Raw genomic sequence first — 46,028 nt, 5'->3', positions numbered from 1 at the left:
GTTCGGGTTCGGGTTCGGGTTCGGGTTCGGGTTCGGGTTCGGTACCAGCGTCTTGCTCCGGCTCTCGATCCGCAAGCGTTTCTTTGCGGGAATCGACAGCTGCCGGTCTTGCTGGCTTGGAATCAAGCGTCGGGGCCTGTTGAGCAGGTTCGGGGCGCCCTTCTTTTTCCGGGTCGGCTTGCTCAAGCGGGCGAGTTTCGGCCATCGGTGTTCTGCCAGTGGCATCCCTCGGTCTCGCGCTTGGGATCGCTCTTGGTTCTTTTGTTAACCGCGGCTCTTGTGTGGCGTTATCGCTCGGTGTTGCTTCTCGTTCTGCTTCCGCCTCTTTTCGCCGTTCCGTTCGTTCGATTGGCTCTGCGCGCTGCATTTGGGCCGGGGTTTGCTCTGGTTCGGTCGGCGCCTGCGCCCACAACAGTGGCGCAAAAAAAACAAAGCCCCACAGGCCCGCACACAATAGGCCGACTCGACCAGCCGTCGCCCTCATGGCGCGATAACCTCATCCACAAAATCGTAATCCCGCAATGTCTGAACCGCCGCTTCGGTGGAGGCTTCCCCGGACAACGCCAACCGGAATACGCCCAATGCGCTCGGCCCGGCGACGATACTGCCATTGACGCTCAACACCGCCGTCTGAATATCGCTCATGGTCGCGGTGGGTGCGAAAGCAATCTGTAGCCTCGGGCCTTCGACAATGGCCTCGCCGGACGCAGGCCTCATATCCACGGCCGAACCGTTTTCCCACGGCGCCGGTCCGATCAGCATGGCTGCCTGAACAGCAACAATCACGCTGGCGGCAATGGCCACTGGCTTCCAGAAGCTTTTTCGCGGCAACACCACCGGCGCCTCTTCCTGTTCTTCACGCAAGGATTTCTGCAACCGTGCCAAGCCGAACTCCCCGGGGCCCGTTGTGGGTTCGCTCTGCATGGAGCACTTGAGTGCTTTCACAAACGCGGCTTCGCGGGCCAGCGCCGGGTCCTCCTCCATTTTTTGTTCCAGCGCGCGACGCTCCGCTTCCGGTAAGCGACCGCTGGCCCACAAATTCAGTTGTTCATCAAAGTCTTTCACGGGGACCTCATGGCATTGGTCAGTTGTTTCTTCAACAAAATTTTGGCGTGATACACGCGCGATTTCACCGTGCCCTCGGGCACCTTCAGGATGCTACTGATTTCCGCATAATCCAGCTCTTCAAAAAACACCAGGTGCAGCACTTCCCGATGCGGCGGCGATAGAGCCTGCATGCAGGCCCGTAGCACTTCCGCGTCTTTGACCGCGGACAGCGCCTGTTCCAAATCTGCACCGGGCGCATCGTCCGGCAGATTGTCGTCCAGCTCGGTAAATTCCCTTTGGCCCTGCTTGCGCCAAAAGCTCAGCACTTTGTTGTGCGCGATGCCGAACATCCAGGTGGTGACTTTCGAACGCCCGGCAAAGCGAGCGGCCGAACGCCACACCTCAAGCATGACTTCGTTGAGTAAGTCGGCCGCGGCAAAGGAATCGTTCAATTTGGACAGTAAGTAACGATACAGCCGCGTTTCGTGGCGGCGATAAAAGGCGGTCATCGCCTCCATATCTCCGCCCGACATGGCGAGCAGCAAGCGTTCGTCGGTGTCCTGTTCCGAAACAGCCATAATCGGTATCCGGGTCATTTATTGTTCTGTTCGAATGCTCTGGAGCGGACTCGCTGCCAGAACGGTGCCGCTGGCATCGACCGCCACCACCCGCCAATAGTAGGTGTGTGCTGGAAGCAGTTGATGCAATACCGCTGGCGACAGTCCGGCGCGAGCCGCACTCCCCTTCACCATCAAACCCGTGGCCGGGGCGCGGGCAAATTGCGCCGGCACGGTTTCCGGTGGCAACGGCTCTGCAGCGGTTTGCTCGGGGGGCTGATCGTACAGCTCAAGCTGATACACATGCGCACGCCGAACCCGGTGCCACTGAAATTCCGCATCGGGGCCGAGCGCGGCACGTTGAACGGTGGCCGCCGTCATCACCGGTACCCGTTCGGGCTCCACCATCGAGGTACCGCTGACCTGATAGCGCAAAACAATATCGTTCTGTGCCATCGTCGGCTGCACCAGACGCAGTCGCAACAGGTATAGCCCGGGCTGGTCGGTGGGCAGTGCCGGGCTGCGCAGGCTGGCCTGTTGCCCGGCGCCGAGGTACTGGCGCACATTATCCAGGCGTCGGAAGCTCGGCTCTCCACGGGTGGTGGCCGGGGTCGCCACCTCCCAGACCGCTTCCAGTAAACCCGCCCGGTCATAGTCAATATGGGCCAAAGCCCGCAAACGCTCGGCGCGCGCCACCGACGCCACCGCGGCGCCGTCCTCAAATCGCAGAGCGAGCCGGCGGAGAATCAGGCCACTGGCGGTTACCTCTGAGCCTTCCGGAACGGAGGGAGCGGCGTTGGGTATCGGCGAGGAAAGCCGCAGAGTCTGCACACCGGTCACCGGGATGCCATTGATGCCGAATTGTCGGATGTAGGACAACTCCCGAGCGCCCTGGGCGGCGGCCCGCTGACTGACGTCAGCCGGCACAGTCAGCGTTTCACTGAAACTGAAGGTGATCGCCCGACCATCCGCCGAGCCGGTGATCCGCTCCATCAGGGGACGGCGAACGACGCCCAGCGGCTCGCTTGAGGCCGGATCTCCCAGGGTAAAATAGCCCACATCCGAGCTGATAGCACCTATCTGGTCAAAGAGGGCTCGCCCTCGCCAGAGCACTGAGACCGTGGTTTCGCGTCCGACCAAGACCGGACGACTGACCTCGCAGGGTTGAAGAGAGGGGCAAATTTCCACTTCCTGAGCTATGGCCGGGATAGCAAGCCAAAAAGATAACAGACAGATAATGGCTATACGGGCGCTGCTCATGGTCGTGCTCCTGGGTAGGCCACCGGCAAAGTGGTTCGCAGTTCAATAAACGCCTGATAGCCGTCCACCGAGTTGGCTACAAAGAGTTGGTCCCGATAGTCGTTGCGGGTCACCGAAAGAATAAATTCCCACCCAGCGCTGTTACGGTCGGGTTCTCGAAGGCGCCAGTTGAGGTGGCTACTGAGGTAAGTGGTCTGATCCCACTGGGCGTAAAAAGGATCATCTCTGGCGCTGGTCTGATTCAAACCGACGCTGACGCCACCGTGTAAGCGACCCGGAATGAATTCCGCGTTGGCGTCGAAGGAATAGATATGCCGGTCGGTGCTGACCCCCTGCTCTGGATAGGTCGTGTGCTGAAATTCCCAGCCGATAAAAAAATGGTATTCCGCCGTCAGGGACCAGCCAGCGTCCAGTTGGGTGGCTTGGGTGCGAGTCTCCGGCTGCCAGCCGGTCGCATCTTCCAGGGTGTCGTAATGATAGCCCGCTGACCACTGAAGCCGGGCTTTGGTGAAGGCAGCCGTCATACCATAGCGCCGGGTTTGCAGGTCGTTGGCCAGGTACCCCTCTGGGGTGTAGTCATCGATAAGCGTGGTGCCACTGGCGGTCAGGGTATAATTGGGTTGCCCCAGAAACGTCAGCACCGGTCCACTGGGCAGTTCGTAATCGAAATAGCTCGCGCGCAGGTTCCACTGCCGGGTTTCGGAAATGGCGTAGTCGATGTCCTCCGTCAGATTGCTGTCCTCCACCGCATAGCTGCCATCCCAACTCCATTGGTTCTTGGTCATATCGAAAAACAGCCGTTTGAGTTTTTTGTCGGCGGGCGCATATCGATTGGCCAGACTTTTGTACCAGGTCCCCATTTTTTTGGCTTCCAAACCCAGCCGCCAATCGAGCGCGTCCATCCCCGAGGGAGTCGGGTCCAGAATCATGAGCGCCGACCAAGCCTCGCCCGCCTCTGGATCAAACCCTTGGTTGATACCGTCAAAGTCGTACTCGCTTTCGGCTTTTTCCAGGCGCACCCGCAGTTGGCGTTGAACAAATTGGCCGTCCATGGTCACGTTCCAGGCCTCACCCTCGTGAACCACCGGGTCGGCGGCGGGCTCCAGACTGCCGTAGCCCGGCTGGCTGATCCGGCCCGACAATCGTTCCCCCGTAATCATCACCTGGGCTTCATCCCCACGCCAGGGCCAGAATGACAGTTGGCCGCCACTCAGGCGATTGTCATGCTCATCGGTACCCAGACCGGCGTCGATGCCTACCGTCTGTTGACCGGTGGCCTGGTAGGCCGAGAGGGCTCCGTCCCATAAGGGAAGGCGAGCACCGGTGGAAATACCTCGGCGTTCGAAGCCATCCTGTATCAAACTCGCGGACGCCAGCTGTTGGTCGCCCAGTGTAAGATGATATCGGTCGAGATCCCCGCGCACCTGAAACCGTGCCAGATCCAGCTTACGACCGGCGATGGCCAAGGCTTCATCGTTAACCGCCATCAGGTCCAGGCTGCTGCGTAACTGCCACCGATCGCCACTGACTTCAGAGGCCAGGTAGCCACCACCCTGGGCGCCGAAGTCGTCCCCACCGATGTCATCACTTTGGGCGACGCGCTGGCTCAGCGCGAGATCCAGCTGGCCCTCGACACTGGCCGAGCGAAGGGCGCGCGAGTGGCGCACTTCGAAGCGCCAGCGGCCCAATTCCCGCACGCCGCCCCGGTCACCATAGAACATCAGCCGCAGCTCATGAAGGCCGGGGGCCAGGGGGCGAGCCGGCACGTAAGTCCAGTCCAACTCGCGGCGCTGCACCAGAGCCGACACGTCCATGCCATCGAGTTCCAGGCTCAACTGGCCGGGGGCCTCGGCTACGGCGTTTTCCGCCAGGGAAAGATGAAGGGGTTCGCGGGGTTGATAGAAGTGCTCGGCGTCTGGCGCCTGCAACAACGCGCTCGACGGCTCCGCCGCCGCGGCAACGTGAAACGCCAGCCAACCGCCAAGCAGTAGCGGTACCGTCGCGGGATTCAGAAATCGGTGTGCGGCCAAGGCCATCCAATGCTCACTCTGCAAGAACCTATTGAGACTCGTGAGTCGCAACAGGTCCGGTTCAGGTTCAATATTTTTATCCGTGTTTGCAGTGAGGTCACTCCTGCGCTAACCCCAGTGGCCCACCAGCCGCGTTTTTGACCCAGCGGCTAAGTCCAAAAGTACACGAAAACCGCTCGTGTTCCAAACCGAAGTTGGCGAGACAGGAAGGCGCCGATTACCAATAGGCTAGGTGGCTGCGCAAGGGAAATACTGAACTGCCAGTCCAACGCGGCATAGCACAGCAACAGGGGGGGCCTTAAAGAACTACAAGTGTGGTCAGGTGGCCAGCGTCATCGAAGTACCGGCCTAACGCTGTCCAGCCCTTAGGGAATCGCACATGCACCGACGTACGCAGCCGAATGGTGAAGGTCTTGGTCGATTGATTCAGAACAGTAATTTCTGCCTCTCGAAAGTCAAATGCCGCTCTGGTCTGTGGGTAGAGAGCTTTGAACAAGCTTTCCTTAGCGGAAAAAAAAAGTGTGAGGGCCCAGGATTCATCAATGGCATTATTGGCAATCAAGCCACGCTCACTCCGCGTTACGACCAGCTCTCTTACCGAGTCCAACTTGGATGAACAGAGGTATCGCTCTACATCTACCCCTACGCTGGCGCCAGCGGAACCACCTTCAAACGCGGCGCAAACCGCCTCGTGGTTGGTGTGACTGATAGAACCTTTGAGACGACGCGGCCAGACTGGCACCCGATCCTCATCCGAGCCCACCTGCATCCACGGGTAACCAAGATGTTCAAGCACACGTTTCGCAGCATACCGACCCGCCAGATACTCCGCACGACGCTTGCGGCACGCCTGGGTTAGCCGCTGCGGCCTATGGACATGCAGAGTGGCAAAATCATCGTCCCGAAAGTCAGCCAATTCATAGCGACACTGAAAAATAACCGGCTCCACCCCCCATAAGCTAGGGCAGCGCCGGAAGTGCTCTTGAAGAAACACGACCTATACGCGCTGGCGATAGTATTTGCGTAAATCCACAGACGTCATCCGGCCGCACCGGATATAAGGGCTGACACCGTGTTCCTTACGGGTTTGTGCCGACACGCTCGGCGGTACAAGCGTCAACGCGGAGATGCCTAAAGCACCTCCCAGAAAGCGGCGTCTGGATACTGAGTTTTTCATCATCAATTCTCGCTATTTTGTGATTGGGTCAGGAAGTCATTATCGCTTTGGCTACCAATTGGCCCGACAAGGCGGCAGCACCAGCGTGCTCCCCGGGGGGATACACCGTGTGCCCCGCACGGAAAAGTGTCGGGTCATTCGTGGTGATGGACGGCTTAGGTCCGGCGGTAATAAACGGCATAACACGGCTGGATAACCCGTGGAGGCCTGCAAAGTCATCGGGTGTCAGAAGTTCCGTATAACGCAAGTACTGCTTGAGGCCGGGGAGCATTTCTTCCAGCTTGTCCAACAAATAACCTCGATAATAGTCACGAGAGTTATCGTCAAGGCTATTCACACCTCTGGGAAGGTAAAAGTAGGCATTCAGCGTATAGGTCCCTTTCGGGTTTCCTGCCAACTCGTTCTTGAAGACATGGAACCCGAAATGCTCGGGCGCTTCACCCTGGTCAAGATTTCGAAACCAGCGAGAAATTTCCGGCTCATAATACGTCAGAGTGTGGGTATTCTCCGGGTAGGGGAGTTTGGCATCCACAGCCATACACAACATGGAAAGAGGAAGACCTCGCTTGGTATTCTTCGGATAGAGCGCCGTCTGCTCGGAGCTATTGATAATATAGTCCGTCTCCAACTCCCAACCACTGCCGTCCTTCAACACCGAGACCATGTGGTGCTCGCCCTCGCTAGTGTGGCCCACATAACTCGTGCCCAAACAAAGCGTACCGCCCTGTTCTTGAAACCGCGACACTATCGCGTTTGATAGAGCCTGAGGGCCCCCTCGAGGGCAGCTCATTTTGGTATAGCCGTAATCATACTGGCTTTCGAGCCCAAAAAATGAAGTCTTCAAATCGTAAGGGCCAACCCCCATAAAGTACGCAACGATTTTCGCCAAGTCATTCACTTTCCCGGGGCGGGCATAACGGTCCACGAACGTTTCGATCGATATCGGCTTACGGTTTGGTAGCTGCTGTTTCAACACGCCCCACAGGAGTGACGAAATTGATATCCACTCTCGACGAAGCTGTTTGAGCATCTTCCAGTCCGGCGCCGCATTGAACCACTCGCCCTGATAAAACACCGATGATTTCTTATGCTCGAAATCGAACGGCACGCCCAGTTCAACCAGCAGCCTGTTCAGCCCAATACCGAAGTCATTGCAAGCAATGACAAACTCGTACCCCTCCCGGAAGAAGGTCCCACAAAGGCCACCGACCTGCTGTCGCCGTTCGAGCAGCGTCACATGGTACCCTGACGTTTGCAGTGTCAAGGCTGCCACCAGCCCGGACAACCCTGCCCCGACGATGACAACCCGTTTGGCGCTATTGATGGTCATTGCACAAAACGCTCCCTGAAACGCCATTGCCACGCAATTTTTTCGGCGGACCTCAACGCCAGAGCATGCATTGTCAGTGTTGGGTTAACCGAACTGCCGGTGGGGAAAAGACAGCCACCCGCCACGAAAAGATTTGGTACGCCGTGTACCCGACCATACCTGTCGGTCGCGGAGGTTAGAGGGTTATGACCCATACGCATGGTACCCATCGGGTGGCTTTCAAAAATACCCGAAGTGAATACGTCCTCCGAGCCACCTGCCTCCATCACATCCCGAATTTTTTCTTTCGCATGCTCAAAGGCGTTGAGGTCATTCTGATGCCACTCATAATGAATGTGTGGCAGGGGCATTCCCAAGTCATCGGTTTTATTTCGATTAACCGTAATGCGATTGGAATACACCGGCATTCCTTCGATGAAGGCAATCAGTACCATGCTGTTGTTGTAGCGGGCCATACTCTGTCGCAAATCGTCACCGTTCAGGTGTTTCAAAGGAAACGCAGCCAATGAACCGGCACCGGCACCATGAAGAGAAAGCAACGAAAAGCCGCCCACATAGTCATTTCGCTCCCGGTTATAGCTGGTATCCAACGACATGATATTGCACATGCTGTGACCAACGTAGGAGTTCAATGTTTCTCCGGTAACACCCATACCAAGGCAGGTGGCATGGGAATAGAAATTGCGACCTACTTGATCGAAGTAATTGCCAATGCCGTAGGGGTGAAACCGACTGGTGGACGACAACAACAGCCTGGGTATTTCAAACGGATTATTACACAGGATGACATAACGGCCTTTCGCGTAAGTCTCAACGCCAGAGTTAAGGTTTACGTAGTGAACGCCCTTAGCCCAACCGCCCCAACGAGCGGTCTCAACATGCGTGACGACCGATTCAGTTTCCAGATGCAGACGCCCGGTTTCAAGCGCCGGTTTGATCAGCACTTCGTCTGCCTGATACTTGGCATCGACACGGCAACCGGCTCGACAAAAGCCGCAATTCAAACACTCGGAACGACCGTCGTAGGGACGGGAGTTCGTGGCAACGCGTCCAGGTGCAGACCTCAGACCCAGCCTGTCAAAACCGCGTTGTAACGCCTTGGAGCTTGGATAAAACGGCATTGGCGGATTCACCGGTGGTCGGGTTCCCGGCTCATCCCACGAGGTAAGCTCCCCCGCCACGCCCATTTGGGCCTCTGCCTTGTTGTAGTAACGCTGTAGCATGCGTTTTGAGACGGGCCAATCCGCGGTATTGGTACCGGCGGGCTGGCCCCAGGTAGAGCGGAAACGAAAGTCCCGCTCGAACATACGAAGTGCCGTAGCCGTCCACGCCAGAGTACCACCCCCGACATGCGCCCCCAAGTTGGGCCCCGCGTCGAAAGCATCACCAGTAATTTCGTAATCACTGTAGTCCCAGGTCAGGCGAAAGGTTTCCAGTTCATTCTCGTAAAAATCCTCCTTGTGATTGGTGAAATGTTGTCCTTTTTCAATACACAGAACGTCCATTCCCGCTTTCGTCAGTTCGTGCGCAAAAACGGCCCCCGTGGCACCCGCCCCCACGATTATCGCGTCATATTCTTGAAACTGTGGCATGAGTTAGCTCCTATGCTAGATGTCCCTCGGGCGTTAACCCACCCTCGTCAATAGTAGGTCCAGGCATCCCTATCGCGCTGTACGCAGGAGGCAAAGCGTAGTAGTTCATGGCGACCAGGAGCCGGAACGGCTCCCAGAACGGCTTTAGATCATCGTTATCCGACACAATCTTTACTAACATAATACGATTGTCCCGGCTTATCGCCGAGGCTGGAACACCGAATACCGTCATGGCGATATCGTGGATGATGTCCAACGCATTCGCCGTCGCGGCAAGAACCGAGGGGTTCCAGGTTTTGGCAATTTGGATAAACATTTCCGGTACCGGAAGTTCCGATGCGGCTGGCGAATTATCCGTCGACGGAAGAATTCCATCTGCCAATGCGGCGATAACTTCTGTTTGTTGATTGGTGAATTCCATAATGTGTCCCAAGGGTTTCGTGTATTTATTAGAAGTTTCTTTTGCGAGCAGTACCAACAACTATCAGGCGATATAGCGCTTGATCAGTTCGATGGTGTAGTCGATCTCCTCACGAGTATGTTCGCTGCTTAAAAAGAATCTCAGCCTGGCTTGCTCGGGAGGAACCACCGGGTGAAACATGGGATGTACATTGACTCCAGCCTTGTACAAGGCGTCTGACAATTTTATGGCGCCCTTCGAATCCCCGATAATGACAGGAACGATGGGCGTGTCCCTGCTGGGGCCAATATCCAGGCCGGCCTGAAGCGCTTTTTCCCGAAAGTAGTCCGCATTGGCGTTGAGCCGAGCAACACGCTCAGAGGAGCTCTCAAGCAACCGGAGGCTTTCCAGTGCAGCGGCCGCGTTCGCCGGCGTTATTCCCGCCGAATAAACAAAACCAGGAGTGGTGTATTTAAGGTAGTCAATCAGCTCCCGCTTTCCGGCGATATAACCACCGTTACTCGCGAGCGACTTACTAAGGGTACCCATCCAGAAGTCCACTTCCTCGGGTTTAACGCCGGCGTACTCGCTGATACCACGACCAGTCCGTCCAATGGTTCCCAACGAGTGGGCCTCATCAACATACAGCAGCACCGGGTACTTTCGGCGCAGCGCCGCCAATTGTTTTAGGGGCGACACATCCCCGTCCATACTGTAAGCACCTTCCACGACAATGAGCACCTTCTGATAGCGGTCAACGTTCTCCGCTATCAACTGTTCACACCGACGAACATCATTGTGGGAGAAAGGTATACGACGGGCGCCCGACAATATGCAGCCTTCAATCACACTGTTGTGGCTGAGTTCGTCATAGATCACAAGATCATCACTGTTCAGGAAATGGCCTATGACGGTGACGTTGGTCGCGTGTCCATTCGCGAAAACCAATGACGACTCCACCCCAATAAAACTGGCAAGCGCTTTTTCCAACTGCTGATGAACCGGTTTTTCACCGGTTACCAAGCGACTGGCTGACGGCGAGGTGCCAAAGAGGTCAATGGCTTCTTTAGCCTTTTCCCGGACGCTCGGCTCACCGGAATAGCCCAGGTAGTTGTAACCCGAATAGCTGATGAGGTCGTTTCCCTCTATTTGGGTTCGATGACCGGTGATCGTTTCGTTGATTCGAAAATAAGGGTTCGCGACCCCACACTCCGCAATCAGAGCGACCTGCTGGTTAAACGCCTTTACTTCTGGGTAGGTCGAAAAATTTCTTACATCGAACGTTTTTGATCCAGCGGAATAAATGGCTGACTCAGGACGAGGCGACTGACGATTTTTTCGGGCCAAGACGCTGGCGGCCAATTGTCGTCGGTCTTCCAGCTGGGCTGTATTCGAAGGGTTTGCACTCATAACATCCACCTTTTTGTTTGCTATCATTTCCTTGGAGAGCGCAGTCAACCGCACTCCCCTTCCTGTCGAGAGCGTCAAGCAATATCGGGGAGCCGACTGGCCATTGTCTGCGAGAGCTGATTTAGCGACGAGCCGCTTTGAAGCTCCATGGAGGTAATTTCCAGCCCATACTTGGTACGCAAACCTCGCGACAGCTCGACGCTCATTAGGGAGTCAATACCCATTTCACTCATATTGCGATCCCCGCGAATGTCGTCCAGGGGAATTTTGAGTGTATGGGCCAGCTCCTGGCTCAGCAGTTTCGTCAAGTGCTCGCAGTGATCTTCCTGCTCTTTCAACTGCCCCAGCAACTCGGCTAATGCTGGGGGCATGTCTTGATGCGCGCGCGCCTTTTCCACCAATTCTCTGAAACGGCTGGAGCCTGCACTCTTTGGAGACTCCCGGGACCAGGTCGACCAATCGACCTTGAAGAAGCCGACCTGGGCGGGTCGGTTATTCAAGATATGACCAAAGCCCCGAATGACATCGCGCGTGGAGAAGCCCTGAATCCCCTTGGCATCCAGAACGTTGGCGAGATTTTCGTCTCGCGCCACTACCCCGGTTTCCTGAAGAACCCCAAGGTTTACGGTGGTGGCGACCAACCCCAGCGCTCTTCGGTAATGGGCAAAGCCATCCAGAAACGCATTGGCAGCGATGTAGTTGGTTTGACCAACGTTACCGATGATGGAAGAAATGGAAGAGATTGAAATGAAATGATCCAGCGGCAAGGACTGCGTCGCGCGGTGCAAATTCACCGCGCCGGTAACTTTCGGAGCCATAACTTTGCTCATTCGCGACGGCGTCATTCTGACGGTCAGATCATCGTCCAATACCATGGCCCCATGAATGATTCCTTTGAGCGGAGGCATGGTGGTACCGATGTCCGCGATCATTCCGGCGACCGACTCACTATCAGTCATGTCGACATCAAACAGGGCCACCTGAACACCGAGCGCTCGCTGCTGCTCGGCGAACTCCCGCGCCTCCGGCCGACTGGAGCCGCGGCGGCTGGACAAAGCCAAGCCGCGCACCCCCTTATGCGCCAACCATTTGGCCAACGCCAACCCCAAGCCACTGGTTCCACCGGTAATTAGGTAGGTACTATCGCGCTGGACACCACCCAACGTTTCGATCTCGGTGATTCGAACAGGTGAGTCCATGGAGACGACACATTCCGGGTACGCCCCGGGCTCAGAAAGCGTACGGGCGACGCCCATCAGATTATTCATGTTGAATTCCTGACGAGGCAAGCTCGGCAGCGGCGACGCTTGTTTGAGCTCAAGGGACGCTCCCAATTCGTCAAGGAGCGTAGGGTTCGCCTCAAGGGCGTCTTCGAATTGAGACAAGAGAAACCCGACGTTAGCGTTTCGACGGGACGCATCAGGAAAGACCAAGGGGTCCTCTTGGTCCGTGACCGCGTGCAACAGCAAACCGCCTGATTTGAGTCCTTTAAAGCTATAGGTAAAACGCTCATCGGCCCGACGGTTTATGATCCGGTCAACGCCGCGACCTTGCGTTTCAGACAGCAGTTCATCAATGTAGGACAGGTCGCTATTATCGAACACGCGCCGGACACCCAGTGTTGCGAGCTTCTCCCGCTGCGCGTGGTCGTCCGCGGCTACGTAGAGTTCCCCCAACTCCAGACGCTGTGCCAAGGTGATCAGTGCAAGGCCGGTCGTTGACCAGGCGTCCTGGATTAGCAACGAATGCCCTTTCCGACAACCCGCCAAAGCGAGCCAATGAGCAGCCTGGACGTAAGCCGCAAAATCCAGTGCGTCTTCCAGGCCATTCACCGAGTGAAGCGGGACGCATCGGTTGGCTTTGACCAAAACTCGATTGGCCAACACTTGAGGATTGGGATGAATGCCCACCACGGTTTGCCCGTTTTCCTTTCCGGTAACATTCTCTCCGGTCTGGACCACCCGCCCGATAAATGTTGACCAATCCAGCGATGGTTGTTCGTTGACTGTGTCGGCATGAAGTCCCATTCGCTCCACTTGCACGAGAACGTCATCTTTTCCAAGCTTGTCGCTTGGCGCCTCCAACACCAGCCGGGGATTGTCCCCCACGGGAAAAACTACCCGGATCAAGGCGTCCCATTCTTGAGGATGAACCAAGCGGGAGGCTTCAATGTCGCCGCTCTCCATGGGCATGGCTTCCAGTCGACGAACATACCGATGGCCCTGACGGATACTGACATCCTCGTCCACCAGGTCAGCACACAGTTCATCAACAACGGCCTTTATATCCTTGCCAATGTCAGGCGAGTCGCAAGCGATATCAATATGCTGCGGCTGGATCTCTGTGAATTCGTTGCCCAACAGGTGAGGCAGCGATGCGATGCCAGTTAAGCTCGGATCCAATTGATCCCCTTCATTGACAGCCGCCGCTCCGCGTGTGAGCAAACAGAGCCGAACGGCCTCCGGCTTGCGCTCTCCTTGATCTTCATCGGCATGACTCAACGCTTGGCCAAGCGCGATAAGTGGCAAGGTGAGGTTTACCGAGCGCCCCGGCAGCCCCAGATCCTCACCCTTACCAACAGTCTTCTGGCCGTCCGCTACGTAGAGAATGCGGTTTACGCCTTTTTGCAGCAATTTTGCGAGCGTCGAACGAAGCGCGTCGAGATGACGATTGCCCGGCTCCAAATGATCCGGCCCATCGAACTGGTCATCAAAACTCACCAACGTACACGCTTCTCCTTTTTTCTCTAGGGAGTTTGCGAGCGCACACGCCAGGTCAGATTCCGACTGCTCATGCAGAACAACCCACCCATCTTCCCCGCTGGCGGCCCCCAATGACTCTTCCTGAAGATCTCTCGGTATCCATTGATAGCGGTAGAAGCTGTCTTCTAGACTATCGGAAGCGTCTTCACCTATATCGAGGCCGAGCTCGGCACACACCAAACCCTTCATTTCGATCAACACCACCCCCGTTTCGTCCGTCAACCAAAGGTCACACCGAATTGTGGTATCGCTACAGCCAACCAATTCGCCATAGCAATAAAGCGAATTCGCGATATCACCGTGAACGGTGAACTGGGCCAGATCCACAGGTACCATCGGAGCGCCGGTTTCACTGTCAGTCAGGGCAATCAAGCTTTGAAAGGCACCATCGAGCAACGCGGGATAAATGATATAGTGCTCCCGAGCCCGATCGACAATCTCTTCCGGCAACCTCAGCGCCGACAGCACACAGCCTTCACCGACCGACAGTTCACGGATGGTTTTGAATTGTGGGCCATAACCCAAGCCGCGCTCGGCAAATCCCGTGTAAAGGCGTTTCACATTAACAGCTTGGTTACAAACCTGCTTCAATCGCTCCAGCTCCAGCGTTTCCGAGGCCCGCCTCAGCGTAGAGGGCGTCAGGTAGCCGGTCGCGTGACGGGTCCAGTTGTCTTCATTCACATCGCTACTGTATATTGAAAACGCTCCCTTCTCCCGGTCTTGAACCACCCGCAGTTGTTGATTACGTGTGTCATCCAGCATCAACATTCGCTCGAACTTCAAGCCCTCAAGACTGACGGCGCCCTCTCGCGCGTTGGCATAACGTTGCACCGCCAAGCCAGCCTCGATATACCCCGCTCCGGGAAAAACGACGTTACCTGAAATTCGATGGTCGTCAATGTAGGGGAAGAAGTTTTCGTTGAGCTGAACTTGCCAGGCAGGTTCAGGGGACATCACGCGCTCATACATGAAGGGGTGGCCGTTCCCGCTGCCCAATCGAAAGCGTCGCGACAAAGGCGACTCATTCCAGTATTCCTCCCTCTGCCACGCATAGGTAGGCAAACGAACAAACCGGCCTTCCCGAACCGCTTTGGGCCAACGTAGCGAGTAGCCAGCACAGAACAAGGCCGCGAGAGATTCATAAAAGGTTTGGTTTTCTGGCTTCTTGCGGTGCAGGCTGGTGATTACGCGTCCCATAACACCCTCGTCTGCCAGGCAGTCCCCCAGAAAGGTGCGTGTTACCGGGTGCGGACCCACTTCCAGAAAATGCGTATAGCCCTCTTCGACCATGGACTTGATCGCTTTCTCAAAGTACACCGGCTGGCGCACGTTGTCCCACCAATACTCGGCGGAAAAATCTTCTCCCACTATCATACGGCCCTTGGCTGTGGAAAAAACGGGACACTTGGCCTTACGCGGCGTTATGGTATCGAGCACCTCCAGAAGCTCGTCCTTGATCGGATCCATCTGATGGCTATGGTAGGGCACTTCCACTTGTAGCATTCGATTAAAAATAGACTGCTCTTCCAGCAACTGCGCAATCTCTCGCAACTGCTCTGCGTCACCTGAAAGAGTGACGCTGGAGGCACTGTTGATGGCCGCGATCGAGACGCCGCTGTAAAGCTCAATGAGGTCGACCAGATCTTCGCCTCCCAACCCGACAGCCAGCATGGCTCCCTGCCCCGCCATTGTCTGTTGCAAACGGCTACGATGGAAGCTGACCTTGAGCGCATCCTCCAATGACAGAGCGCCACAAACATAGGCAGACGCCACTTCACCAACGCTGTGACCAACCACCACGGAAGGCTCAATACCCCACGACCGATAAAGTTCAACCAACGCCGCCTGGATTACAAAGTTTGCGGGTTGTGCGATGCTGGTCTGGGTAATGCGTGAACATTCTTCATCAGCCAGCATTTCTTCCCGAATGGACCAGCCAGCAATGGTTCTGAAATGGTGGTCAATATCGTCTACCGAAGCGCGGAAGACCGGCTCGCTCTCGTAAAGCGCTTGCCCCATGGCCCACCATTGAGGGCCCATGCCGGTAAAGACAAACACTAAGCCGTTCCGGTTAGCAGTGTCGATCCGCCCCTCCACAACCCCGTCCGGATATTCACCGTCGGCAACCGCATTCAGCTTCTCCACCAGATCGGCTTGGTTACGGGCATAAATACCGATGCGCTCCTCCAGCCCCGAGCGGCGATACGCCAGACTATGGCAAATATCATTCAGCGAAATTTTATCGGAGTCCTGCTCCAACAAGAATTTGTGAAGGTTTTTGCAGTTTTCTTGAATGGCTTTCGCATTTTTTCCGCTCAGTGGAATCAAGTACCGAGCATCATCTTTCACCACGATCGATTGTTGTTGCTGCTCTTGCGGCGGAAAATACTGTTCCAGGATTGCGTGGCTGTTAGTCCCGCCATAGCCGAACGAATTTACCGAAGCCCGCCGCGGTTGATATTTCGGTTCATTCCAAGGAATAACCCTGGTAGGAACCACAATGCGACCGTCAGCAAAGTCAATCTCGGGGTTGGGGTTGTTAAAATGAAGGTTGGGAAGGATTTCCCCTTTGCGAACCGACAACGACGCTTTAATGATGCTGGCAACACCGGCGGCAGATTCTGTATGACCGATATTTGATTTGACCGAGCCGACATAACAAGGAGTACTTCGGTCTCGGTTCTGCGCCACTACCGATGCAATAGACGATATTTCGATAGGATCGCCTGCCTTGGTTCCCGTACCATGTGCCTCCACGTAAGAAACGCTGGTCGGGTCAGTATTCGAGTCCCGATATACCTTCTGAATGAGTTCGCGCTGAGCATCGCCGTTGGGAAAGGAAATACCGTTGTTGGTATGGCCGTCCTGGTTGACACCTGTATGACGAATCAGAGCGTAAATATCATCCTTATCCTCAATCGCTTGTTTGAGGGTTTTCAAAACGATGACACCCGCTCCCTCACCTCTCACGTAACCTGCGCCATCACTGTCAAAAGATTTGCAGCGACCGTGTTCGGAGAGAAATCCGCCTTTGCTCATGGCCACCATGTATTCAGGTCGATGTATCACATTCACGCCCGCCGCAATGGCCATCTCGCTATCGCCGTTCCATATACTTTGGCAGGCGTAATGCGTGGCCACCAGCGAGGAGGAGCAAGCCGTGTCCATGGTGACGCTTGGGCCTTTTAAGTCAAAGGCGAATGATAGCCGGTTGGACAACATAGTCATGGTGAAGTTGGCCGCTGAGAAGGAACTAACCAGCTCCAGATTATCCCGGCTCAACTGGAAAATCAGGTGATCCAGGTTGAACGCCCCGACGAACACACCAGTATTCGACCCCCGGAATTGCTCCTCCGTCATACCGGCATCCTCAAATGCCTCCCAAGTGGTTTCAAGCAACAGCCGCTGTTGGGGGTCAGTATAGGCGGCTTCCCGGGGCGACATACCGAAGAACATAGAGTCGAATTCACGAAGATTCTGGGAGAGATAGCCGCCCTGCTTCACCTTGGTTTTACCGGGACGACTTCCCTTGCCGTCAAAGAATTTTCGATAGTCCCACCGATCTTCAGGCACTTCGGTTATTGCATCTGTTCCGCTCCGAATCATTTGCCAAAACGTTTCCGGTGACAAAGCGCCCCCCGGGTAACGGCAGCCGATACCCACCACCGCCAGCGCATCTTTTTCCTTCAAGTCCATCTTAGCCCCCTAGCTGTTAACTAACAGAATTTTTACAATGTGGTTTTCTTTATTTCCCGTATATATCCGATGACATAAGCTCAAATGCACTTATTACTCGTTTGGTCATCGATTCGTCCACGGAGTGGTTTATTCTTAACTGAAGGGATGACATTTCTTCCGGAACCAGTGGGGGCCCCACGGACGAAACGACGATATTCTGGTTAAAGAATTTTTTCTGCATCGCTAACGCCATGATGTAATCGCCGATGACAACGCTGATTACTGGCATCTCACCTCGGATTACCGTGTAGTCCGCAGCAACGAGCGCTTCGGCCAGACGTTGAGATCGCTCCGTTATAGGTGATCTGTCAACGGTACCCTTTTGGAGCAACCGCAAGGACTCAATCATCATGGCGCAATCCACATTGGTGACGCCTGGGGAAAGCAATAGCTCGGGACTTTGGTGACGCATGTGCTCAATGAATTTTTTCGGCCCCGCAACAAAGGCCCCAGGCAATCCAAAACCCGCGTAGAGTGAGGCACCCAGGATATCAACGTGTTCAACCAGTCCCTGCTGTTCCGAGAACCCGGATCCACGTTTTCCGAAGAAGCCAAATGCCATGGATTCGTCTACAAACAATCGAGCGCCGGTACGTTCTTTTATCTGGACGATCTGTTTTAGAGGCGCGGCGTCGGAGAACAAGGTGAAGAGCGATTCGGTCACTATTAGATTTTTTGTGTGCTTGTGATCTCCAAGAAGCTCTTCCAGATGGGCGTAATCTCTATGACGGAAAACACTCATAGGCTTCCCGGTAGCGGCCACAGCACTGATCAATAACGGACTGACTTGCTCATCCACGAATACCGTGGACTGATCGCTCAAAATTGAGCCGAACACAGAGGCGTACATGGAGGAGGCATTGGCAAAGAGCTGGCTGCTGTCCTTCCCAAAGAGGTCAGCCAACAGATCCTGCAATATAAGTGCCGGGCCTGGCTGCCCGGATACGAATGCAGGGCCTGGACAATAGCCACTTCCTCTCTGGAGCACAGCGGCCCCCTGTTCCGCCACTTCGGAGAAACGCGTGTAATCAATGAAGCAGGGTGTACTCATGTCTATCTGCTCACAGTGATTATCCGGGTAGAAGCTGTACATCCCTCCAACTTTAAGGAGGTCAATATCGTAACTGTCTTCCGTTACGCTCAGTATGTCATCCATGGCATACTCCCTGGCGCGGCTGTTAATGGCCGCCTTATAGTCACCATCCGATATCGGGCAAGGAAAGCCAGGTCTTTCTGAAAAGTAGTTTAGGTTCTCTGGTTGCTGTATCGCATCCGTCATCATTCGAGCGACGGTGCCAGAGTATTCTGGCTTTCGATGATGCTTAATGAAATATATCAACGGCTGCATTTTCGCTCCCAGAAATTGTTTGGGAACGTAATTGGTCATACCCAGTTGCATTCTCTGCTTTTTTAACGCAATCGCCCTCTCCAACGAATACACTGACGCGGCGCGGTAGAAGTTGGCTTCGCGGTAGTGAGGGTAGTCATAGTCCACTCCCCAGTCCGCCATGTGATAATCCTCTTCCCCGATGAGATTCCACATAAAGGCCACGAGTGCGTCATCGTAATAAAACAGTATGACTTCACTGTCCCCAGCCAGCCTATATCCCGATTCTCTGAAGAAAGCCTCATCGAGCTGTTCTCGGTTATAGTCGGATGAGGAGGCATTTACGTTCGCCCAGAGCTGGGCCAACTTGGGGGCGAGATGGGTGTAGTCCGAGGTAACTTCAAGACGAATCCCCAGATCATTTTGTTTCTTGAACGCAGCTTTTATTTTGTTGCGGTCTTTACTTCTCAGACTCTCTAGATAGTCGTTCAACGAATTCCACTGGATATCGAGAACAGCATTGGTAAAGCCGGCGGTAGGAGCATAGCCTTCCGAAACCAGAACTTTTTCATAGTGGGAATAGAGCTCAACCGGAACATCCCGGAAGACCAAAAGATCCAACCCTTTTTTATCGGCAATCTGGTGAAGTTTTTTACTGGTCGCTTGAATAGCTGAAGTCAGGTGCCGCTCCTGCTTCACGACCAAGCCATCGCCATTCATGGCAAACAGGCCGCACTCCGCCATAGAAAAGTTAAGGAACGCCGGATGCCAGCTATTAATGGACTCCACTGCGCTTTCCGACAACTCCTGGTCCATGGATTTGAAATCCATAGAAACCTCATAGAGGTTGGCTCTGCCGACAGCCTGGTTGTCCTCTCTAAACATCAGGTAATGGCAAACCAGATTGTTGACGTCAGAATACTCAAAAGTTTCCAGAACAGAATGCTTCAGCCCTGTTGCTCTGGAGACGATGGTATCCCACTCATTGGCCTCTACTTGGTCAATTCCCGTGTAGTGCTCGCAAGCGAGATCTGTACCGCTTCGCTCTGTCAATTCCATATCACTCACCTTGTTTACTCAATTCTGAGAAGAGATCCGTCCCCGCCTGAACAACTGCGATACAACTAAATTTTGGCCTCTCAACTATATGTCGCTCTTCCCCTGCCCCTGCGGAGACGGTTGATGAAATTAAGGATTGCTATTCTGTCGTCTTACTCGCTCTGCAGCTGTTGTGCCTCCATTCTCGTCTTCCTGATAAATATGACCCATGCCATCCAGAAAAACAGAGACAAGCCAATGGCCGCGTAAATGGCTGGTTGGGGATTATCCAGGCTACTTCGAGAACCGGCGAACGCAGCAATGGTCGCGTAAGGGACAGTGGAGATCAGGTAACAGGTTAGAAACCGAACAAATCGCATTTTGTTGGCGCCGGCCATGCAGCAGGAGACTTCCGGTAATATAGGCATTGATCGACAGATCAAAAGTACCGTAGAACCATGCTGATTAAAGATCGTTTGCATTTCTTCGCGTTTTTGGGGATCGCTGTATATCTTTTTCAGCAGCCCCGGTCCATAGATTCGACAGAGTCCATAACCGGTAACGCCGGCCAACACCATGCCTAAATTGGCGCTCAATGCTCCCAAACCGAAGCCCAAAAAGTAACCGGACAAAATTGCGATAGTCAGTGTCGGTACGGCAATGAAGATGTCTGCGAAAAGAAGCGCCACAACACCAATAATGACGTATATCGCATTGGCTTCTGACGCTGCCTTAAGCCCCGCCTCAATACCTTCAACGGTTAATAAACCCATCGACGTGAGGATTAGAAAAGTGGAAGCGAAAATGGCTGCCAAGATCAGGGAAATGGTGATCAATTGTTTCATGCTGTGAGTCCGTTTCGAGTTAAGTCAGACGCCCTTCATGATGGACGCCATGAACGTCGGGCTGATGCGCGACATCATAGGCATTAGTTTGGTTTTCCCCACATAGATATCGTCTTTATCTTTTTCCACGCCTTTTATTATTTGGGACGCCGCTTCTTTGGCGGTTATCTTTCCTTTCCCTCGTCCTTCAGTCATCGGTGTATCGACCAGTGGCATAATGGCTGCGTAGGCTCTAATGGGAGTTGATTCCAGCTGATAGCGAAAGCTTCTGGTGAAGTTGAGCAATCCGGCTTTTGTAGCACAATAAACCGCCGAATTCTTTTTCGGATACAAACCCAGGCCCGAGGTGACATTAATGTAGGCAGCAGGAGCTTCTAGGTTCAAAAAATGGCCCAATGTCAGGGCGGATATCCAGATCTGAGCGGTTAAATTCACGGTCACTTCCGTATCGATACTGTCAAAACTGAATTCCTTTTCATGAAACATAGGGGTTTTCTGAATACCCGCGTTGTTGAAGACAACGCTAAGATCTGGGTGCTCTTCCAGAATCGCTTCAATGGTTTCTTCCACTTCCATTTTTTTAGCGAGTGAACATTGGTAGGTCACAACGTTTTTGTAGTTATTCTTGATTTCATCCAGTTTGACTGGATTGGTGGCCACAACAATGATTTTTTTGTTGATCGGTGCCAGTAGCGCGACCAACTCCTTACCGATACCGGAGGTTCCCCCCGTTATTAGAATTGTTCTATTCTTTAATTCCATGGTTTTCTGACTCCGAGAAATAGTTCCATAACTAGCTATTGCGACGGTCGCTCTGGAGCGGAAACATGGCGTTTCTGATGCTCTCCTAGCAATGCTCGGCTATTTTAGAGGCCCTATTCCCCTTCGGCATTAACCCAAGTTAACGGATATGTTCTAAAAGACGACAAAAAGTCTTTTTTTGGCGCTTGTATGCGCCTGACAGGATGAATCTTGCTACTATTGTTACTAACCGAATATCAATACGCCACTTTGGAATGATTCTATCAGCGGGTGTAATGAGCGAGTGAAGGAATCAACGCATGATTGATAACAGGCTTATAGAGAGGATCAGCGTTCTGGGGACCGAGCGCTATGCTCCCAAAGGCACTTTCCTGATGCGCCAGGGGGACCATTCGGATCATTTTTTCCTATTCCGCCGCGGACTCGCCAAAGCTTATTACGAAACCATTGAAGGAAGGGAATTCATAAAATCCTTTATCCGCGAAAACGAATGTATTGCGAGTATGCAGGTGATAGCTGCCGGTAATCCCAGCCCCTTTAACCTGATGACAGTAGAAGACAGCTGCATACTGGAGATTCCCGGAAACACACTTACCACTGTTATAGAGGAGGAAGCTCATTTTTCCAGGGCGCTCAATTCCCTGCTGATACAGGTGGCCATGAAGAAGGAACAGAGGGAGTACGAGCTTCTTTGCCTATCGGCGGAACAGCGGTACTCGATGTTGTGCACGCGAGATCCTGAGCTGATTAGGCGCTTATCGCAGAATGATGTAGCAAGATACTTGGGAATAACACCGGTTGCGCTTAGTCGCATTCGAAATCGAGCGCGATCCAAATCCTTGTTGAACCGCGAACGGCACAACACGAACTCACCGCATAAATGCTAACCAAATACTACTTACTGGATGGGAGATTTCATAGAATGGCGTCAGAGCTTTCAAGGCCCTCAAGCCGATTGTTCCTCGCTAAAAGCGGCGCTCGCACCTTCAGGCAAACAGGAGCCAGCGTCTTTGATAAAAGGACCGGTTGGTAAAGAAACAAGCTTCGATCAGGAGCATTTCAGAATATTAATCGAGCGTTGGAGTACTCCAATCAACCCAATCCCCAACATCCTCTTCATCAGCCTGAGTGGATCGCATCACCTCGGTGCTACCGAGCTCCCCCAACAGAAAGCGCTTTACGAATGCCGCCAGTATGTCCTGCTGATGGGCCGGAAACTGACAGTGACCGTGGCCGCCGTTTTCCGAGTAGGCGATGTTCTCGGGTGCACCCAGGGCACGGTAAATTTCCTTCGCTGCAGCCGTTCCAATATAGGCCGCTCTCGGACCCAACCAGTCGATATTGTTGTCGAGGACCAACAGGCCGCGGGGAGCCACCATACCCATCAGTTGGTGGTGATCGAATGGCAGTGTGACGGTGTTCGGGCCTCCGAAGTCGGCGCCGAAGGATTCCCGGAACCAGGGTTGCTCACCGGCGGCGTGGCTGAGTGTCTGGATGTTGGTACCGCTGTCCGCCATTTCCTGAGCGACCCGCCAGGCCATCGCGCCGCCGGCCCCAGATTCTTGAGGGATGGTCAGGGCGATACGCTGATCCAAAGCACCGGCAAGAAGCGCCCCTTTGCCGTTGCGCGAGCATCCGGTGACTCCGAGCCGAGTGGCGTCAATCAGCTCCGCCTCCGGGGTCTCCAGCACGTCGATCAACCGGCTTACCCCCCAGGCCCAGGCAGTCATTGAGCTGGCCGAGTGCTCTCTGCCGTAGAGGTCATAGAACAGGCCGGTGCCACGTGAACCACCGCCGCTTTGCGCACCCAGTTCGTTGTTATTGACGTTAATGACCGCGATGCCCTGTCTGGCTAAATAGCCGTTGTCCAGGTTGGACGCACCGATTCCGATCATGGCGGGATATGGCGCCTCGCCCGCGCTGGGCAACGTCACCGAGGCCGAGAAAGTAATTTTCTCTCCGCCATGACCGACAGTCACTTCGATGGCGTCATTGCCCACGCTGCCCGATACCGTTTCGGGCTTATAGGGTTTAATGCCAGCTTCGTACGCTTGCAGTTGCCAGTTCAGATTCTGACGATGGCAGCGCCAATCGTCTTTGCTGGCAATGCGCTCACCATCCAGCCCCATAAATGGATCCGGCAGTGTCGTAATAGTGGGTAGTTTGCTGGCATCAGGTAATGTCGGGACCGGACAGTCTGCACCACTATTTTCCGCGCTGGCGACACCCGGTTCGCCCGGTACCTTGGGCTCCGGCTCCTCCTGCAGTGGCGGTAAAAACGCGCCGCCCTCCGAGTAAACAGCAATACCACTCAAGGTGCCATTGTCTACAACGGCCTCCAACTCAATCGTCAGATGGCCGTCACTAACCTGAATATCTTCCACTGTATAGGAGTACGCCTGGTCGTGTCCGGCTTCGCTGAACAGATCGATCTCCGATAATGCCAGCTCATTCTCCACGATCACGCTGAAGGAGCGCTCGCCGCTCGCTTCCCAGTACATTTCCACAAAGTGTAACTGCACATCGTACAGCGCTTTGGTTACGGGAATTTCATAGGTATAGGAGCCGTAACGCTCGGTCTGGAACAGCGCGTCTTCCTCAGTGCCACCAATGGACCCAATGGTGGAGTTGGGAGCCCCCTCCTCTGCAAATCGGTCTGGCTGATAGGTCACACCTTCGTAGCTCGCCTTCGCGAACGCGCCCACGTTTAACGCCAACACGAGCGATGGATCGCCACCGTCGCCGAGTGGGCTGCTGGAGGAAGACGTCGCTTCGAAGGAGACGCTTAAGGACGCGTTGCTACGGCGGTTATTATTCTCGGGACTGGATTCGGAGCTACCGCAACCCCACAGGGAAACAATCAGACCCCACAATAAGCCTTGATAACCTGGATTCCATTTGTCATTCATTTTCATTAATGATTTCCTATTGTTATATATAAAATTATAATGGTGCTGAACGAATTCCTTATGGGGGGAGTACTTTCGTCACACTTATTGTCACACGGAATATAAGGGAAGTAAGCATAGGCTGACCCTCTTATAAACGCAAGCGGGACGTTTCGGCGCTAAAACCGTTTTGAATAACAGAGGAAAGGAAAACGAGGAAGCTAAAAATAAGCAAAAATATAGGGAAAAACACACCCCACAACATACTATAAACGCAAGCTGTGGGGCGGTTTTTTGGACTCTTATACGTCCAGGTTGGCCACTGCCAGGGCGTTGGACTCGATGAAGTCCCGTCGCGGTTCGACGTGGTCACCCATCAGGGTGGTAAAGATCTGATCCGCGGCCACGGCGTCCTGAACCGTGACCCGCAGCATGCGACGGGTTTCCGGGTTCATGGTGGTATCCCACAGCTGCTCCGGGTTCATCTCGCCCAGGCCCTTATAGCGCTGGACGTTGTAGCCTTTGCGGGACTCCTTCATCAGCCATTCCAGGGCCTCGTCGAAGGTCGCAACGGTCTGGGTTTTGTCCCCGCGCTGAATATAAGCCCCATCTTCAATCAGAGTCACCAGCTTCTCCCCCAAGGTAATGAGGGACTTGTATTCACCCGACTGGAAAAAGTCGTGGGTAAATGGATAGTGAGTGGACAGGCCGTGGGCAATGATTTCCACTTGCGGCATGAACAGGTGGCGCTCAGTGTCCTCACGCACGCTGATCAGGTAACGTTGGCTGCCGTCGCGGCTATCCAGGCTGAGGCGGGCCAAGAGTTGGTCACACCACTGCTGCATATGCCCCTGATCGGCCAGGTGTTCCGGTCGAAGCGAAGGAAGGTAGACCATCTGCTCCAGGATTTCACTGGGATAAAGCCGAGAGAGGCGATCGATGGTCTCCATGACATCACGGTACTCGTACACCAGCTTTTCCAGGGCCTCGCCACTGATACCCGGGGCGTCGGCGTTGATGTGCAGGCTGGCGCCTTCCAGAGCGGACTGGGTCAGGAAGGCGGTCAGGGCGCCCTCGTCCTTCAGGTACTGCTCGAACTTACCCTTGCTGATCTTGTACAGGGGCGGTTGGGCGATATAGACATGGCCCCGTTCGATCAGCTCCCGCATCTGGCGGAAGAAGAAGGTCAGCAGCAGGGTACGAATGTGGGACCCATCCACGTCGGCATCCGTCATGATGATGATGCGATGATAACGTAGCTTTTCAGGATCAAATTCCTGTTTACCAATACCGCAGCCCAGGGCGGTAATCAGGGTACCGACTTCCGCACTGGAGAGCATTTTGTCAAAACGGGCCTTTTCTACGTTCAGGATTTTACCTTTCAACGGCAGAATAGCCTGGGTTTTGCGCGCCCTGCCCTGCTTGGCAGAACCACCGGCTGAGTCACCCTCCACGAGGTAGACTTCGGACAGCGCCGGGTCCTTTTCCTGGCAGTCAGCGAGTTTGCCGGGGAGGCCGGCAATGTCCAGCGCGCCTTTGCGGCGAGTCATTTCGCGGGCCTTGCGGGCCGCTTCCCGGGCGCGCGCTGCATCGATCATTTTGCTGACCACGGCCTTGGCTTCGTTCGGGTTTTCCAGAAGGTATTCGCCGAAAATCTGGTTCATCTCCTGCTCGACGGCAGTCTTCACCTCGGAGGAGACCAGCTTGTCTTTGGTCTGAGAGGAGAACTTGGGATCCGGAACCTTGACGGAGATGATCGCCGTCAGCCCTTCACGGGCGTCGTCGCCGGTCGTACTCACCTTGGCCCGGGCGGACAGGCCTTCTCGCTCGATATAGCCGTTCAGCGTCCGGGTCAGCGCGGCGCGGAAACCCGCCAGGTGGGTACCGCCGTCGCGCTGAGGAATATTGTTGGTGTAGCAGAAGAGGTTTTCCTGGAAGGAATCATTCCACTGCAACGCAATTTCCACCGCAATGCCATCTTCCCGCTCGGCTGAGACAATATGCACGGTCTTGTTAATGGGTGTTTTGTTGGTGTTCAGGTGTTCGACAAAGGCTCGGAGGCCGCCTTCGTACTGATAGACCTCTTCTTTGGCAGTGCGCTCGTCCTTCAAGACAATGCGTACCCCCGAATTCAGGAAAGACAATTCCCGCAGGCGTTTGGCCAGAAGCTCATACTGGAATTCAATGTTGGTGAAGGTCTCCGCCGAGGGTTTGAAGTGCAGTTCGGTACCGGAGGTATCGGTATCCCCCACCACTTCCAGCGGTTTCTGAGGTACGCCGTGTTTATAGACTTGCTCGAAGACCTTACCGTTGCGGCGGATCGTCAGTTTGAGTTCCTCAGACAGAGCATTCACAACAGACACGCCCACCCCATGCAGGCCGCCAGAGACCTTGTAGGTATTGTCATCGAATTTGCCGCCGGCGTGGAGGACCGTCATGATCACTTCGGCAGCGGAAACGCCCTCTTCGTGCATTTCCGTGGGGATACCGCGACCATTATCCGATACGGACACGGTTTCGTTTGGATGGATAACCACGCGAATTTCCGAGCAGTGACCCGCCAAAGCTTCGTCAATGGAGTTGTCGACAACTTCAAACACCATATGGTGCAGGCCCGACCCGTCGTCCGTATCGCCGATATACATACCGGGCCGTTTGCGGACCGCGTCCAATCCCTTGAGGACTTTAATGCTGGACGAGTCGTAGTTTTTCTCTTCTGCCATAAACTAGCTCCGATTTCACTGCAGTGCTGATTCCACCTCGGCGGAAACAGTGCCCTGTTCCACGTGGAACAATTTAGTCGTTACGTCTGTCCGGTCTCGCCAGTCGGCCAGGAGCGGCTCCCTTTCGACACCGGTGATAAATACCTGGGTATTCAGTCTATCGAGCCAATCCACCAGCGTGGCTCTATGATTAGCGTCCAGTTCGGCGGGTAAGTCGTCCACCAAATAGATGCATTGCCCGCTGGTTTGCGCGGCGTAGACATAGCCCTGAGCGATCTTGAGCGCGCAAACCACCAGCTTTTGCTGGCCGCGCGAGAGTACGTCCGCTGCCGGTTGGCCTTCGACGTTAATGCGAAGGTCAGCCCGATGGCTTCCCGACTGGGTGTACCCGAGCTGTCGATCTCTTTCGAAGTTGTCCGCCAACACCTGCTGGTACTCTTTCGTTTTATCCCAGCCCCGTGTGTAGGAGATGCTGACACCGGGAATCGGTATAAATGCCTCCAATAGCGACAGAAATACCGGTTCAAACCGTTCAATGCAGCGCAACCGGCAATCGTGAATGCGCTGAGTCAGTTCCACCAACTCCCGGTCCCAGACCGCTAACTCATTAGTTTCTATTCTATCACGTCGCAGAAGGCTGTTGCGGTGTTTCAGACAGCGCTGCACGTTCTTCCAGGCCGGGAAGAAGGAAGGTTCCACGTGGAACACTAACCAGTCCATAAACTGCCGCCGAACCTTGGGGCTGCCTTCGAGCAACAGAAAAGTGTGGGCATCAATCACTTGTACCGGCAGTACCGACGCCAACTCTGCCACAGAGCCCACCGGTTTACCGCTCACCTTAAAGCTCACGTCACCATTGCCATAGCGCTCCATACCCACTGGAAATTCAGCACCACCGTGAACCACTTGGGCAAATAACGTGAACTTGTCTTTCTCCCACTGAATCAGCGGTTTGTGCTTATGGCTGCGAAAGGATCGACCGAGGGACAGGGTGTGAATGGCCTCCAAAACACTGGTTTTGCCGGAGCCATTCTCACCATAGATCAGATTGATGCGTGGAGACGGTCTAAGATTGACCGACTCCAGGTTGCGGAGGGTATGAATACCGAGACGGGATAAAGTCATAGAGGGCGCCGAAACGCCTCAATCAGAGGCGCATCGGCATAACAACATACAGGGAGTCGCCCTCTTCCGGCTCCTCGAGCAAGGCGCTGCTGTTGGCGTCCGATAGGGTCATTTTGATGTGATCCGATGAAATGACGTTCGCCACATCCTGCAAGTAACTGACGTTGAAGCCCATCTCCACCGACTCACCCGTATAGTCCACGGCCACCTGCTCTTCCGCCTCTTCCTGTTCGGGGTTGTTGGCAACAATGGTCACCAGACCATCGTCCAGCAGCAGCCGAACGCCGCGATACTTTTCGTTGGACAGAATCGCAGTGCGTGCAAAGGCCTGCTTCAGCTCGTTGCGCGGACCGAAAACCACCTTGTTACCGCCACGGGGCAACACACGCTCGTAGTCCGGGAACTTGCCATCCACCAGTTTAGAGGTGAAGGTATAGTCCCCGGTGCCAACGCGAATATGATTGGCGCTCAGGGTAATATCCACCGTATCGTCGATGTCATCCACAAGACGCGACAACTCCAGCACCCCCTTGCGCGGAAGGATGGCCTGAATGGTGTCCTCGGCCGCCACCGGCACGGGACGCGTGCACATAGCCATGCGGTGGCCATCCGTCGCCACCGCGCGCACCTGCCCTTCCCGGACTTCCCATAGCATACCGTTGAGATAGTACCGAACGTCCTGCTGGGCCATAGCGAAGGCCGTACGCTCAATCAGACGCTTCACCTCGCGCTGAGGGCATGCGAACTGCAAATCGCTCGGGCCGTCTTCCACATTGGGGAAGTCGCTGGCGGGCAGGGTGGACAGCGTAAACCGGCTGCGGCCGCTTTTAACCACCATTCGCTGCTCGTCCTGGGAAAACTCTATCATGGCGCCTTCGGGCAATGAGCGGCAGATATCCACGAGTTTGCGGGCGGGTACGGTGACCTCGCCAGCATCAGAGGGTTGTTCGAGCGCCACTCGGGCGACGATCTCCACCTCGAGATCCGTACCCGTCAGGGACAACTGCTCCCCTTCAATCGCCATCAACACGTTCGACAAAACGGGAAGGGTCTGGCGGCGTTCGACCACACCCGCCACCAACTGCAGGGGTTTCAACAGAGCCTCTCGGGACACGACAAATTTCATGATGGGGTCTCTTCCTATTAATCCTGTAAGGAGTTTCTCGGAATCAATGATTCCTCGTCGGTTATCAGGTCGTCAGGGAGCGCAGCAGATTTTTCATATCCTCGCGAATATCCGCGTCTTCTTCCTGCATCTGTTTGATCTTGCGGCAGGCGTGCAGCACCGTGGTATGGTCCCGGCCGCCAAAAGCCTCCCCAATTTCGGGCAAGCTGTGGTTGGTCAGCTCCTTCGCCAGTGCCATGGCGACCTGCCTGGGACGCGCTACGGAACGGCTGCGGCGCTTGGACAACAGATCATTGAGCTTGATCTTGTAATACTCGCCCACCACCCGTTGGATATTATCTATGCCCACTTGCTTGTCCTGCAAGGCAAGCAGGTCTTTCAAGGCTTCGCGAACCAGGTCCACGTCGATAGAGCGGCCGGTGAACTGGGCGTTCGCAACCACCCGCTTGAGCGCCCCTTCCAATTCGCGGACGTTGGAGCGAATTCGCTGGGCAATAAAGAACGCCGCTTCGTGGGGCAATTCGACGCCCACCTGGTCGGCTTTTTTCATCAAAATCGCCACCCGAGTCTCAAGCTCGGGTGGCTCCACCGCGACCGTAAGCCCCCAGCCAAAGCGGCTCTTCAACCGCTCTTCCAGGCCGTTGATTTCCTTGGGGTAACGATCACAGGTCAGAATAATCTGTTGGCCACCCTCGAGCAGCGAATTGAAAGTGTGGAAAAACTCCTCCTGGGAGCGTTCCTTTCCCGCAAAAAACTGAATATCGTCAATCAGCAGTGCGTCCACGGAGCGGTAGTAGCGCTTGAAGTCATTGATCGCGTTGAGCTGCAATGCCTTGACCATATCCGCCACGAAACGCTCCGAATGCAGATAAATGACTTTGGCGTTGGGGTTCTTGTCCACCAGGGCGTTACCCACCGCCTGCATCAAGTGCGTCTTACCCAGCCCAACACCACCGTAGATGAACAGCGGATTGTAGGATCCACCGGGATTCTCAGCCACCTGGCGTGCAGCCGCCAGACCCAGCTGGTTCGACTTGCCTTCGACAAAACTGGTGAAATTGAAACTACGATTGAGGTTGTTCTTGTGCTTGAGTGCCCCTTCCACCTCCACCTGAGCGGAGGAATTCCCCAGCAAATCGCCACTACTGGCGCTTTCCGGCGCCAACGCGCTGCTGCCCATTCGGGAAGACGCCGAACCGGGGGGCGAAGGTCTTTCTTCCTTTATAGGGCGGGGGTTACTGAAAGCGGCTCCTGTACCCGGCTGCCCTTGGGGATATCCCTGGGAGGCCGGTGGCTGGTTCGCGGGACGACGTGCCGCCATACCCGAGCGCGGACGGATGCCCACCTCGACGCTCTGAACCTGACCACTCTGAAAATCCGACACCAGCTCGCGAATGCGATGGAGAAACTTCTCATTCACCCAATCACACACAAACCGGTTGGGCGCCAGCAGACGCAGTAGACCCGGATCCGATTCGGCATCGATTTGCAGCGGTCGAATCCAGGTGTTGAATTGCTGCGACGGCAATTCATCCTGCAGACTTGACGCGCAAAGCTTCCAGACAGACTCGGGCAAACCAGACCTCCCCCGGCACCTTATTATTCACAAAAACGGCTGGTAGTTTACTCCCTATAAATACAGTTATCCACAGTCCAGCAATCTTTTTTTTAAACCGAAAAGCTTTATTAACAGAGTCTTTTCAATAAGTTATCGATGTAAAGCTGCCATCATTACCCACAGAGCTCCCACTGAAAACCGATCAATTATTGACCGGTGACTGTGGATATCCTGTTAGCAACCTATTGACACCCTCGGCATAAACTGGGACCAAATGAAAACAGGGTCAATTTGCCGATAAAAGTCGACAAAAACCCGCCCACACGTTGCCTTTAGCCGCGATATTCTATAGAATCCCGCCTCCTTTCCCGCCCACAGGCGTGCGGGGGACAATCAGGAATTCGAACGGCAGGTTACTTCCATGAAAAGAACATTTCAGCCCAGCGTACTGAAGCGCAAGCGAACTCACGGCTTCCGCGCCCGCATGGCCACCAAAAACGGTCGCGCCGTTCTGGCTCGCCGTCGCGCCAAAGGTCGCAAGGCTCTGGCCGTATAAGCGTGCCCGCCTTTGCGCCGCGCCATCCCTAGTTGTCAGAGTTAAGTGGCTTCCGAGGCTTTTCCAAAAGCAAACCGGCTGCTTACCTCTGGCGACTTCCAATCGGTCTTCGCCGACGCCCCCTTCCGCGCTTCCCACAAGTACTTTCTGATTCTGGCTCGTCCCAACCAGCGGAATCACCCCCGTCTCGGCCTCATTATCGCGAAAAAGCACATCCGCCTCGCGACCGAACGCAACCGTATGAAGCGCCTTATTCGGGAAACTTTTCGCCGGTTACCGCCAACCCCTATCGGGTTTGATGTTATTGTATTGGCCCGCAAGGGCATGGATACCCTGGAGAACCGGGAGCTGATCGACCAGCTCGACCGCCAGTGGCAACGAATTGCTCGCAAAGTCACCGCCCATACGACTTCGACGACAGGGTAAGCGCATGCGCTGGCTAATACTTCGACTGATATGGCTATACCGCTATCTGCTCAGCCCCTGGGTCGGCAATCAATGTCGTTTCTACCCCAGCTGCTCGCACTACGCGGAAGAAGCCGTGGCTCGACATGGCGCCCTGAAAGGGGGTTATCTCGCAGCGCGCAGGCTATTAAAATGTCACCCTTGGCACCCCGGGGGCGAGGATCCGGTTCCAGCCCACCCCAAACCCACACACCCTACTGATGGCAATAATTAAGATGGATTGGCAAAAACCTCTGTTAATCGCGGCCATGTGCGCCGTCGTCTTCACCCTCGTGATTCGCTGGAACGACTTTCAGGAAAGCCAGGCCGACCTCAACCAGCCCAGCGAAAGTGCCAGCAACACCAGCCAACCGCCGGAAGGCGATGTGCCCAACGTGGCCCGCGACAGTGGGGAACTCCCAAGCGCACCAGGAGAGTCACAAGACGTTCCGACCACGGCCAACAACAACCCGAGCGCCATTCAGCCGGTACAAGTGCAGACTGACAAGCTCATTGTAAAAATCGACCCACGGGGCGGGGATCTGGTGTACTCAGCGTTGCGGGACCACTATGCGGAACTGAACGAGCCCAACAACCCCTATGTCTTGCTCACCCAGACCAACCTGCAAACCTACGTGGCCCAGAGTGGTCTGGTGGGAGCCAATGCCACCGATACCAGCGACGGTCGTCCGGTATTTGAATCCGCCCAGCAACAATACTCCTTAAAAGAAGGCCAGGACGAACTTCAGGTCGACCTCACACTCCAGCAGGGCGAAGTGAGCATCACCAAGCGCTACACCTTTCGTCGGGGTGACTACCGGATAAAGCTCGAATACCTGATCGACAACCAGAGCGCCGAGCCCTGGGAAGCCAACCTCTACGGTCAGATCAAGCGAGACAGCTCGGCCGCTGGCGAAGGGCCCGGAGGGCTGTTTGCCATCAACCCGTTCCTCGGCGCCGCCATCACCACTGAGGAGGAAAAATACAAAAAACTCGATTTCAGTGACTTACGGGAACAGTCCTTCAAAACCCAAACCGAAGGTGGTTGGGTGGCCATGGTCCAACACTACTTCACCAGTGCCTGGATTCCGGACCCGAAGCTGACCCATCACTACCATCTACGCCAATTGGGCAACCGGGATATGTTCTTGTTGGGCTTCACCAGCCCGGCCACTCAGGTGGCTCCCGGTGAGCAGGGCGTTCTCTCTGCCCGCTTTTATACGGGCCCCAAAGACACCTCCCGGCTGGAGGAGATTTCGCCCTACCTGGACCTGACCGTCGACTACGGCTGGCTTTGGTGGTTGGCGAAACCCCTGTTCTCCGTACTGGACTGGTTGCACACCTACCTGAACAACTGGGGTCTCGCAATTATTGCTTTGACAATTATTATTAAAGCAGCTTTCTTCAAGCTAAGCGCCACCAGCTATAGGTCCATGGCGAAGATGCGCAAACTCAGCCCCAAAATGGCGGAGTTGAAAGAACGTTATGGGGACGACCGCCAGAAGATGTCTCAGGAGCTCATGAAGCTCTATAAAAAGGAAAAAGTGAACCCGCTCGGCGGCTGTTTGCCCATCCTGATCCAGATGCCGGTGTTCCTTTCCCTTTACTGGGTGATCATGGAAAGTGTGGAGTTGCGCCACGCACCATTCTTTTTCTGGATTCACGATCTGTCGGTCAAGGACCCCTACTACGTCCTGCCGCTTCTGATGGGCCTGACGATGTTCATCCAGTTCAAGCTGAACCCGACACCGCCGGACCCGACCCAGGCGAAAATCATGCAGTTTATGCCGATCGTTTTCACCTTCCTGTTCCTGTTCTTCCCGGCGGGGCTGGTGCTGTACTGGGTAACCAACAATACCCTCTCCATCGCCCAGCAATACTACATTACCCGTCAGATTGAACGGGAACCGTCGAAAAGCTAAACCGTGAATCCGAACGCGACCGATACCATCGCCGCCATCGCAACCGCCACAGGGCGGGGCGGTGTCGGTATCGTGCGCCTCTCGGGCCCGACGGCCCGAGCCATCGGCGAACACATCACCCAGCGACCGCTCAAGCCTCGTCACGCTCACTACCTGCCCTTTCACAGTCCCGAAGGCAATGTACTCGATGAGGGTATCGCCCTGTTCTTTCCCGGCCCCCATTCGTTTACCGGAGAAGATGTGGTGGAACTGCAGGGCCATGGCGGCCCAGTCATACTGGATTGGTTGCTGCGCGCCGCCACCGGGCAAGGCGCTCGCCTGGCGAGGCCCGGGGAATTCTCTGAACGCGCCTTTCTCAACGACAAGCTCGACCTGACTCAGGCCGAAGCCATTGCCGACCTGATCGACGCCTCCAGTGAGCAGGCCGCCCGCAGCGCTCTCCATTCTCTGCAAGGGGCCTTCTCCACTCGAATCGACGCGCTGGTAGAGGCACTCATCGCATTGCGTATCTATGTGGAAGCGGCGATCGATTTTCCCGAAGAGGAAATCGACTTTCTCAGCGATGGCAAGGTGGCCAGCGACCTGAACACCATCACCGAACAACTCAACCAGGTTTTCTCCGAAGCCCGGCAGGGCGCTTTACTGCGGGATGGAATGAACGTGGTCATTGCCGGGCGACCCAATGCCGGCAAATCCAGCCTGCTCAACGCCCTCTCCGGGCGCGACAGCGCCATCGTGACTCACATCGAAGGCACCACCCGGGATGTACTGCGCGAACATATTCACATCGACGGGATGCCCCTGCACGTGATCGACACCGCGGGACTTCGAGAAACGCCGGATGAGGTGGAAAAAATCGGGGTAGAGCGGGCCTGGAAGGAAATCCACAACGCCGATCGCATTTTGCTGCTGGTCGATAGTCAGAGCACGGACGCCACCGATCCATCAGATATCTGGCCGGAATTCGTCCGCCAGTTGCCAGACCCGGGCAAATTGACGCTGATTCGCAACAAAATCGACCTGACCGGCGAGCCCAGTGGTGAACGTTCGGCTGCCCCCCGGTGCCTGGCGCTGAGCGCCTCAACCGGCGCGGGCATGAAAGAACTCAAAACTCACCTCAAAAGCGTCATGGGCTACACCGACACCGGTGAAAGCCAGTTCACCGCGCGGCGCCGGCACCTGGACGCTCTGGAGCGTGCCCGCACCGCCCTGGCCAACGGTCGCCAGCAGCTGCACCTGCACGCCGCCGGCGAACTTCTGGCGGAAGACCTGCGCGATGCCCAAGAGTGTCTGAGTGAAATCACCGGGCAATTCACCTCCGATGATCTGCTCGGACGTATCTTCTCTTCATTCTGTATCGGGAAATAGGTCTTCTTAGAACGACGACCCCGGTTGCCTGAGAAACGCTCTCTCCTCCTCGCTACTCACTCTTCCGAGCACCGCGTTGCGATGGGGGTAGCGACCGAACCGCTCAATGATCTCCAGATGCCGTCGCTCAAATTTCAGGTTATTTTCCAGCCCCGGTTGATCAAACAACTCCAGTGCCTGCGCATGAATCACCAAGGATTCGCTGTGCATATAAGGCATATAGAGAAATGCCCGTTGCGTTGGCTCGAGAGCCCCGTCCGCGCCAGCAGCAACCGCTTCCTGGGCAAGTGCCAGCGCCAGAGCGTCCTGGGCAAAGGCCTCGGGGCGGTCCCGATAGAGGTTACGCGAGAACTGGTCCAACACAATAACCTCCGCCAGGCGCCCTTCCGGCTGCTCTCGCCAAGGCGCTAGCTCGCAGGCACAGGCCCGACGATGAACCTCGGAAAAACGCCGCTCGATTTCTCGATCAAAGTGCTTATTCTTTTGAAACCAGTGCTTCGGCTCGCACTCCACAAACCAGAAATCCAGAACGTCGGTGGCCTCATTCATGCCCATTACGCCCTCAAGCCGCGTATAAAACAACATTGGTGCCGCAAAGAGGAATCGAACCTCCGACCTACTGATTACGAATCAGTTGCTCTACCGACTGAGCTATTGCGGCGTGAACGGTATTACACACCCAACGGGGATTTCCGACAATCCCCCCTCAATACGGACTTATTCACACCTGTGGATGACACTTATCCACATCGTACAGAAGGGCAACAAGGCAAACTTACAGCAATTATCCACACTCGTTCACAGGTTTATCCCATAACTCATTGATTCTTCGTCGGTAAAAATTTTTCTGGGGATAACCCTGTGAGTCTGTGGGGGTAAAAGCTGACTATGAAATTGGGGATAAGTCAGGATTTCTAAAATCCTTGGATAAGTCGGCTTTTCATCACCAGCTTCCGGTCAGCTTGTCAGCCGGTTGCCCGCGTCTTGTCCCGCCGTTTGTTATGCTTCCAAGGTGTTGTTTTAAAAGGAATTTTAAGAGTTTTGCACAGAAAAGTGGTTCACCATATATAACAACATCATTAAATACTTATCTATATAACTCTATATTTATATATTCATTACTTAATCATTGTTTAACCTGAAAAATTAGCCTGTATACAAACTGAACAACTTTTGTACAAATGCCCGCTATGCCCCTATAATGCCTCCCCTTTTCACCGGCTGAGCTCTCAGAGGCCCCTGATATGAATTACCCGGAGCACTTTGACGTTATCGTCATCGGCGGCGGACACGCCGGCACTGAAGCGTGCCTGGCGGCGGCTCGCATGGGTTGTAAGACCCTGCTGCTGACGCACAATGTCGATACGCTCGGCCAGATGTCCTGCAATCCGGCGATCGGGGGCATTGGGAAAAGCCATCTGGTGAAAGAAATCGACGCTCTGGGCGGCGCCATGGCAATGGCTACGGATCGGGCCGGCATCCAGTTTCGAGTATTGAACTCGCGCAAGGGCCCCGCCGTGCGTGCCACCCGGGCTCAAGCCGATCGTGCCCTGTACAAAGCGGCCATCCGCGAAATGCTGGAAAACCAACCCAACCTGAGCATATTTCAGCAGGCGGCGGATGATCTGATTGTCCAGGGCGATCGCATCGAAGGTGTTGTAACCCAGATGGGGCTCAAGTTCTTCGCCCCGACCGTCGTGCTCACCACCGGTACCTTCCTCGGTGGCAAAATTCACATTGGCATGCAAAACCACGCTGGCGGCCGTGCGGGTGATCCCCCCGCCCAGGCCCTGGCGGCTCGTCTGCGAGAGCTACCCCTGCGGGTGGACCGCCTGAAAACCGGTACCCCGCCGCGGATCGACGCCAACAGCGTCGACTTCTCCGAACTCCAGGAGCAGTGGGGCGACGAACCTCGCCCGGTCATGTCCGCCCGCGGCTCCCGGGACTGGCATCCGCAGCAGATGTGCTGCTGGATTACTCATACCAATGAGCGCACCCATGACGTGATCCGCGGCGGCCTGGACCGCTCCCCCATGTACTCCGGGGTGATTGAAGGCATTGGCCCGCGCTACTGTCCGTCCATCGAAGACAAAATTCACCGGTTTGCCGACAAGCCGTCGCACCAGATATTTATCGAGCCCGAAGGCCTCGGTACTCGGGAGCTTTACCCCAACGGCATTTCCACCAGTCTGCCGTTCGACGTGCAGCTGGAACTGGTGCGCTCTATCAAAGGCTTTGAAAACGCCCATATCACCCGCCCGGGCTATGCGATTGAATACGACTTTTTCAATCCGCAAGACCTGCAGTACAGCCTGGAAACGAAATCCATTGCCGGCTTGTATTTTGCCGGGCAAATCAACGGCACCACCGGCTACGAAGAAGCCGGTGCCCAGGGCCTGCTGGCCGGTATTAACGCCGCTCGCCGCGTGAAAGAGCAGGACGCCTGGTGCCCCCGCCGGGACGAAGCCTACATCGGCGTGCTGGTGGACGACCTGATTACCATGGGCACCCAGGAGCCCTACCGGATGTTCACCAGCCGCGCGGAATACCGGCTTCTGCTTCGAGAGGACAACGCCGACCTGCGCCTGACCGAACAGGCCCGCGAGATGGGGCTGATCGACGACGCTCATTGGGCGCAGTTCAGCGAACAGCGCGAATCCATTGCCCGCGAACGGGAACGGCTGAAAACCACCTGGGTTCAGGCTGGCTCCGGCGAAGCCAAGGCGCTCGAAACCAAAATCGACACGCCGCTGAATCGCGAGTACAACCTGTTCGAGTTGCTCAAACGACCGGAACTCGGCTACGCCGATATCGCCGGGCTCAAGGGCGAGCCGGTGACCGACGAGCGCGTTGCCCTGCAGATTGAAATCGATGCCAAGTACTCCGGCTACATCGATCGCCAGCAGGATGACATCGATCGGCTGCGCGCCCACGAGCAGACGTTGATTCCGGACAGTTTCGAGTTCGACAAGGTCGAAGGCCTGTCCAACGAAGTGAAGCAAAAGCTCAATGCCGCTCGTCCGGCCACCCTGGCCCGTGCCTCCCGAGTGCCCGGCGTGACCCCGGCGGCCGTTTCGTTGCTACTGATTCACCTCAAAAAACGCGGCCTTCTGCAGCGGGAGGCCAGCCGCGCCTCATGACCGACGCTCTCAGTGCCCGGCTTGATGCCGGGCTTAGCGCCCTGGCGCTGACACTGTCCAACACGCAAAAAACACAGCTGCTCACCTACCTCAACGAATTCCACAAGTGGAACCGGGCCTACAACCTGTCCGCCATCCGCGACATTGAGGCCATGCTCGACCGTCACCTGCTGGACAGTTTGAGTGTCCTGAAACATGTGCAAGTTCGAGCTCCGAAACGCCTGATCGATGTGGGCACCGGTGGCGGTCTTCCCGGTATCCCCCTGGCCATCGCCCTGCCCGATTGCCAGATCACCCTGCTCGACAGCGCCGGCAAAAAAACCCGCTTCCTGTTCCACGTCAAAACCCAACTGGGCCTGGACAACGTCACGGTGGAAAACCGCCGTGTCGAACACTTCAAGCCCGAACAACCCTTCGATATCGTCATCAGCCGCGCTTTTGCCAGCTTGGCGGACATGGTTGATGGGTGTGAGCACTTACTTTCCCCCGAAGGCTTGTTTATGGCGATGAAAGGGGTTTATCCCCAGGAAGAGTTAGCCGGCGTGGAAAAACGGGCTCGTTTGGTTGATAGCCACCGATTGCAGGTTCCGGGCAATGACGGGGAAAGGCATCTGTTGGAATTGAAGTTACGGTAGGTGGCGCTTCGCTTACCAACCCTACGCCAAAAAGCTCACTCTCCAAATTTAGCACTGAGGCCCGAAGGGAGAACGGCCTTCCCGAGACCGTGGAGCGCGGGATTCGCGATTCGAGCCTACAGGGATGTATTCACGGCGTGTCTCGGGAAGGCCGTTCTCCCTTCGGGCCGGAGCCGGTAAAGCTGCCCGATTTGTGAAGACCAATGCTACTCTGGACTTGTCCCCAGCCGCCGCTTGCCACACAATACCCGGCTTTGATTGTGTTTGACGGCCTCCAAAGGATAACGAATTGACCCGAATCTACGCGGTAGCCAACCAGAAAGGCGGTGTCGGCAAAACCACCACCTGCGTCAACCTCGCCGCCTCCCTGGTCGCGACCAAAAAACGCGTCCTCCTGGTCGACCTCGATCCCCAGGGTAACGCCACCATGGGCAGCGGGGTGGACAAAAGTGAGCTCGACCTCACCGTCTACGACGTGTTGACTCGCCAAGCGAGCGCGAGCGAATGCCTGCAAGTGTCCGAATCGGGTCAATATCACCTGTTGCCGGCCAACGGCGACCTGACCGCGGCCGAGGTGGAAATGCTCTCCCTCGACGGCAAAGAACGCCTGCTCTGGGACGGCCTGCAAACCATTAAAAACGACTTCGACTACATCATCATCGACTGTCCGCCATCGCTCAATATGCTGACCGTCAATGCGCTGACCGCCTGCGATGGCGTGATTATCCCCATGCAGTGCGAATACTACGCCCTCGAGGGGCTATCGGCGCTGATGAACACCATCGGTCGAATCCAGGAATTGCTCAACCCCAATCTCAAAATCGAAGGCCTGCTGCGCACCATGTACGATCCGCGCAACAGCCTCACCAATGACGTGTCGGCACAGCTGTCCCAGCACTTTGGTGACCGCCTCTACCGTACCTGCATTCCACGCAACGTACGCTTGGCCGAGGCCCCCAGCTACGGCCAACCGGTATTGAGCTACGACCGTCAGTCCAAGGGCGCGATTGCCTATCTGGCACTGGCCGGAGAAATGATCCGGCGCATCGAAAATGAGCAAAAAGCGGCGGCCACCGCCGCTTCGTGAACACACACTTATCCTCAGTCAGGGTTTAACAGGGCAAGGCAATGGCGGGAAAACGCAAAGGCTTAGGTAAAGGCTTGGACGCCCTATTGGGGGCGGGAGTGACGTCGGCGCCGACGGACGCACCCACCCCGGACACTCCGGAGGCGGTGGAAAAAGCACTCGCGGACGGACGGCTCGCCCATATTCCGGTGGAAATGATACAGCGCGGGCGCTACCAGCCCCGCCGGGACATGCACCCGGAAGCATTGGAAGAGCTGGCTGACTCCATCCGGGCCCAAGGCGTCATGCAGCCCATTGTGGTGCGTCTGGTCGGTCCGGAAAAATACGAAATCATTGCCGGGGAGCGCCGCTGGCGAGCGACCCAGTTGGCCGGGCTGGACAAAATTCCCGCCGTCATTCGCGACGTTCCGGACGAAGCCGCCATTGCCATGGCGTTGATTGAGAACATTCAGCGCGAAGATCTCAACCCGATTGAAGAGGCCATGGCCCTCAAACGTTTGCAAGACGAGTTTGAACTGACTCACGGAGAAGTCGCCCAGGCGGTGGGGAAGTCCCGCACGACGGTAACCAACCTTCTGCGCCTGATTGCGTTGACCGAAGAAGTTACCACCATGCTTGAGCATGGTGATCTGGAAATGGGCCATGCCCGCGCCCTGCTTAGCCTTGAGGCCGAAGACCAGCGCAACGCCGCGCGGCAGGTGGTCGGCAAAGGGTTGTCCGTGCGTCAGACCGAAATGCTGGTGCGCAACCTGCAGGAACAGAAAGACAAGAAAACCGTTAAACCGGCGGCGCCCTCTGCGGACATTCGCCGCCTTGAGGAGCAGTTGTCCGATACCCTCGGCGCTGGAGTGAACATCCAGCACACCGCCAAAGGAAAGGGTCGGTTGGTCATCAGCTACAACAATCTGGATGAGCTCGACGGGATTCTTGAGCACATCAAGTGAGCTAGCAATTCCTGCGTCGGATAACGTAGGGCCAAATACGAGCGATCCGACGATAATGGCCGGTGCCCGAATTCAGTGCGGCGCCGGTTGAAGCTTGGGGGGTTTATCCCTATAATGCTGCGGCCCATTTGGCTACCGCCCCGGGCTGGATTCACTGGCTGAATGACGAGCTTTTGACAAACGCTACGCCACCATCACAACAGCGCCGCACTATAACGATTGCCCGGCCTCCGGTTCTATCGCGCCTGTTGTTGCTCTGGGTGCCGCTTCTGGGAGCGGCCGCGCTGGTGGTAGCGCTGGATGCTCGAACGGGAATCTCCCTGTTGTGGGGAGTGTCAGTCAGTGCCCTCCCGAGTGCCTGCTTCGCGTGGTACGGTGTTCGGCGACTGGGCGGTGCGCGACAGTCACAGGTCGCGGTTCACGCCATTTATCGGGCGGAAACCATCAAGTTTTTATTGACGGCGGCGTTATTCGCCGCCGTTTTTCTCCGGGTGGACGAGGTTCGCCCAGGGTTGTTTTTTCTGGCATTTGCGGTAACACACATAGGCACCAGCCTGGTGATCGCGCGCGTCATGCGCAGCCGCCGGGGTTAGGACTCACTTAACAGAGAGATCGATTGGATGGCAGCGGAAGAGTACACTCCCACGACAACCGAGTATATTCAGCACCACCTGACCAACTGGACCTATGGCAAGTTGCCCGCCGGCAGCTATTGCGATGGCGCTCAGGTACAGGAGTCCACTGGCTGGACCGTTGCCTACTGCTCTGAAGCCATGAAAGCCATGGGCTTCAACGCCATCCATCTTGACTCCATGGCCTGGTCCATCGGTCTGGGCCTGGTGTTCGTCCTGATTTTCCGCTGGGCGGCCAAGAAAGCCCACTCCGGTGTGCCCACCGGCATGCTCAACTTTGTTGAGATCATCATTGAGTTTATCGACAAGACCGTCAAAGAAGGGTTCCAGCATCGCAACCCGTTGATTGCTCCGCTGGCCCTGACAATTTTTGTCTGGATATTCCTGATGAACCTGATGGATCTGATACCGGTGGACTGGATTCCCTCCCTGGCCATGTGGATCGCCGGCGATAGTCACTTTTACTTCAAGATTGTGCCAACCACGGACCCCAATATCACCCTGTCCATGGGTTTCACGGTCTTCCTGCTGATGATTGGCTACAGCATCGCCAAGAAAGGCTTTATGGGTTTTGTCAAAGAGCTGACCCTCCACCCTTTCCATACCAACAATATTTTCGTGAACATCCTGCTGGTCCCGATCAACTTCGCTCTGGAGTCCATTTCCCTGATCGCCAAACCGATCTCTCTGGGCCTGCGACTGTTCGGTAACCTTTATGCGGGTGAAATGATCTTCATCCTGATTGCCACCATGTACTCCGCAGGCTTGCTGATCGGTATTTTCGGCGGTTTCCTGCAGTTGGGTTGGGCCATCTTCCACATTCTTGTCATTACGCTGCAGGCATTTGTCTTTATGGTGCTGACCATCGTCTATATGGCCATGGCGCACGATGTGGAAGAAGAAGACCAGTTCACACATTGATTTTTAACAACTCACTTTATCTTTAAATCGTTTTAAAACTGAGGAGAACTACCATGGGTTTAGCACTGATTGCTGTTGCACTGTTGATTGGCCTGGGCGCACTGGGTACCGCTATCGGCTTCGCGCTGTTGGGCGGTAAGCTGCTGGAAGGGTCTGCCCGTCAGCCCGAACTGGCTCCGATGCTTCAGGGCAAAATGTTCCTGATTGCCGGTCTGCTTGACGCCGTTCCCATGATCGGTGTGGGTATCGCCATGTACATCCTGTTCGTCACCGTACCGGGCCTGGCGTAAGACCTCGGAGAACCCCAGCAACCCCAAGCCGCTCACAGTCTTCCCTGCCCTTCGGGTAGCGGAGCGAGATGAGCGGTTAAAGCCAAAAGCTTTACTGGAACAGAGGTTATCGGCGTGAACATTAATTTAACCATTATTGGACAGTCCATCGCGTTTATATTCTTCGTGCTGTTTTGCATGAAGTACGTGTGGCCGTTCATCACCGACGCCATGGCTGAGCGCCAGAAGCGCATTGCGGATGGCCTCGCCGCCGCCGATCGCGCCGACAAGGATCTGGAGCTGGCCAAAGAGAAAGCAGCGAAAAACCTGCACGAAGCCAAGCAGGAATCCGCCGCTATTATCGACGCCGCCAACAAACGCGCCGCCAAGATTGTCGAAGAAGCCAAAGAGCAGGCTCGGGTTGAAGCCGAGCGTATTCGCACTGCGGCTGAAGGCGAAGTTGAGCAGGAAGTGAACCGCGCCAAAGAGAAACTGCGGGCCCAGGTGGCCGAGTTGGCTCTGGCCGGTGCACGGAAAGTGCTGGAAGCGGAAATCGATAAGACCAAGCACAAATCCATGGTCGACAAACTGGCTGCCAATCTTTAAGTGAGGTGAACCGTGGCTGAACTGACTACCCTCGCCCGACCCTATGCCAAAGCGGCGTTTCAATACGCCCTGGACGCGCAGGATCTGAGCGGTTGGGCCCGGCAACTGGCGACTCTGGCCGGCGCCAGCCAATATGGCGCCATGGTGGAGGTGATAGCATCGCCTTCACGGTCGGCCGACCAGCAGGCCAAGGCACTGATTGACGCCTGTGGTGATGAACTGAGTGAGCCAGTGCGCAACTATGTTCAGCTTCTGGCTCAAAACAAACGGCTGATCCTTCTGCCGGAAATTCACGAGCTGTTCGAAGCGCTCAAACACCTCCAGGAGCAATCCGTGGAAGTGGAATTGACCACCGCGTTCGAACTGGCCGATGCCGACCAGGAAAACCTGGCCAAGGCGTTGGAAGAAAAGCTCAAGCGCAAAGTGAGTGTCCGGGCCGAAGTCGATCAGGAGCTTTTGGCGGGCGTTATTGTAAAAGCCGGCGATCTGGTGATCGATGGCTCGATGCGCGGTCGTTTAGAGAAACTCGCCAAAGCAATCAATTCGTAGGATTGAGGAAAAAAGCATGCAGCAGCTGAATCCATCCGAGATTAGCGACATTATCAAGCAGCGCATCGACAAACTCGATGTGTCCGCCGAAGCCCGCAACCAGGGCACGGTGGTTTCCGTGTCCGACGGTATCGTGCGTATCCACGGCCTGATGGACGTGATGTACGGCGAGATGATCGAATTCGAAGGCGGTCGTTTCGGTATGGCCCTGAACCTGGAGCGCGACTCCGTCGGTGCCGTTATCCTGGGCGATTACCTGGGTATTGCCGAAGGGCAGACCTGTAAGTGTACCGGTCGTATTCTGGAAGTACCGGTCGGCCCCGAACTCGAAGGCCGCGTGATCGATGCTCTGGGTAACCCGATCGACGGCAAGGGTGCCATTGATGCCAAGCAGACCGACGCGATCGAGAAAGTCGCCCCCGGCGTTATCTGGCGTCAGTCGGTCGACCAGCCGGTTCAGATCGGTCTGAAAGCCGTGGACTCCATGGTGCCGATCGGCCGCGGTCAGCGCGAGCTGATTATTGGTGACCGCCAGATTGGTAAAACCGCGATTGCGGTCGATGCCATCATCAACCAGAAAGACTCCGGCATTAAGTGTATTTACGTTGCGATTGGCCAGAAGGCCTCCTCCATCGCCGGCGTGGTACGCAAGCTGGAAGAGCACGGCGCCATGGACCACACCGTTGTGGTTGCCGCGACCGCTTCCGACCCGGCGTCCATGCAATACCTGGCCGCCTTTGCTGGCTGCACCATCGGTGAGTACTACCGCGACCGCGGTGAAGACGCCCTGATCATTTACGATGACCTGACCAAGCAGGCCTGGGCCTATCGCCAGATCTCCCTGCTGCTGCGTCGTCCGCCGGGCCGTGAAGCCTACCCGGGTGATGTGTTCTACTTGCACTCGCGTCTGCTCGAGCGCGCCGCGCGCGTGAATCCCGATTACGTGGAAAAGAAAACCAATGGCGAAGTGAAAGGCAAAACCGGGTCATTGACCGCGCTGCCGATCATTGAGACTCAGGCCGGTGACGTATCCGCGTTCGTACCGACCAACGTGATCTCCATTACCGACGGTCAGATCTTCCTGGAAACCTCCATGTTCAACTCGGGCGTACGCCCGGCCATGAACGCCGGTATCTCGGTGTCTCGTGTGGGGGGTTCCGCTCAGACCAAGGTCATTAAGAAGCTCTCCGGTGGTATCCGTACCGCGCTGGCTCAGTACCGCGAACTGGCGGCTTTCTCCCAGTTTGCCTCTGACCTGGACGAAGCCACCAAGGCGCAGCTTGAGCACGGTGAGCGTGTAACCGAGTTGATGAAACAGAACCAGTACTCGCCCATGAGCATCGCGCAAATGGCCCTGGTACTGTTCTGCGCCAACGAAGGCTATCTGCAAGACGTGGAAGTGAACAAGGTTCTGGACTTTGAATCTGCCCTGCTCTCCTACGCCGAAAGTGAAGGCGCCGACCTGTTGAAAACCATCAACGAGACCGGTGACTGGAACGACGAGCTGAAAGGCAAGATGAAAGACCTGGTGGAAAAATTCAAGTCCACCCAGACCTGGTAAGACGGGCGGTGCCAACAGGCACCGCTTCATTCACGCTTGAGGGCCTTTGAGTATGGCAGGCGCAAAAGAGATTCGGACGCAGATTTCGAGCATTAAAAGCACGCAGAAAATTACCAGCGCGATGGAAATGGTCGCCGCGAGTAAGATGCGTAAAGCTCAAGAGCGGATGGAGCTGGGCAAGCCCTACGCTCAGCGCATGCGTGCGGTAGTCGGCCACCTTGCCAACGCCAACCCGGAATACAAAAACCGCTTTATGGAAGAGCGCGACGTCAAACGGGTGGGTTACATCATCGTCTCCAGTGACCGTGGCCTCTGTGGTGGCTTGAACGTCAACGTGTTCAAAGCCGCTTTGAAATCCATGAAAACCTGGAACGACGAAGGCGTCGCCATTGACCTCTGCCTGTTGGGCGCCAAAGCCGCGGCCTTTTTCAACAGCCACGGTGGCAATGTCGTCGCCTCTGCCCGGGACTTGGGTGAAGCACCCTCGGTGTCTTCCCTGATTGGTAGCGTCAAGGTCATGCTGGATGCCTATGCCGACGGCAAGATCGACAAACTGTATTTGGTCGGCAACGAATTTATCAACACCATGACTCAGCAACCGGAAGTGCAGCAGTTACTGCCTCTGGTACCCGAGAAAGAAGAGAAGCTGCAACATCACTGGGATTACCTGTACGAGCCCGACGCCGAGCAGCTGCTCGA

General features: G+C 55.6%; 37 protein-coding genes and 1 tRNA gene (1 of these 38 cut by a window edge). 17 read left to right on the top strand and 21 right to left on the bottom strand.

Annotated elements, in window-relative coordinates:
- The 14 genes from G547_RS24050 to G547_RS0110255 form a co-directional block, all read right to left on the bottom strand.
- A partial coding sequence (locus G547_RS24050; RefSeq protein WP_425411498.1) for a hypothetical protein occupies positions 1-205 on the bottom strand: 205 nt, incomplete at its 3' end.
- Positions 206-480: 275 nt separating this feature from the next.
- Positions 481-1,065, bottom strand: a complete 585-nt coding sequence (locus tag G547_RS0110315) for a hypothetical protein (RefSeq protein ID WP_027329795.1) — start codon at positions 1,063-1,065, stop codon at positions 481-483.
- Positions 1,062-1,625, bottom strand: a complete 564-nt coding sequence (locus tag G547_RS20920) for an RNA polymerase sigma factor (RefSeq protein ID WP_169449444.1) — start codon at positions 1,623-1,625, stop codon at positions 1,062-1,064. The genes G547_RS0110315 and G547_RS20920 overlap by 4 nt, the downstream gene beginning before the upstream one ends.
- Positions 1,626-1,643: 18 nt before the next feature.
- The gene (locus G547_RS0110305; protein WP_027329794.1) at positions 1,644-2,864 is read right to left on the bottom strand and encodes a hypothetical protein; all 1,221 of its coding nucleotides are present in this window, start codon (positions 2,862-2,864) and stop codon (positions 1,644-1,646) included.
- The gene (locus G547_RS0110300) at positions 2,861-4,900 is read right to left on the bottom strand and encodes a hypothetical protein (protein ID WP_027329793.1); all 2,040 of its coding nucleotides are present in this window, start codon (positions 4,898-4,900) and stop codon (positions 2,861-2,863) included. The genes G547_RS0110305 and G547_RS0110300 overlap by 4 nt, the downstream gene beginning before the upstream one ends.
- Positions 4,901-5,192: 292 nt before the next feature.
- On the bottom strand, positions 5,193-5,843 hold the full coding sequence (locus G547_RS24045; RefSeq protein WP_051235216.1) for a 4'-phosphopantetheinyl transferase family protein: 651 nt from the start codon (positions 5,841-5,843) through the stop codon (positions 5,193-5,195).
- 256 nt (positions 5,844-6,099) lie between these two features.
- Entirely contained in the window at positions 6,100-7,401 is a 1,302-nt protein-coding gene (locus G547_RS0110290; RefSeq protein ID WP_027329792.1) for a phytoene desaturase family protein, read from the bottom strand.
- The gene (locus G547_RS0110285) at positions 7,398-8,993 is read right to left on the bottom strand and encodes a GMC family oxidoreductase (RefSeq protein ID WP_027329791.1); all 1,596 of its coding nucleotides are present in this window, start codon (positions 8,991-8,993) and stop codon (positions 7,398-7,400) included. Before G547_RS0110285 ends, G547_RS0110290 begins: the two co-directional genes overlap by 4 nt.
- Before the next feature lie 10 nt (positions 8,994-9,003).
- Entirely contained in the window at positions 9,004-9,414 is a 411-nt protein-coding gene (locus tag G547_RS0110280; protein WP_027329790.1) for a gluconate 2-dehydrogenase subunit 3 family protein, read from the bottom strand.
- Positions 9,415-9,477: 63 nt separating this feature from the next.
- The gene (locus tag G547_RS0110275) at positions 9,478-10,857 is read right to left on the bottom strand and encodes an aminotransferase class I/II-fold pyridoxal phosphate-dependent enzyme (protein WP_084645868.1); all 1,380 of its coding nucleotides are present in this window, start codon (positions 10,855-10,857) and stop codon (positions 9,478-9,480) included.
- 20 nt (positions 10,858-10,877) lie between these two features.
- Positions 10,878-17,261 (bottom strand): type I polyketide synthase, encoded by a 6,384-nt coding sequence (locus tag G547_RS20910; protein ID WP_051235214.1) that lies wholly within the window; start codon positions 17,259-17,261, stop codon positions 10,878-10,880.
- A 49-nt stretch (positions 17,262-17,310) separates the two neighbouring features.
- Positions 17,311-19,689 carry an 8-amino-7-oxononanoate synthase family protein gene (locus G547_RS0110265; RefSeq protein ID WP_027329788.1) on the bottom strand — a complete coding sequence of 793 codons (2,379 nt, stop codon included), beginning with the start codon at positions 19,687-19,689 and terminating at the stop codon, positions 17,311-17,313.
- Between the two features lie 152 nt (positions 19,690-19,841).
- Complete coding sequence (locus G547_RS23045) at positions 19,842-20,513, bottom strand: TVP38/TMEM64 family protein (RefSeq protein ID WP_027329787.1); 672 nt, start codon at positions 20,511-20,513, stop codon at positions 19,842-19,844.
- Between the two features lie 24 nt (positions 20,514-20,537).
- Complete coding sequence (locus G547_RS0110255) at positions 20,538-21,275, bottom strand: SDR family oxidoreductase (protein ID WP_027329786.1); 738 nt, start codon at positions 21,273-21,275, stop codon at positions 20,538-20,540.
- Positions 21,276-21,574: 299 nt separating this feature from the next.
- Between G547_RS0110255 and G547_RS0110250 the strand changes: the two genes are divergently transcribed.
- Entirely contained in the window at positions 21,575-22,162 is a 588-nt protein-coding gene (locus G547_RS0110250) for a Crp/Fnr family transcriptional regulator (protein ID WP_027329785.1), read from the top strand.
- 180 nt (positions 22,163-22,342) lie between these two features.
- Here G547_RS0110250 and G547_RS0110245 read toward each other — a convergent pair whose 3' ends face one another.
- The 5 genes from G547_RS0110245 to dnaA form a co-directional block, all read right to left on the bottom strand.
- On the bottom strand, positions 22,343-24,190 hold the full coding sequence (locus G547_RS0110245) for a malectin (protein ID WP_051235210.1): 1,848 nt from the start codon (positions 24,188-24,190) through the stop codon (positions 22,343-22,345).
- A gap of 275 nt (positions 24,191-24,465) precedes the next feature.
- Positions 24,466-26,886, bottom strand: a complete 2,421-nt coding sequence (gene gyrB, locus G547_RS0110240) for a DNA topoisomerase (ATP-hydrolyzing) subunit B (protein WP_027329783.1) — start codon at positions 26,884-26,886, stop codon at positions 24,466-24,468.
- 15 nt (positions 26,887-26,901) lie between these two features.
- Positions 26,902-28,011, bottom strand: a complete 1,110-nt coding sequence (recF, locus tag G547_RS0110235; protein ID WP_027329782.1) for a DNA replication/repair protein RecF — start codon at positions 28,009-28,011, stop codon at positions 26,902-26,904.
- A 22-nt stretch (positions 28,012-28,033) separates the two neighbouring features.
- Positions 28,034-29,137 carry a DNA polymerase III subunit beta gene (gene dnaN, locus G547_RS0110230; protein ID WP_027329781.1) on the bottom strand — a complete coding sequence of 368 codons (1,104 nt, stop codon included), beginning with the start codon at positions 29,135-29,137 and terminating at the stop codon, positions 28,034-28,036.
- 64 nt (positions 29,138-29,201) lie between these two features.
- Positions 29,202-30,713, bottom strand: coding sequence for a chromosomal replication initiator protein DnaA (gene dnaA, locus G547_RS0110225; RefSeq protein ID WP_027329780.1), 1,512 nt, complete (start codon positions 30,711-30,713; stop codon positions 29,202-29,204).
- 403 nt (positions 30,714-31,116) lie between these two features.
- Here dnaA and rpmH point away from each other — a divergent pair, with 403 nt between their 5' ends.
- Genes rpmH through mnmE form a run of 5 tightly spaced genes read left to right on the top strand, consistent with a single transcriptional unit; the run spans position 31,117 to position 34,985 of the window.
- The gene (rpmH, locus tag G547_RS0110220; RefSeq protein WP_024461782.1) at positions 31,117-31,251 is read left to right on the top strand and encodes a 50S ribosomal protein L34; all 135 of its coding nucleotides are present in this window, start codon (positions 31,117-31,119) and stop codon (positions 31,249-31,251) included.
- Between the two features lie 45 nt (positions 31,252-31,296).
- The gene (gene rnpA / locus G547_RS0110215) at positions 31,297-31,677 is read left to right on the top strand and encodes a ribonuclease P protein component (RefSeq protein ID WP_027329779.1); all 381 of its coding nucleotides are present in this window, start codon (positions 31,297-31,299) and stop codon (positions 31,675-31,677) included.
- A 4-nt stretch (positions 31,678-31,681) separates the two neighbouring features.
- Complete coding sequence (gene yidD, locus G547_RS23040; RefSeq protein ID WP_084645866.1) at positions 31,682-31,930, top strand: membrane protein insertion efficiency factor YidD; 249 nt, start codon at positions 31,682-31,684, stop codon at positions 31,928-31,930.
- 1 nt (position 31,931) lies between these two features.
- Complete coding sequence (yidC, locus tag G547_RS0110210; protein ID WP_027329778.1) at positions 31,932-33,617, top strand: membrane protein insertase YidC; 1,686 nt, start codon at positions 31,932-31,934, stop codon at positions 33,615-33,617.
- A 3-nt stretch (positions 33,618-33,620) separates the two neighbouring features.
- Complete coding sequence (gene mnmE / locus G547_RS0110205) at positions 33,621-34,985, top strand: tRNA uridine-5-carboxymethylaminomethyl(34) synthesis GTPase MnmE (RefSeq protein ID WP_027329777.1); 1,365 nt, start codon at positions 33,621-33,623, stop codon at positions 34,983-34,985.
- Between the two features lie 6 nt (positions 34,986-34,991).
- Here mnmE and G547_RS0110200 read toward each other — a convergent pair whose 3' ends face one another.
- Positions 34,992-35,570: a DUF924 family protein gene (locus G547_RS0110200; RefSeq protein ID WP_245573459.1), complete on the bottom strand. Its 579-nt coding sequence runs from the start codon at positions 35,568-35,570 to the stop codon at positions 34,992-34,994.
- Positions 35,571-35,646: transfer RNA gene (locus G547_RS0110195), tRNA-Thr, on the bottom strand. It lies immediately after the preceding gene.
- A 583-nt stretch (positions 35,647-36,229) separates the two neighbouring features.
- Between G547_RS0110195 and mnmG the strand changes: the two genes are divergently transcribed.
- The 11 genes from mnmG to atpG all read left to right on the top strand — a co-directional run.
- On the top strand, positions 36,230-38,125 hold the full coding sequence (gene mnmG, locus G547_RS0110190; RefSeq protein WP_027329775.1) for a tRNA uridine-5-carboxymethylaminomethyl(34) synthesis enzyme MnmG: 1,896 nt from the start codon (positions 36,230-36,232) through the stop codon (positions 38,123-38,125).
- On the top strand, positions 38,122-38,760 hold the full coding sequence (rsmG, locus tag G547_RS0110185) for a 16S rRNA (guanine(527)-N(7))-methyltransferase RsmG (RefSeq protein WP_027329774.1): 639 nt from the start codon (positions 38,122-38,124) through the stop codon (positions 38,758-38,760). Before mnmG ends, rsmG begins: the two co-directional genes overlap by 4 nt.
- A 289-nt stretch (positions 38,761-39,049) precedes the next feature.
- A complete protein-coding gene (locus tag G547_RS0110180; RefSeq protein ID WP_027329773.1) occupies positions 39,050-39,847 on the top strand; it encodes a ParA family protein in 798 nt (265 codons plus the stop codon).
- Positions 39,848-39,888: 41 nt separating this feature from the next.
- The gene (locus G547_RS0110175; RefSeq protein WP_027329772.1) at positions 39,889-40,791 is read left to right on the top strand and encodes a ParB/RepB/Spo0J family partition protein; all 903 of its coding nucleotides are present in this window, start codon (positions 39,889-39,891) and stop codon (positions 40,789-40,791) included.
- Between the two features lie 62 nt (positions 40,792-40,853).
- Positions 40,854-41,384 (top strand): ATP synthase subunit I, encoded by a 531-nt coding sequence (locus G547_RS22645; RefSeq protein WP_051235209.1) that lies wholly within the window; start codon positions 40,854-40,856, stop codon positions 41,382-41,384.
- A 27-nt stretch (positions 41,385-41,411) separates the two neighbouring features.
- Positions 41,412-42,344, top strand: coding sequence for a F0F1 ATP synthase subunit A (gene atpB, locus G547_RS0110165; protein WP_027329771.1), 933 nt, complete (start codon positions 41,412-41,414; stop codon positions 42,342-42,344).
- A gap of 53 nt (positions 42,345-42,397) precedes the next feature.
- Positions 42,398-42,634: a F0F1 ATP synthase subunit C gene (atpE, locus tag G547_RS0110160; protein WP_027329770.1), complete on the top strand. Its 237-nt coding sequence runs from the start codon at positions 42,398-42,400 to the stop codon at positions 42,632-42,634.
- A 114-nt stretch (positions 42,635-42,748) separates the two neighbouring features.
- Positions 42,749-43,219 carry a F0F1 ATP synthase subunit B gene (locus G547_RS0110155; RefSeq protein ID WP_027329769.1) on the top strand — a complete coding sequence of 157 codons (471 nt, stop codon included), beginning with the start codon at positions 42,749-42,751 and terminating at the stop codon, positions 43,217-43,219.
- Positions 43,220-43,231: 12 nt separating this feature from the next.
- A complete protein-coding gene (locus G547_RS0110150; RefSeq protein ID WP_027329768.1) occupies positions 43,232-43,768 on the top strand; it encodes a F0F1 ATP synthase subunit delta in 537 nt (178 codons plus the stop codon).
- A 16-nt stretch (positions 43,769-43,784) separates the two neighbouring features.
- Positions 43,785-45,329, top strand: coding sequence for a F0F1 ATP synthase subunit alpha (gene atpA / locus G547_RS0110145; RefSeq protein ID WP_027329767.1), 1,545 nt, complete (start codon positions 43,785-43,787; stop codon positions 45,327-45,329).
- A 52-nt stretch (positions 45,330-45,381) separates the two neighbouring features.
- Positions 45,382-46,028, top strand: the 5' portion of a protein-coding gene (atpG, locus tag G547_RS0110140) for a F0F1 ATP synthase subunit gamma (RefSeq protein ID WP_027329766.1). 220 nt of this gene lie beyond the right edge of the window; only the first 647 of its 867 coding nucleotides appear in the window; it begins with the start codon at positions 45,382-45,384; its stop codon lies beyond the right edge, outside the window.

It is taken from the genome of Marinimicrobium agarilyticum DSM 16975, assembly GCF_000423345.1.
GTDB lineage: Bacteria > Pseudomonadota > Gammaproteobacteria > Pseudomonadales > Cellvibrionaceae > Marinimicrobium > Marinimicrobium agarilyticum.
This window is presented reverse-complemented; position numbering and strand designations above follow the sequence as displayed.

Coding starts and splice junctions, on each gene's coding strand:
- G547_RS20920 (WP_169449444.1), bottom strand. CDS start 1,625: ATGGCTGTTTCGGAACAGGACACCGACGAACGCTTGCTGCTCGCCATG.
- G547_RS0110305 (WP_027329794.1), bottom strand. CDS start 2,864: ATGAGCAGCGCCCGTATAGCCATTATCTGTCTGTTATCTTTTTGGCTT.
- G547_RS0110300 (WP_027329793.1), bottom strand. CDS start 4,900: ATGGCCTTGGCCGCACACCGATTTCTGAATCCCGCGACGGTACCGCTA.
- G547_RS0110290 (WP_027329792.1), bottom strand. CDS start 7,401: ATGACCATCAATAGCGCCAAACGGGTTGTCATCGTCGGGGCAGGGTTG.
- G547_RS0110285 (WP_027329791.1), bottom strand. CDS start 8,993: ATGCCACAGTTTCAAGAATATGACGCGATAATCGTGGGGGCGGGTGCC.
- G547_RS0110280 (WP_027329790.1), bottom strand. CDS start 9,414: ATGGAATTCACCAATCAACAAACAGAAGTTATCGCCGCATTGGCAGAT.
- G547_RS20910 (WP_051235214.1), bottom strand. CDS start 17,261: ATGGACTTGAAGGAAAAAGATGCGCTGGCGGTGGTGGGTATCGGCTGC.
- G547_RS0110265 (WP_027329788.1), bottom strand. CDS start 19,689: ATGGAATTGACAGAGCGAAGCGGTACAGATCTCGCTTGCGAGCACTAC.
- G547_RS23045 (WP_027329787.1), bottom strand. CDS start 20,513: ATGAAACAATTGATCACCATTTCCCTGATCTTGGCAGCCATTTTCGCT.
- G547_RS0110255 (WP_027329786.1), bottom strand. CDS start 21,275: ATGGAATTAAAGAATAGAACAATTCTAATAACGGGGGGAACCTCCGGT.
- G547_RS0110250 (WP_027329785.1), top strand. CDS start 21,575: ATGATTGATAACAGGCTTATAGAGAGGATCAGCGTTCTGGGGACCGAG.
- G547_RS0110245 (WP_051235210.1), bottom strand. CDS start 24,190: ATGAAAATGAATGACAAATGGAATCCAGGTTATCAAGGCTTATTGTGG.
- gyrB (WP_027329783.1), bottom strand. CDS start 26,886: ATGGCAGAAGAGAAAAACTACGACTCGTCCAGCATTAAAGTCCTCAAG.
- recF (WP_027329782.1), bottom strand. CDS start 28,011: ATGACTTTATCCCGTCTCGGTATTCATACCCTCCGCAACCTGGAGTCG.
- dnaN (WP_027329781.1), bottom strand. CDS start 29,137: ATGAAATTTGTCGTGTCCCGAGAGGCTCTGTTGAAACCCCTGCAGTTG.
- rpmH (WP_024461782.1), top strand. CDS start 31,117: ATGAAAAGAACATTTCAGCCCAGCGTACTGAAGCGCAAGCGAACTCAC.
- yidD (WP_084645866.1), top strand. CDS start 31,682: ATGCGCTGGCTAATACTTCGACTGATATGGCTATACCGCTATCTGCTC.
- yidC (WP_027329778.1), top strand. CDS start 31,932: ATGGATTGGCAAAAACCTCTGTTAATCGCGGCCATGTGCGCCGTCGTC.
- G547_RS0110200 (WP_245573459.1), bottom strand. CDS start 35,570: ATGTTGTTTTATACGCGGCTTGAGGGCGTAATGGGCATGAATGAGGCC.
- mnmG (WP_027329775.1), top strand. CDS start 36,230: ATGAATTACCCGGAGCACTTTGACGTTATCGTCATCGGCGGCGGACAC.
- rsmG (WP_027329774.1), top strand. CDS start 38,122: ATGACCGACGCTCTCAGTGCCCGGCTTGATGCCGGGCTTAGCGCCCTG.
- G547_RS0110175 (WP_027329772.1), top strand. CDS start 39,889: ATGGCGGGAAAACGCAAAGGCTTAGGTAAAGGCTTGGACGCCCTATTG.
- atpB (WP_027329771.1), top strand. CDS start 41,412: ATGGCAGCGGAAGAGTACACTCCCACGACAACCGAGTATATTCAGCAC.
- atpE (WP_027329770.1), top strand. CDS start 42,398: ATGGGTTTAGCACTGATTGCTGTTGCACTGTTGATTGGCCTGGGCGCA.
- atpA (WP_027329767.1), top strand. CDS start 43,785: ATGCAGCAGCTGAATCCATCCGAGATTAGCGACATTATCAAGCAGCGC.